Source organism: Sinorhizobium sp. NG07B (assembly GCF_002532005.1).
Lineage (GTDB): Bacteria > Pseudomonadota > Alphaproteobacteria > Rhizobiales > Rhizobiaceae > Sinorhizobium > Sinorhizobium fredii_C.
In genome coordinates, this window is record NZ_NWTD01000001.1 from 1469948 (window position 1) to 1527618 (window position 57671).

49 protein-coding genes and 1 riboswitch (2 of these 50 running past the window's edge) are annotated in these 57671 nt (G+C 62.8%); of the genes, 29 read left to right on the top strand and 20 right to left on the bottom strand.

What is annotated here, in order from left to right:
* Positions 1-554, bottom strand: the 5' end (the start) of a protein-coding gene (gene fumC / locus CO664_RS07095) for a class II fumarate hydratase (protein ID WP_234820114.1). It extends 838 nt beyond the left edge of the window; 554 of the gene's 1392 nt are visible here — the first part of the coding sequence; it begins with the start codon at positions 552-554; its stop codon lies off the left edge, out of view.
* A 508-nt stretch (positions 555-1062) separates the two neighbouring features.
* On the opposite strand from fumC, the gene CO664_RS07100 reads away from it, so the two are divergent.
* Positions 1063-2955, top strand: coding sequence for a murein L,D-transpeptidase (locus CO664_RS07100; protein WP_097538263.1), 1893 nt, complete (start codon positions 1063-1065; stop codon positions 2953-2955).
* A gap of 173 nt (positions 2956-3128) precedes the next feature.
* On the opposite strand, the gene CO664_RS07105 is transcribed toward CO664_RS07100, so the two are convergent.
* Positions 3129-3815, bottom strand: a complete 687-nt coding sequence (locus CO664_RS07105) for an HAD family hydrolase (RefSeq protein ID WP_037424267.1) — start codon at positions 3813-3815, stop codon at positions 3129-3131.
* Positions 3816-4031: 216 nt separating this feature from the next.
* Here CO664_RS07105 and rpiA point away from each other — a divergent pair, with 216 nt between their 5' ends.
* The 5 genes from rpiA (at position 4032) to CO664_RS07130 (ending at position 9085) form a co-directional block, all read left to right on the top strand.
* On the top strand, positions 4032-4727 hold the full coding sequence (gene rpiA, locus CO664_RS07110; RefSeq protein WP_037424270.1) for a ribose-5-phosphate isomerase RpiA: 696 nt from the start codon (positions 4032-4034) through the stop codon (positions 4725-4727).
* Between the two features lie 118 nt (positions 4728-4845).
* Entirely contained in the window at positions 4846-5391 is a 546-nt protein-coding gene (locus CO664_RS07115; protein WP_037424273.1) for a DUF2059 domain-containing protein, read from the top strand.
* A gap of 171 nt (positions 5392-5562) precedes the next feature.
* Complete coding sequence (gene gor, locus CO664_RS07120) at positions 5563-6954, top strand: glutathione-disulfide reductase (protein WP_037424276.1); 1392 nt, start codon at positions 5563-5565, stop codon at positions 6952-6954.
* 239 nt (positions 6955-7193) lie between these two features.
* The gene (locus tag CO664_RS07125) at positions 7194-8567 is read left to right on the top strand and encodes a 3-deoxy-7-phosphoheptulonate synthase class II (RefSeq protein WP_037424313.1); all 1374 of its coding nucleotides are present in this window, start codon (positions 7194-7196) and stop codon (positions 8565-8567) included.
* Between the two features lie 119 nt (positions 8568-8686).
* Positions 8687-9085: a GFA family protein gene (locus CO664_RS07130; protein WP_097524884.1), complete on the top strand. Its 399-nt coding sequence runs from the start codon at positions 8687-8689 to the stop codon at positions 9083-9085.
* Positions 9086-9096: 11 nt separating this feature from the next.
* On the opposite strand, the gene CO664_RS07135 is transcribed toward CO664_RS07130, so the two are convergent.
* Both CO664_RS07135 and CO664_RS07140 read right to left on the bottom strand, forming a co-directional pair.
* The gene (locus CO664_RS07135) at positions 9097-9996 is read right to left on the bottom strand and encodes a hypothetical protein (RefSeq protein ID WP_097538264.1); all 900 of its coding nucleotides are present in this window, start codon (positions 9994-9996) and stop codon (positions 9097-9099) included.
* 480 nt (positions 9997-10476) lie between these two features.
* Positions 10477-12396 (bottom strand): LTA synthase family protein, encoded by a 1920-nt coding sequence (locus tag CO664_RS07140; RefSeq protein WP_176536510.1) that lies wholly within the window; start codon positions 12394-12396, stop codon positions 10477-10479.
* A 264-nt stretch (positions 12397-12660) separates the two neighbouring features.
* On the opposite strand from CO664_RS07140, the gene CO664_RS07145 reads away from it, so the two are divergent.
* From CO664_RS07145 to bluB, 3 genes are all read left to right on the top strand, one after another.
* Positions 12661-14343, top strand: coding sequence for an NAD+ synthase (locus CO664_RS07145; RefSeq protein ID WP_097538266.1), 1683 nt, complete (start codon positions 12661-12663; stop codon positions 14341-14343).
* 3 nt (positions 14344-14346) lie between these two features.
* Positions 14347-15171 (top strand): TolB family protein, encoded by an 825-nt coding sequence (locus tag CO664_RS07150; protein ID WP_097524880.1) that lies wholly within the window; start codon positions 14347-14349, stop codon positions 15169-15171.
* A 42-nt stretch (positions 15172-15213) separates the two neighbouring features.
* A riboswitch (cobalamin riboswitch) is annotated at positions 15214-15426 on the top strand.
* Positions 15427-15469: 43 nt separating this feature from the next.
* Positions 15470-16231, top strand: coding sequence for a 5,6-dimethylbenzimidazole synthase (gene bluB, locus CO664_RS07155; RefSeq protein ID WP_037424288.1), 762 nt, complete (start codon positions 15470-15472; stop codon positions 16229-16231).
* Here bluB and CO664_RS07160 read toward each other — a convergent pair.
* From CO664_RS07160 to CO664_RS07175, 4 genes are all read right to left on the bottom strand, one after another.
* The gene (locus CO664_RS07160) at positions 16185-17285 is read right to left on the bottom strand and encodes a DUF2865 domain-containing protein (RefSeq protein ID WP_176536539.1); all 1101 of its coding nucleotides are present in this window, start codon (positions 17283-17285) and stop codon (positions 16185-16187) included. The two genes, bluB and CO664_RS07160, sit on opposite strands and share 47 nt — an antisense overlap.
* 190 nt (positions 17286-17475) lie before the next feature.
* Entirely contained in the window at positions 17476-18120 is a 645-nt protein-coding gene (locus CO664_RS07165) for an acyl-homoserine-lactone synthase (RefSeq protein WP_037424317.1), read from the bottom strand.
* Between the two features lie 154 nt (positions 18121-18274).
* Positions 18275-19009: a LuxR family transcriptional regulator gene (locus CO664_RS07170; protein ID WP_037424319.1), complete on the bottom strand. Its 735-nt coding sequence runs from the start codon at positions 19007-19009 to the stop codon at positions 18275-18277.
* Positions 19010-19182: 173 nt separating this feature from the next.
* On the bottom strand, positions 19183-21495 hold the full coding sequence (locus CO664_RS07175; RefSeq protein WP_097525056.1) for an NADP-dependent malic enzyme: 2313 nt from the start codon (positions 21493-21495) through the stop codon (positions 19183-19185).
* A 177-nt stretch (positions 21496-21672) separates the two neighbouring features.
* On the opposite strand from CO664_RS07175, the gene CO664_RS07180 reads away from it, so the two are divergent.
* Both CO664_RS07180 and CO664_RS07185 read left to right on the top strand, forming a co-directional pair.
* Complete coding sequence (locus CO664_RS07180; protein ID WP_097538268.1) at positions 21673-22509, top strand: UDP-2,3-diacylglucosamine diphosphatase; 837 nt, start codon at positions 21673-21675, stop codon at positions 22507-22509.
* 103 nt (positions 22510-22612) lie between these two features.
* Positions 22613-23833, top strand: a complete 1221-nt coding sequence (locus tag CO664_RS07185) for an MFS transporter (RefSeq protein WP_097538269.1) — start codon at positions 22613-22615, stop codon at positions 23831-23833.
* Here CO664_RS07185 and dgcA read toward each other — a convergent pair.
* Positions 23785-24768, bottom strand: a complete 984-nt coding sequence (gene dgcA, locus CO664_RS07190) for an N-acetyl-D-Glu racemase DgcA (protein WP_097538270.1) — start codon at positions 24766-24768, stop codon at positions 23785-23787. The genes CO664_RS07185 and dgcA overlap by 49 nt on opposite strands.
* 187 nt (positions 24769-24955) lie before the next feature.
* Between dgcA and CO664_RS07195 the strand changes: the two genes are divergently transcribed.
* The 4 genes from CO664_RS07195 to CO664_RS07210 all read left to right on the top strand — a co-directional run bounded on the left by CO664_RS07195 (position 24956) and on the right by CO664_RS07210 (position 29085).
* The gene (locus tag CO664_RS07195; RefSeq protein ID WP_097538271.1) at positions 24956-26110 is read left to right on the top strand and encodes an ABC transporter permease; all 1155 of its coding nucleotides are present in this window, start codon (positions 24956-24958) and stop codon (positions 26108-26110) included.
* 12 nt (positions 26111-26122) lie between these two features.
* Positions 26123-26932, top strand: coding sequence for an ABC transporter ATP-binding protein (locus CO664_RS07200; RefSeq protein WP_097524875.1), 810 nt, complete (start codon positions 26123-26125; stop codon positions 26930-26932).
* 84 nt (positions 26933-27016) lie between these two features.
* Positions 27017-28387, top strand: a complete 1371-nt coding sequence (locus CO664_RS07205) for an MlaD family protein (protein WP_097524874.1) — start codon at positions 27017-27019, stop codon at positions 28385-28387.
* Positions 28388-28467: 80 nt separating this feature from the next.
* Positions 28468-29085, top strand: a complete 618-nt coding sequence (locus CO664_RS07210; RefSeq protein WP_097524873.1) for an ABC-type transport auxiliary lipoprotein family protein — start codon at positions 28468-28470, stop codon at positions 29083-29085.
* A 74-nt stretch (positions 29086-29159) separates the two neighbouring features.
* Here the strand turns inward: CO664_RS07210 and CO664_RS07215 are convergent, their stop codons facing one another.
* Positions 29160-29438 (bottom strand): BON domain-containing protein, encoded by a 279-nt coding sequence (locus CO664_RS07215; protein ID WP_037424337.1) that lies wholly within the window; start codon positions 29436-29438, stop codon positions 29160-29162.
* Between the two features lie 69 nt (positions 29439-29507).
* The gene (hemF, locus tag CO664_RS07220) at positions 29508-30419 is read right to left on the bottom strand and encodes an oxygen-dependent coproporphyrinogen oxidase (RefSeq protein ID WP_097538272.1); all 912 of its coding nucleotides are present in this window, start codon (positions 30417-30419) and stop codon (positions 29508-29510) included.
* Positions 30420-30642: 223 nt separating this feature from the next.
* On the opposite strand from hemF, the gene CO664_RS07225 reads away from it, so the two are divergent.
* Both CO664_RS07225 and CO664_RS07230 read left to right on the top strand, forming a co-directional pair.
* Positions 30643-30903 carry a hypothetical protein gene (locus CO664_RS07225; protein WP_037424341.1) on the top strand — a complete coding sequence of 87 codons (261 nt, stop codon included), beginning with the start codon at positions 30643-30645 and terminating at the stop codon, positions 30901-30903.
* Positions 30904-31019: 116 nt separating this feature from the next.
* Positions 31020-32285 (top strand): MFS transporter, encoded by a 1266-nt coding sequence (locus tag CO664_RS07230; RefSeq protein WP_097538273.1) that lies wholly within the window; start codon positions 31020-31022, stop codon positions 32283-32285.
* Here the strand turns inward: CO664_RS07230 and soxR are convergent.
* Positions 32198-32692, bottom strand: a complete 495-nt coding sequence (soxR, locus tag CO664_RS07235; protein WP_083854258.1) for a redox-sensitive transcriptional activator SoxR — start codon at positions 32690-32692, stop codon at positions 32198-32200. The genes CO664_RS07230 and soxR overlap by 88 nt on opposite strands.
* Positions 32693-32770: 78 nt before the next feature.
* Between soxR and CO664_RS07240 the strand changes: the two genes are divergently transcribed.
* A complete protein-coding gene (locus CO664_RS07240; protein WP_097538274.1) occupies positions 32771-33343 on the top strand; it encodes an NADPH-dependent FMN reductase in 573 nt (190 codons plus the stop codon).
* A 53-nt stretch (positions 33344-33396) separates the two neighbouring features.
* Here CO664_RS07240 and CO664_RS07245 read toward each other — a convergent pair whose 3' ends face one another.
* Positions 33397-33858 (bottom strand): tRNA (cytidine(34)-2'-O)-methyltransferase, encoded by a 462-nt coding sequence (locus CO664_RS07245; protein WP_097524868.1) that lies wholly within the window; start codon positions 33856-33858, stop codon positions 33397-33399.
* A 474-nt stretch (positions 33859-34332) separates the two neighbouring features.
* Between CO664_RS07245 and CO664_RS07250 the strand changes: the two genes are divergently transcribed.
* From CO664_RS07250 to CO664_RS07270, 5 genes are all read left to right on the top strand, one after another.
* Positions 34333-36186 (top strand): ABC transporter ATP-binding protein, encoded by a 1854-nt coding sequence (locus tag CO664_RS07250; RefSeq protein WP_097538275.1) that lies wholly within the window; start codon positions 34333-34335, stop codon positions 36184-36186.
* Between the two features lie 108 nt (positions 36187-36294).
* Positions 36295-38160 carry an ABC transporter ATP-binding protein gene (locus CO664_RS07255; protein WP_097538276.1) on the top strand — a complete coding sequence of 622 codons (1866 nt, stop codon included), beginning with the start codon at positions 36295-36297 and terminating at the stop codon, positions 38158-38160.
* Positions 38161-38473: 313 nt separating this feature from the next.
* On the top strand, positions 38474-39052 hold the full coding sequence (gene petA / locus CO664_RS07260) for a ubiquinol-cytochrome c reductase iron-sulfur subunit (protein ID WP_037424367.1): 579 nt from the start codon (positions 38474-38476) through the stop codon (positions 39050-39052).
* Positions 39053-39066: 14 nt separating this feature from the next.
* A complete protein-coding gene (locus CO664_RS07265; RefSeq protein ID WP_037386053.1) occupies positions 39067-40347 on the top strand; it encodes a cytochrome b N-terminal domain-containing protein in 1281 nt (426 codons plus the stop codon).
* Between the two features lie 32 nt (positions 40348-40379).
* Positions 40380-41252 carry a cytochrome c1 gene (locus tag CO664_RS07270; protein WP_037424369.1) on the top strand — a complete coding sequence of 291 codons (873 nt, stop codon included), beginning with the start codon at positions 40380-40382 and terminating at the stop codon, positions 41250-41252.
* Between the two features lie 163 nt (positions 41253-41415).
* Here the strand turns inward: CO664_RS07270 and CO664_RS07275 are convergent, their stop codons facing one another.
* Both CO664_RS07275 and CO664_RS07280 read right to left on the bottom strand, forming a co-directional pair.
* Positions 41416-41838 carry a VOC family protein gene (locus CO664_RS07275; protein ID WP_097538277.1) on the bottom strand — a complete coding sequence of 141 codons (423 nt, stop codon included), beginning with the start codon at positions 41836-41838 and terminating at the stop codon, positions 41416-41418.
* Between the two features lie 236 nt (positions 41839-42074).
* Positions 42075-48512 (bottom strand): kinesin, encoded by a 6438-nt coding sequence (locus CO664_RS07280; protein WP_097538278.1) that lies wholly within the window; start codon positions 48510-48512, stop codon positions 42075-42077.
* Between the two features lie 524 nt (positions 48513-49036).
* On the opposite strand from CO664_RS07280, the gene CO664_RS07285 reads away from it, so the two are divergent.
* Entirely contained in the window at positions 49037-49405 is a 369-nt protein-coding gene (locus CO664_RS07285) for an Hpt domain-containing protein (RefSeq protein ID WP_097538279.1), read from the top strand.
* 195 nt (positions 49406-49600) lie between these two features.
* Positions 49601-49921 carry a 2Fe-2S iron-sulfur cluster-binding protein gene (locus CO664_RS07290; RefSeq protein ID WP_037424381.1) on the top strand — a complete coding sequence of 107 codons (321 nt, stop codon included), beginning with the start codon at positions 49601-49603 and terminating at the stop codon, positions 49919-49921.
* Positions 49922-50389: 468 nt separating this feature from the next.
* Here CO664_RS07290 and CO664_RS07295 read toward each other — a convergent pair whose 3' ends face one another.
* Positions 50390-51019 carry a DUF922 domain-containing Zn-dependent protease gene (locus CO664_RS07295; protein WP_097538280.1) on the bottom strand — a complete coding sequence of 210 codons (630 nt, stop codon included), beginning with the start codon at positions 51017-51019 and terminating at the stop codon, positions 50390-50392.
* A gap of 203 nt (positions 51020-51222) precedes the next feature.
* Between CO664_RS07295 and folP the strand changes: the two genes are divergently transcribed.
* From folP to folK, 3 genes are read left to right on the top strand one after another with little or no spacing between them, the layout of a single operon-like run.
* Positions 51223-52092 (top strand): dihydropteroate synthase, encoded by an 870-nt coding sequence (folP, locus tag CO664_RS07300; RefSeq protein WP_097538608.1) that lies wholly within the window; start codon positions 51223-51225, stop codon positions 52090-52092.
* The gene (gene folB / locus CO664_RS07305) at positions 52089-52460 is read left to right on the top strand and encodes a dihydroneopterin aldolase (RefSeq protein WP_037424388.1); all 372 of its coding nucleotides are present in this window, start codon (positions 52089-52091) and stop codon (positions 52458-52460) included. The genes folP and folB overlap by 4 nt, the downstream gene beginning before the upstream one ends.
* Entirely contained in the window at positions 52447-52971 is a 525-nt protein-coding gene (folK, locus tag CO664_RS07310; RefSeq protein WP_097538281.1) for a 2-amino-4-hydroxy-6-hydroxymethyldihydropteridine diphosphokinase, read from the top strand. Before folB ends, folK begins: the two co-directional genes overlap by 14 nt.
* A gap of 67 nt (positions 52972-53038) precedes the next feature.
* Here the strand turns inward: folK and CO664_RS07315 are convergent, their stop codons facing one another.
* The 4 genes from CO664_RS07315 to CO664_RS07330 all read right to left on the bottom strand — a co-directional run bounded on the left by CO664_RS07315 (position 53039) and on the right by CO664_RS07330 (position 56921).
* Positions 53039-53590, bottom strand: coding sequence for a hypothetical protein (locus tag CO664_RS07315; RefSeq protein ID WP_037424393.1), 552 nt, complete (start codon positions 53588-53590; stop codon positions 53039-53041).
* A gap of 95 nt (positions 53591-53685) precedes the next feature.
* Positions 53686-54765, bottom strand: coding sequence for a TIGR01620 family protein (locus tag CO664_RS07320; protein WP_037424396.1), 1080 nt, complete (start codon positions 54763-54765; stop codon positions 53686-53688).
* Entirely contained in the window at positions 54762-56249 is a 1488-nt protein-coding gene (locus CO664_RS07325) for a YcjX family protein (protein WP_097525055.1), read from the bottom strand. Before CO664_RS07325 ends, CO664_RS07320 begins: the two co-directional genes overlap by 4 nt.
* 138 nt (positions 56250-56387) lie before the next feature.
* Positions 56388-56921, bottom strand: coding sequence for a histidine phosphatase family protein (locus CO664_RS07330; RefSeq protein WP_097538609.1), 534 nt, complete (start codon positions 56919-56921; stop codon positions 56388-56390).
* Between the two features lie 414 nt (positions 56922-57335).
* On the opposite strand from CO664_RS07330, the gene dksA reads away from it, so the two are divergent.
* Positions 57336-57671 carry the 5' portion of an RNA polymerase-binding protein DksA gene (gene dksA, locus CO664_RS07335; RefSeq protein WP_012708186.1) on the top strand. It continues 84 nt past the right edge of the window, so only the first 336 of its 420 coding nucleotides appear in the window; it begins with the start codon at positions 57336-57338; its stop codon lies beyond the right edge, outside the window.

Consider the following 57671-nt stretch of genomic DNA (forward strand, 5'->3'; position numbering starts at 1 on the left):
CCGATCTTGATGATGTGGTCGAAAGCCTTGACCTTTTCTTCTAGCGCCTTGTGCAGGTGCTTGAGCGCGGGCAGCAGATCATGGATCACCCGCTCGGCGCAGGCGATGTGCATCGCCGTCGGGTAGGTGTCGTTCGACGACTGGCTCATATTGACGTGGTCGTTCGGGTGCACGGGCTTCTTCGATCCCATGATGCCGCCGAGCAGCTCGATCGCACGGTTGGAAATGACCTCGTTGGCATTCATGTTCGACTGCGTGCCGGAGCCGGTCTGCCAGACGACGAGCGGGAAATGATCGTTGAGCTTGCCGTCGATCACCTCCTGGGCGGCCTTTACGATGGCGTCGCCGATATTCGGATCGAGGCGGTCAAGCGCCATGTTGGCGCGTGCTGCTGCCTGCTTGACGATGCCGAGCGCCCGGACGATCGCCAGCGGCTGCTTTTCCCAGCCGATCTTGAAGTTGCCGAGCGAGCGTTGGGCCTGGGCACCCCAGTAGCGGTCGTTCGCCACTTCGATGGGGCCGAACGTATCTGTTTCCGTGCGCGTCGATGTCATCGTGATACCTGCCTTCGTGATGCGCTTCATCAAGCCGAGGCGAATATGCCGGTGTCGGCCGGTATCCTCCCCGGAGCCGGGCATCTCTCTGCCCCGGCGATGCCGGCTTGTAAAGGGCCGCAGGGACCGGCGGCGAGCTACAATCGGTTGAAAATTGTTGCAATGCGGTCGGTTTCTCAGGCGCGTGGGAGGCGTTGCACAATACGTGCGCGTCGCCTGCATTCCTTGTGGCCTTTCCGTCACAGAGGGGCGTCTTCATTTTCGACGCTGCCGGTGCCGCCGGGAACACCCAAGCGCAATCGCTTGGTGCAAAATAGATGCAAATCAGAGGCTTGCCGGCCTTCGCGCGCGAGACGGGGCCAACAGTTCAGGGCAGCTGATCGAAATCGAAGGCGGTCGTTTCCTTTTCATTCACCATCCTTTTCTATAAGTCTTCAGGCACGAGGGCGTGGCGAGAATCTGGCAGCGGCCGAATTCGGCGGCAACGCGATACGGGGACGTTTATTCAATGAAAATGATCAAGTCGGTAGCGATTGTGGCGCTTATGGGCGGCTGTGCGATTGCAACCATGGATGTGCGGCCAGCCTCAGCTCTCACGCTGATGGATTTTATCCGCGGCGGCAGGAAGCGCACGCCGGAGCAGGCCTACCCGGTTCAGCCCGGGTACGACATGATGGCGCCGCAGCGCCTTGAAGATAGAACCGCGGTAAAGCCGCCCCGTGTTTCCAGCCCGCGCTATTACACCTACAAGCCTGAGCAGATGCGCAGGATTGCGACTGATCGCCTGGTCGATCCGGTTGTGACCGGTTCGGTGCAGAGCTATGGCTTTCCGCCCATGCTGCGGATTCCGCTTGCCGATGCCCGCAAGTTTCTGCCGCAGGTCGAGGTGCGCGCCCCGGCCGAGGTGGCAAAGGCGGTCGAAGCCTTTTATGCGGGCCGTACCGATTTCGTCTGGATCGGAGGCGACGGCATCAACGGGCGGGCCCGTGCTGCCCTCGCTGTTCTTGGCGATGCCTCCAAGGTTGGACTCGACCCCAAGGACTACGCCGTCACGGTTCCGGCCGATGACTTCGATCGCGCCGATATGGTCGTGCGGGAAAAGGACCTGGTGCAATTCGAGATTGCCATGTCGGCGGCGGTGCTCACCTATGTCCAGGATACGGTTCGGGGCCGCATCGACCCGAACAAGATTTCCGGCTACCACGACTTCAAGCGCAAGAGCGTCGATCTCGTCGCCTTCCTCGACAAGGCCGCCACGAGCGCCGACGTTGCAGCCCTGATGGAAGAACGCAACCCGAAGAACCCGCAGTTCCTGGCGTTGAAACAGGAGCTCGAAAGGTTGCGAGCCGAAACGGATGCTGCTCCGCGCGTCGAGATCGCGCCGGGGACGCTGCTGAAGCCGGGCGACAACAATCCGGAGCTGGCCAATATCGTCGCCGGGATCAAGCTGAAAGCTTCCGAGGGGCTGAAGGCCGAGCATGCCGTCGTGCTCGCCCGCTATCAGGGTACGCCCGAATACACCCCCGAACTGGTTTCGCTGGTCCAAGCCTTTCAGAAGGAGCAGGGGCTGAAGGCGGACGGCGTTGTCGGCCAGGCCTCGATCCGGGTATTGACTGGTGGCGACACGACCGCCAGCAAGATCAACAAGCTCGAGATCGCGATGGAGCAGGCACGCTGGCTGCCGAACGATCTCGGTAATCGTTACGTCTTCATCAACCAGCCGGCTTTCATGGCTTACTATACCGACCACCGCGCGGAACAATTTTCGATGCGCGTCGTGGTCGGCTCGAAGGCGAACCAGACCTATTTCTTCCATGACGAGATCCAGACCGTCGAGGTCAATCCCTATTGGGGCGTGCCCCAGTCGATCATCGTCAACGAGATGCTGCCGAAGCTGCGCAGCGATCCGAGCTATCTCGACCGCATGGGCTATCAGGTCGAGGTCGGCGGCCGGGTCGTTCCGTCCTATGCGGTCGACTGGTACGGATCGACGAACTCGATTGCCGTGCGCCAACCGCCGAGCAGCGACAACGCGCTTGGCGAATTGAAGATCCTCTTCCCGAACTCCCATGCGATCTACATGCACGACACGCCGTCGAAGAGCTTCTTCAAGCGCGACCAGCGGGCGTTGAGCCACGGTTGCGTCCGCCTCGCCGAGCCGCGCCGCATGGCAGCGGCCGTCCTCGGAATCAGCATGGAAGACGTCGGCAAGGAAATCGCCGCGGGGCACAACCGGGCGCTGCCGGTGCCGCAGAAGGTGCCGGTCTATGTTTCCTACTTCACTGCCTGGCCGAACAGGGACGGCAAGGTGGAGTATTTCAACGACGTCTATGAGCGCGACATGTACATGAACCGTGCCTTCGACGCGACCCGGAAGGCGCGGCAGCAAGGCGAGGGCTGACTAAGCGGTCGAGAGGTAGTCTTATTGACATGGAAGGCCCCGCTACTGGCGGGGCTTTTGCGTTTTGCGCCGCACGGAGAGCACGGGCGGGCCGAGAACCTCCCCGGAGAGCCAGCCACTATGACGCCGTCCGCCTCAAAGCCGGTCGGCACCTCGAGCGCAGAGGTGGTGCTTTACTTCTTCTTTTCCCGCCTGAGAACCGTCCTGACGAGCTCCGGCGTCAGTTCGTCGAAATGCTCGATGATTCGGTCGGGCGCGAGGCTCGCGATCGGCACATCGGAGTAACCAAACGGTACGGCGATCGATGGAACGGAGGCATTGCGGGCGACGAGAATGTCGTTGAGGCTGTCGCCGACCATGACCGTGTGTTCCGCGGCAGAGCCGGCATGGGCGACCGTCGAGAGGAGGTGCTCGGCATGCGGCTTGCGGACGGAGAACGTGTCGCCGCCGGAAATGGCGGCAAAGCGGTCAAGGAGGCCGAGACCTTCGAGCAGGCGCCTCGCCAGCATTTCCGGCTTGTTGGTGCAGACGGCCAGTCGCAGGCCGGCGTCCTGCAGGCGATCGAGCGCCGAGACCAGCCCGGGATAGGGCAGCGATCCGCCCGGCATCGAGCCATGATAGAAGTCCACGAACTCCTTCATCTGCCAGGTCAGTTCCTCCTCGCTCAGCGCTTTGCCACGCAGCGCGAAGGTCCGCTCGATCATCGCACGGGCGCCGTGGCCGACAAGATGCGTTAGATCTGCGTAAGTAACCGGTTCGATACCTGCTTTGGTCACCGCGTGGTTGAGGCTGGCGACGAGGTCGGGGGCGGTGTCGACGAGAGTACCGTCGAGATCGAAGACAACAAGGGGCTGAGACAAGGGGAACCTCGCAAGGAAAACGTCCTGTTCGCCTAGGCGAAGTGCGCGCAGAATGCAACGGCAGCCGGGGCCGTGGGCGTTGCCGGAATCCGCCGCGTCGCTCGCATTTTGGCTTTTGTTTGCTGCGATCGCCGTGTAAGTGTCTCAGCGGAAATTGGGCGGGAGCCGGTGATTGGCCGCTCGCCGGCCGGATAGTGACAAGGGAGCGAGTGGCGCATGGACGCCCGCCAGATGAAGATCAAGGCCGCCCAGGCGGCGCTTGACTATGTCGAAAGTGGAATGCGGCTTGGCATCGGCACCGGGTCGACGGCCGAGGAATTCGTCCGGCTGCTGGCCGAGAAGGTGGCGTCCGGCTTTCAAATCCTAGGGGTGCCGACCTCCGAGCGGACGGCGCGGCTTTGCCTCGAACTCGGCGTTCCGCTGAAGTCGCTCGATGAGTTGCCTGAGCTTGACCTGACCATCGACGGTGCCGACGAGGTCGACGGGAACCTTCGGCTGATCAAAGGTGGAGGCGGAGCGCTGCTGCGTGAAAAGATCGTTGCGAGCGCCTCGGAACGGATGATCGTCATTGCCGACGAATCGAAAGTCGTCGAGGTTCTCGGTGCCTTCAAACTGCCGATCGAAGTGAACCCGTTCGGCCAGGTGACGACCCGGCTGGCGATCGACAAGGTTGCCGCACGGCTCGGTTTGACCGGCGAGATCGCCCGGCGGGCCTCCGGCGACGGACCCTTCATGACCGATGGCGGCCACCTCATACTGGATGCATCTTTTGGCCGTATTCCTGATGCAGAGGCGCTTGCGGCCGAATTGAACGCGATTCCGGGAGTCGTCGAACACGGGCTCTTTATCGGGATGGCGTCGCTGGCGATTATCGCCGGTCCGGAGGGGGCGCGCACGCTCACGGCAGGCTGAGGGCCCAGCCGGGTCCGATTTCGCGCCGCGGCCGTGGCGCAAACAGAATTCCGCACATGAATGCCTGGCGGCGGCAATTGGCCGGGCGATATGTGCCAACACAGGAGCATTGATAAAAATGAACAAAATCACGAGTTTCGCCCGGGCATTCGCAACCGCGGCCGTTCTCCTTTCGGTGTCGGTTCCCGCCGTCAAGGCGCAGGAAGTGACGGAGGACCAGATCAAGGCGGCCCGCGCGACCATCGCAGCGCTCGGCGTCACCAACAGCTTCGACAACATTCTGCCGAACCTTGCCGAACGGCTGAAGAACTCGCTGATCCAGGCGTCGCCGAACCATCAGGAACTGATTTCGGCAACCGTCGACGAGAAGGCGCTTGGTCTCGCCGCGCGCCGCTCGGACCTGGAACGCGAGGCGGCGACGATCTATGCCAAGACCTTCTCGGTCGAGGAACTCAATGCGATCACCGCCTTCTATAGCTCGGCGGCCGGCAAGAAGCTCCTGAACGACGGCCCGATCGCCTCCCGCGAACTCTTGAAGGCGGCCGATATCTGGGCAGCCGGCGTTTCGCGCGACCTCGCCCAGGACGCAACCAAGTCGCTCGATGAAAAGATCGGCAGCGCTCCGGCAGCGGATGCCGGCACGCAGGCACCGGCGCAGCAGTAATCCTATGGAGCCTTTGGGCTCATCTGCGGAGCCCGGAGCGATCCGGGCTTTTCTTTTTTTGGGTCGCAACTCTATATCAGACGCAAGCGATTAGGGTCCGTCGTTTAAACGCGGAGCTGAAGCTGCGACCGACCGCGTCAAATCCATCATGTTTCTTTTCAGGAGTTCTCCATGAGCGCTTTCGACTATGACCTTTTCGTGATCGGCGGCGGCTCGGGAGGCGTGAGAAGCGGAAGGCTGGCGGCGGCGCTCGGCAAGAAGGTGGCGATCGCCGAGGAGTTTCGCTACGGCGGCACCTGCGTGATCCGCGGCTGCGTGCCGAAGAAGCTTTATGTCTATGCCTCGCAATATTCGGAGCATTTCGAGGATGCAGCGGGCTTCGGCTGGAATGTCGGCGAAAGCCGCTTCGACTGGAAGAGGCTCGTGGCGGCCAAGGAACAGGAGATCACCCGGCTCGAGGGGCTTTATCAAAAGGGGCTCGCAAATGCCGGTGCGGAGATCTTGAACACGCGGGCCGAACTTGCCGGACCCAATGAGGTGCGGCTGCTCGCGAGCGGCAAGACGGTGACCGCGGAACGCATCCTGATCGCGGTCGGCGGCCATCCGAGCCCGCATGACGCGCTGCCGGGACATGAGCTCTGCATCACGTCAAACGAGGCCTTCGACCTTACTGAGCTTCCGAAATCGATCCTGATCGCCGGTGGCGGGTATATCGCCGTCGAGTTCGCCAATATCTTCCACGGCCTCGGCGTCGAAACGACGCTGATCTATCGCGGCAAGGAGATTCTCTCGCGCTTCGACCAGGACCTGAGGCGCGGCCTGCATGCGGCGATGGAGGAAAAAGGCATTCGTATCCTCTGCGAGGATATCATCCAGTCGGTCTCGGCCGGCGCCGATTGCCAGCGGGTCGCCAAGACCATGAAGCATGGCGAAATCGCCGTCGATCAGGTGATGCTCGCCCTCGGCCGCGTGCCGAACACCAAGGGGCTCGGCCTCGAGAATGCCGGCGTCAAGGTCAATGAGCGCGGCGCCATCATTGTCGACGCCTTCTCGCGCACGAGCGCGCCCGGGGTCTACGCCCTCGGCGACGTGACGGACCGCGTGCAGCTGACGCCGGTGGCGATCCACGAGGCGATGTGCTTCATCGAGACGGAGTACAAGAACAATCCCACCTCGCCGGATCACGACCTGATCGCGACGGCCGTCTTCTCGCAGCCGGAAATCGGCACGGTAGGCTTGAGCGAGGAGGAGGCGGCGCGGAAATATGACGAGCTCGAAATCTACCGTGCGGAATTCCGGCCGATGAAGGCGACGCTGTCGGGACGCAAGGACAAGATGATCATGAAGCTCATCGTCAATGCCGCGGATCGCAGGGTCCTGGGCGCCCATATCCTCGGGCACGACGCCGGTGAAATGGCGCAACTACTCGGTATTTCGCTGAAGGCTGGATGCACCAAGGACGATTTCGACCGTACCATGGCGGTGCACCCGACGGCGGCCGAGGAACTGGTGACGATGTATTCGCCAAGCTATCGGGTGTGGGAAGGCGAAAGGGTCGCTTGAGCCGCGGTTCCGCCGGGCGCGAAAGCCAAGCGCGGTAGCCGATGTTTTCTGGTAGAGTGGCTTTCCAAGCCTCCTGTTAACGTTTATAAGCCCGCATCCGCGGCGTGACCGGCCCGTGCGGATGTGGCGGCTCGGGCCGGCCAGCTTGCCGGTTCGAACGAACTCTCCGAATGCCGGGCGGCCTGGTGGCCGCAGGGGGCGCGACGCGGTCCGGCCGCGTCAGACAACAGGTGATGGAAATGGCACAGACTTGGACTCCGAACAGCTGGCGGCAGAAACCCATTCAGCAGGTGCCGGATTATCCGGACCTTGCAGCGCTTGACGCGGTCGAAGGGCGTCTCGCGAAGTTTCCGCCACTCGTCTTTGCCGGCGAGGCTCGGCGTCTGAAGAGTGCACTCGCAAACGTGGCCGAGGGCCGCGGCTTCCTGCTGCAGGGCGGCGACTGCGCCGAGAGCTTTGCCGAGCATGGCGCCGACACGATCCGCGACTTCTTCCGCGCTTTCCTGCAGATGGCGGTTGTGCTGACCTTCGGCGCCCAGCAGCCGGTCGTCAAGGTCGGCCGCATCGCCGGTCAGTTCGCCAAGCCGCGCTCCTCGGGCGTCGAAAAGCAGGGTGATGTCACGCTGCCGAGCTACCGCGGCGATATCATCAACGGCATCGAATTCACGGACCAGGCGCGCATCCCCAATCCGGAGCGGCAGATCATGGCCTATCGCCAGTCGGCCGCAACGCTCAACCTGTTGCGCGCCTTCGCCATGGGCGGCTACGCCAATCTCGAGAACGTGCATCAGTGGATGCTCGGCTTCGTCAAGGACAGCCCGCAGGCCGAGCGCTACCGCAAGCTCGCCGACCGGATTTCCGAGACCATGGATTTCATGAAGGCGATTGGCATCACCTCGGAAAACCATCCGAGCCTGCGCGAGACCGACTTCTTCACTAGCCACGAGGCGCTGCTGCTCGGCTACGAGCAGGCGCTGACGCGCGTCGATTCGACCTCCGGCGACTGGTACGCCACCTCCGGCCACATGATCTGGATCGGCGACCGCACCCGCCAGCCGGACCATGCGCATGTCGAATATTGCCGCGGCATCAAGAACCCGCTCGGCCTCAAATGCGGTCCGTCGCTGACCGCGGATGGTCTCCTGGAGCTGATCGACCTGTTGAACCCGGCCAACGAGGCCGGCCGCCTGACGCTGATCTGCCGCTTCGGCCATGACAAGGTCGCCGAGCACCTGCCGCGTCTGATCCGCGCCGTCGAGCGTGAAGGCAAGAAGGTCGTCTGGTCCTGCGATCCGATGCATGGGAACACGATCACGCTCAACAATTACAAGACCCGGCCCTTCGAGCGGATCCTCTCGGAAGTCGAGAGCTTCTTCCAGATCCACCGCGCCGAGGGCAGCCATCCGGGCGGCATCCACATCGAGATGACCGGGAACGACGTGACCGAATGCACCGGCGGCGCACGCGCCCTTTCCGGTGACGATCTCGCGGACCGCTACCATACCCATTGCGATCCGCGTCTCAACGCCGATCAGGCGCTGGAGCTTGCCTTCCTTCTTGCCGAACGCATGAAGGGCGGCCGTGACGAAAAGAAGATGGTGGTCAACGGCTGAGTGATCGCAGACGCGCCGAAGGTTCAATTCTACTGAACAATCGCCGCATCTTCTGAATTTGACAGCGCCGGGCCAGCTTGTGAAGCTGGCCCGGCTTTTTTGTTGCAGTGGAGAGGGGAATGACGGAAATCCATGAAGGCGGATGCCTCTGCGGCGCCGTGCGGTTCAAGACGAAGGGGAAACTGAGGGAGCTGATTTTCTGCCATTGTTCGCAATGCCGGAAGCAGACGGGGCTCTACTACGCCGCTACGAATGTCCTCGACAGCCACATGGAGGTCCAAGGCGCGGACCAGATCACCTGGTACCGCTCCAGCACGAGCGCGAAGCGCGGCTTTTGCCGTCACTGCGGCTCGGCGCTGTTCTGGAAGGCGGACGGGCTCGACTATACCTCTATCCTCGCAGGGACGTTCGACGGGCCGACCGGTCTCGAGCCCGGCTATCATATTTTTTGCGCCGACAAGGGTGATTTCTACGACATCCACGACGACCTGCCGCGCTTTGCGGAAGCGTCACAGTAACGCGCTCGCCCTCAGGGATATGCGACCACGGACTGATCGAAGGCATCCGCCAGCGCTTCGAACTTGACTGCTTCCCAGGAGGCGTATTCCTCGATGAGCCGGCTGCTCAACCAGAACCGGCCGCGTGCGCCATCGTCTCCCTTGCCGATGAAATCGGCCGCTTCTGCGCGCGCGAACAGCCGGCGAACATGGGTGTTCGAGATCAGATAACGTTCGGCAAGTCTCGCAAGGCTGACGTCTACCCAGACCTTGCCGTGGACGGCGAGAGTGGGCGGGCGCGCCATCAGGTCGTCGAGGATCACCCCGCCGGATTCCGACCATACAAAGATCGCCACACTTTCCGGGGGCTGCGTCCATCTCGGGTCCGAGAGCAGCCGCCTGGCGACACGGGGCTGCGCGCGCTCGAAGATGCCGGGATCCGTCTCGAGGCGTCTGACGCGCGATCCGCCGTCCAATAAATCGAGTGTGCTCATCTGCGTCTTGAACCAGAGCCGCATGGCGTTTTCGCTGATTTCCGTCGGCTCGAGGGGACGCGTTCTTTTCGTGCGACCGCCATTTGCCGGGCGGAGCAGTTTGTAGGCTACGAGTTCGGCGAGGAAGGCCGTCGCCGTGTTCCGGCTGGCAGCGCCCGTTTCGCGCATGACTTTCAGCAATCGCGCTGCGGTGATGCCGGAATCGGCGTCGTTCGGGTCGCGCTCCAGGTGTAAGGCATAGGCGGCTTGCGTCAGCATCCATCTCTGGTGGGCTGCCACGAGGCGCGCGATGCGCGGAAACAGGTCATTCATGGAAATCAGGGTACGCGCGCCCGCTTGCAAGACCTCAAGAAATTGAGGGTTTTGCACGAGAGCGTCCACCGTAAAGGTGGGCGGAGTCTTCCGTCCGGCTTCTTCCGTCCCAGCAAGCCGCTGCATCTGTTGCGTGTGCTCCAGATCTCTCCACGCACCGAATGCTCGCTTACCCCGTGCCCCGGCGCAATCAACATAAAATCTCACCTTGGCCTAAACGCGCAAGTACGCCGTTTGGGTTCACGTAAATTTTAGGGGAATTTGCGGCGCCGATGCCACCGGCGGGTGAAGAGCCGTGGCTGCTATAGTTTGGTATGACTAACGGCTTGGCCGGTAAGCTCAGGATTCGTGCGGACATAGCAGCGTCTCCGCAGAATTTTGAAGTTGATTTCTGGCATCCGTACAGCTGTACGACGCGCGAAAAGTTAAAGCATTGTATCTGTTGTCATTTTAGTGGAGTCTGCCTTGCGCAAAAGTTGATTCTGTCTTGTTTCGGATCGGCCTGCATCCAATCGGAACCCGGCGAGAATTGGGGCGCGGATAGTCAAATACGCAATTGGCCCGGCGGGGACACCGGGCCAATGAGTGCGTTCGCAGACGATCCGCTTATAAGCCGGCGCTGAAAAGTTCGGCGTGCGACTTGAAGAAGCGCTCGGTGCTATAGCGCTTGCCGAACATCATGTCGTGCTGGAGGAAGCGGTAGTCGCGCAGCGTCACCGGAATCTTCGGCTGGCGCAGCCAGTTCTCCAAGCCCTTGCCGTTTTTGCGGATCAGCAAATAGCGGTCGAGAACGCGGAAGTGGTCGTGAACCTTACCGAGGAAACCCGTGTAGTAGGGGTGCTCATAGCCCGCCTGCTTCAGGATCTGGTAAGAAAGAAAAGCCGGGCTGATGCTGCCGATATCCTTTTGCGCACCGGTCTTGTTCGACCAGACGACAAGCGGCGTTTCGTGCTGCGCCTTCATCTGGTCCTTCGAGCCCTTGCGTTCCGCCGTCACGTCCTTCATGTAGCCGGTGCTGGTGTAGACGGTGTTGAGCGGCGGCAGGTGGTCGCCGAAGAGAACGATGATCGTCTCGCGATCCCGCTGCTTCGCCCACTCCATGAGCATTTTCAGGCTGTCGTCGGCCTCCTTGATCCCTTGAGCGTAGGTGGCAAGCACCTGCCGGTCGCTTTCCGGGAGGTCGCCCTCGACCTTGATGGTATTCTTCGCGTAGCGGTTCGGCTCGTAGGGCCCATGGCCCTGCAGCGTCACGGCAAAGAAGAAGAAGGGATCGTCCATCGCGTCGGCCTGGCGGATGATCTCCTTTGTCAGCGATTCATCCGAAGCGAAAATTCCGCGCTTCTGCATCGCCGGCAGGTTCTCTTCGGAGCGGAAGGTATCGAAGCCGAAGGCCTTGTAGACGGCGGTGCGGTTCCAGAACCAGCCCTGGAACGGGTGGATGGCGCGCGACACATAGCCTTCGCCGCGGAAGAAGGTTGCGAGCGACGGGATCGGATTGCGGATATATTGCTGGTATGGAATGCTGCCATAGGGCAAGAAGGCATTCGAAAAGCCGGTCAGCGCTTCGAACTCGACATTGGCCGTCATGCCGCCGAATTCGGGCGAGAAGACGTTGCCGCCCTGGAGTTCGCGGATCGTCGGCATCGGATCGGGCGTCAGCTTGACCTTGGGCAGACGCGTCGGATCCCAGAAGGATTCGCTCATCAGCACGATGACGTCCGGCTTGCCGCGATGCGTCGTTCCGGCGGGCAGCGGCTTTACGGGAATTCGGCCGATCGCATCGGCCATGTAGCCGGGCGGAGCGCTCACATTGGCCATCGGCAGGTTGATCGCGAAGGCGAGCACGAAGCCGTTGTGGCGGTAGTTCTCGGTCTGGTCCCACATGATCGGAATGACGCGCAACCGGTCACGGACCCAGGAGAACTGGTTGTAGTCCATGATGTTCCAGAAGGCGACGAGCAGCGGCAGGGCGAAGACGACCCGTGCGAGACGCTCCCGGCTGGTCAGCTTCGGAAAGTTCCGCCAGGCGTAGCGCAGCAGCAGGGCGATGGCGATGACGGTTGCCAGAATTCCGAGAACGACGCCGACTGCGGTCCATGGCCGATCCTTCACCAGCACCGGCATCAGCTCCATGATCTGACGGCCGAACAGAAAATCGGTGGGATAGAGCGGGTCGGACAGGAAGACTTGCTTCTGCTGGCAGATAAATGCCGGGATGATGGCGAGCGGCGCCACCACGAGCGCGCCCTTGTGCTCACGGCCAAACAGCGCGTCGAGCGCCAGCATGACGAGGAAGAAGACTGCGACCGTCGTCCAGGCCGGCCGCATCGGATCGATGAAATAGGCGATCGTTTCGGAGCCTGACTGGCGCACGATGAACTCGACCGCAAAGACGATCGTCGCGGCAAGCGAAAGCGAAAACAGCGCGCTGCGGGTGCCCGCCAGGGTCTTTGCGTGTCTGACGGAAAAGCCCGGCCTTTCGACATAGACCTGAGGACCTCTCGCGGCGGAATCGATACTGGCCACAACTTCTCCAATTTCACAAAACTTTCGTTCAACTGTCATACGACCGTCATCTTGAACGGGGGATGAATGGCGAAACGGCTTTGATGATCCTCAGGTTCCCGCTGTGGCGACGGGTCCCTGTCGCGTCACTAACGGCCGGGAACAACAGGATTTTTCAGATTTTTTCTAAGCATTGCGATTGGGAGGGGGTTTTTTGCCCCCTGATGCGTTAAGTACAAGCCTTAAGCTGGATGCATTCGCCGAGGAAACACCGACAGGCCTGCCATGACCCCACAGAAAGCCGCACCTTCGACGCTACGGATCGCCGTAGCCCAGCTCAATCCGACCGTCGGCGATATCGCCGGCAACCTCGCCAAGGCGCGCGAAGCGCGGGCCGACGCCGCGCGCCAGGGCGCCGACCTGGTGCTGTTCACCGAGCTTTTCATTTCCGGCTATCCGCCTGAAGACCTGGTGCTGAAACCGGCCTTCCTGAAGGCGTGCCTGCGCGCCGTCGAGAACCTCGCCGCAGAGACGGCGGATGGAGGGCCGGGAGTGATCATCGGCTTCCCCCGTCAAGCCTCCGCGCAGCGGCACAATTCGGTGGCCGTCCTGGACGGGGGCAAGATCATCGCCGTCCGTGATAAGGTGGATCTGCCGAATTACGGCGAGTTCGACGAAAAGCGGGTGTTCGATCAAGGCGAGATGCCCGGTCCGGTGAATTTCCGCGGCATTCGCATCGGGGTTCCGATCTGCGAAGACATTTGGGGAGAGCTCGGCGTCTGCGAGACGCTCGAGGAAAGCGGCGCCGAAATCCTGCTTTCTCCGAACGGTTCGCCCTACTACCGCGGTAAAGTTGATGTCCGTCACCAGATCGTGCTGAAGCAGGTGATAGAGACCGGCTTGCCGATGATCTATGCCAATCAGCTCGGCGGGCAGGACGAACTGGTCTTCGACGGCGCGAGCTTCGGCTTCAATGCCGATCGCTCGCTCGCCTTCCAGATGAGCCAGTTCGAGGAGGCGCTCGCGATCTCCGAATGGACGAGGGGTGACGACGGCTGGGTCTCACACAACGGACTCCGGTCTCGCCTGCCGGAATGCGAGGAGGCGGACTATCGCGCCTGCATGTTGGGGCTGCGCGACTACGTCAACAAGAACGGCTTCAAGAACGTCGTCCTCGGCCTGTCGGGCGGCATCGACTCGGCGATCTGCGCGACGCTCGCCGTGGACGCGCTCGGCGAGGAGCGGGTTCGCACGATCATGCTGCCCTATCGCTATACGTCGCGGGAATCGCTGAAGGACGCCGAGGCCTGTGCCAAGGCGCTCGGCTGCCATTATGACGTCGTTGCGATCGAGGAGCCCGTCGAAGGCTTTCTCAATGCTCTCGCCGACACGTTCGAGGGGACCGAATCCGGGATCACCGAGGAGAACCTGCAGAGCCGCACGCGCGGCACGATCCTGATGGCGATCTCCAACAAGTTCGGCTCGATGGTGGTGACCACCGGCAACAAATCGGAAATGTCGGTCGGCTACGCGACGCTCTACGGCGACATGAACGGCGGCTTTAACCCGATCAAGGACCTTTACAAGATGCAGGTCTATGCACTGTCGCGCTGGCGCAATGGCGCTGTGCCGCCCGGAGCACTCGGCCCCTCCGGCGAGGTCATCCCGCTGAACATCATCGACAAGGCGCCATCGGCCGAACTGCGGCCCAACCAGACCGACCAGGACTCGCTGCCGCCCTATCCGGTCCTCGACGACATTCTCGAGTGCCTGGTGGAGAAGGAACTGAGTACCGAGGAAATCGTCGCCCGCGGGCATGACGAGGCCACGGTGCATCGGATCGAACACCTGCTCTACATCGCCGAATACAAGCGGCGGCAGTCGGCTCCCGGGGTCAAGATCACCAAGAAGAATTTCGGCCGGGACCGGCGCTATCCGATCACCAACCGTTTCCGCGACCGAGGGTAGATCATGCGCAGTTCGGTGGAGATTTTCGATATTGCCACCGGCGAGACGCAAGTCGTCTGGCAGACGGAGCGGCTGGTCGAGGCGCCGAACTGGTCGCCGGACGGCAAATCCCTGATCATCAACGGCGACGGCAGGCTCTATCGGCTTGCCTTTGACGGTTCCGAGCCCGTGGAAATCGACACGGGCTTTGCCGGGCAATGCAACAACGATCACGGCATTTCGCCGGACGGGAAAACGCTGGCGATCAGCGACAAGACCGAATTCGGCAAGTCGGCGATCTATCTGCTGCCGGCCGAGGGCGGCACGCCGCGACTGGTGACGCGCAACCTGCCGTCCTATTGGCACGGCTGGTCCCCGGATGGGAAAACCTTGACCTATTGCGGGATCCGCGACCAGATCTTCGACATCTACACGATTTCGGTCGATGGCGGAGAGGAGCGGCGCCTGACGCATGGCGAGGGCCGCAACGACGGCCCGGACTGGTCGCCGGACGGTGCGTGGATCTATTTCAATTCGAGCCGCACCGGCCGCATGCAGATCTGGCGGGTGAGGCCGGACGGCAGCGATGTCCAGCGCATCACCGACAGCCCTTATGGTGACTGGTTCCCGCACCCGTCGCCGGACGGCAGGCATCTGCTGGTGCTGTCCTATGACGGCGAGGTCTTCGACCATCCGCGTGATCTCGATGTGCGGCTTCGGCTGATGGATCCGGAAGGCAGCAATGCGCGTGTCCTCTTCGAACTCTTCGGCGGGCAGGGGACGATGAACGTTCCGAACTGGTCGCCCAACGGCGATGCCTTCGCCTTCGTGCGTTATCGGCCGGCTTGAGCAGGGCGCGGCGCCCCCGCCTTGCGTTTCGCCGGCGGCTGTGCCCATATGCGGCCGTCAGGTGCCCGCTTGCTGCGGGAGAATCGGGAAGCCGGTAGAATTCCGGCACGTGCCCAACGCTGTGACGGTGACGTCTGCGCCAAAAGAGTTCTGAGTATTTTCAGAGCTTTGCCACTGGTTCCTGATGCGATCTGGGAAGGTGGCGCAGCCGAGTGATCCGAAGTCAGAAGACCGGCCTGGCGAGATAGACCGGCCCCGCGCGGACGGCGGGAGGTTGCGCATTGTTGGGGATCGAACGATGCTGCCTGACCCGAACGGCTGCCTTGCGGCGGCCGGTGCCTTTTCGCCGGACGAGCGCGCCGCCGTCTATCGTGCCATCGAGACGCGCCGCGACGTGCGCGACGAGTTCCTGCCCGAACCGCTGCCCGAACCGCTTATCGCCCGCCTGCTCGAAGCGGCGCATCGTGCCCCGTCCGTCGGCTTCATGCAGCCGTGGAACTTCGTGCTCGTACGGCGAATCGAGACGCGGGAGAGGGTCTGGCAGGCTTTCCAGCGCGCCAATGAGGAGGCAGCCGGAATGTTTTCGGGCGAGGCGCAGGCGAAATACCGGTCACTCAAGCTCGAGGGCATACGCAAGGCGCCGCTCGGCATTTGCGTGACCTGCGACCGGACCCGCGGCGGCGCCGTCGTGCTCGGCCGCACGCACAATTCGCAAATGGACGTGTATTCGACGGTTTGCGCGGTGCAGAATCTTTGGCTCGCGGCGCGGTCCGAAGGCGTCGGCGTCGGTTGGGTCAGCATTTTCCACGAGAACGAGGTCAAAGATATCCTCGGAATTCCGGAGCACATCGAAATCGTCGCCTGGCTGTGCCTTGGCTATGTCGATCGCCTCTACCAGCAGCCGGAATTGGCGGTGAAGGGCTGGCGGCAACGCTTGCCGCTCGAGGACCTCGTTTTCGACGAAGGATGGGGCGTCCGCGACAGCCTCGTAACGACCGCCCAAAGGGAAGGTGTCACTCGTTCTGCAGCGGCTGGTAACGCGATCCCCGAGGGTTCTTGAGATCGATCGCGCTCTCTTCCTGTGGCAGGAAGGCAGGACCGACAACGCGGACCTTGCTGCTCTTCGGATCATAGGGGCGCTCTTCCACGGGCTTTGCCCCCGCTGGTCCGAAGGCTGGTGCAGACGGCCCCTCGATCGTCACGACGGAAGGGCTGACCACCGAAAGCTTGGTTCCCGAGGTGGTGCTTTTGTTCTGATCCGTCGTGATCTTCGGAATCTGGCAGCCGCAGATGCCGGGAGAACCGACGTCGCGCACACGATAGGCGAAGGCGTTGGGGAGTTCCCTGTACGGCCTTCCCGTGGACGCCGAAACCATCTGCTCGCTCTCCTCGGTGGCGAGGACGTGATAATAGAGTTCCGTATCGGCGCCGGGGCATCGTGCCCGGCAAAGCTCGGCGTCGCGTCCGAAGTCGGCCGGCGTGGCGTTCGACGAAATCGGGAAAAATGCTCCGTCGCAGGTCCGCACGCACATGGTCCTGAAGCCGCCTGCCGCGCCGTTCTCCATGAATGTGAAATCGTCGGTCGGACCATCGAACAGCAACGGATAGTCCTCGCCGTCCGGCGGGAAGCTTTCGAGGATGTTGCGATGAGCGCGCGCCTCTTCGGTGCCGAATTCATCCGGAACCGTCTCGTCCCAGTTCGGAGCGGCGTCCCCCGAGCAGTCGTTCAATTCCATGGCGGCGAGGATCCGCCGGCGCATGTCCTCATTGCCCTTCGAAATCAGGTGCCGGCGTTGGGCCTTGAGCGTGTGGAGATTGTCCTCCATGCGCGCAATCGCATCGTCAAGCTCGGCACAGGCAGCCGCATTTTCGCTTTCGATGTAGACGACGGACTCGTCGCTGCATTCCATGCGCCGCCTTTCGTTCCTGGCGCGGCGAAGTTCGATGTTCTGTCGCGAAACCGCGCCGGTGAAATCGCGCAGATTGGCGTTTGTCGTCAACGCCGCCGGCAGCTCTGCGAGGCGGGCGCTGAGGCGCGCGCAGACGTCGGTGGCCGATGCCTGCCCAGGCATAGCCAAGGCGAGGGGCAGCAGAGCGGCCGCAAGGCGCATCATCCTCAAGGACGCAGTGGATCGGGACACTGACACTCGTCTTTCCTGCATTTCGCTCCGCTGATCGCGGGACAGGGGCGCCTGTAGTCACATCATACGACGTTAGGGTGAGGGCGCAACGACAAGACGGCGTTTGCGTTAATACGTGTTCCGAGACAGGAAGGGCCGGGCCGCCTGAACGGCCCGGCCATGATTAGGCCGCCCTTGCAGTTTCGAGCGACATGGGCCGTTCGAGCACCGTCCCTTCGATGAGGGCAACGGCCTTCATCTGTCGAAGCAGGCTTCTCGACACTTCCCAGGCGACCGCGACCGCGTAGACATTGCCGATCCTGTGCGGCTCGGCAATCCGTTCTCCGGGGCACCCCATGCGGCGGAACATCCGCTCAAGGAAGACGTCTGTGACGGTGACGATGTGGCTGATGCCGGAGGCAAGGCCAAGTTCGCCGACGCCGCACATCAGTTCGGCGGCGGCGACCGTCACCTGGTTCGAAGACCGGTCCTGGGAAATATCCGGGTCGATGCAGAAGCGGCTCGATTCCCAGACCGAAGCGCTCCGGATTTCCGGGTTGCCGCCGAGCAGCACCGGGAATGTATCATCCAGCATGTTCGGCCCCAGCGTCGGCAGGAGCCTGAGCGAGCCACGCAGCTTCCCGGTTTCCGGCGAATAGGACATCACATAGAGCGGATTGGCCTTGTCGTAGTGGTCGATTTCCCAATCGCCCTCGGTCCTGACGTCCCATTTCAAGAAGTCGTGGAAGACGCGCTTGCGCAGCCGGAACATCTCGTCGATGGCCTGCGGATGTTTTCCGCGAGCGTTTCCGTTCACTATCCTGATCATCTTTCGCTCCATCGTGTTTGCGCGATGGAGCGATGCTGTCAGGCTCGGGCGACACATGTAACTGTCGGTAGTGACAGTTTAATCCAACGATTTTTCCCACAAAATTTGTGGGGCATCCGGCGCCGGGAGCGAGCTCCGATGGTAAATTCCCCCGTCAGATGGTGGGGATCAACGCATGGCGGACTGCCTGCGCAACCGCTTGCGTGTTCGACACGACATTGAGCTTGCGGCGTGCATTGCTCATGAAGAAGCGGACCGTGCGTTCGGAAATGCCGAGGATCGTCGCGATTTCCCAATAGCTCTTGCCGGCTGCCGACCAGGTCAGGACCTCGGTTTCGCGGCTGGTCAAGCGCGGATCGCGCTCGTCGATCGTATCTGCCATCGTCCGCTCGAGCATCGAGGCATGAAAGAGATTGGCTGCCAGCTGGAAGTCACGCAGATGGCAGCGGCGATATTCGGACCATTCCGTCGGCGACATGTTGGCGCTGATCGCCAGCAGCGCCATGCGGCCGGCCGGCGAAGGCAGCGGCAGGGCGACCCCTTCCGTGGACAGGCCGAGGTCCTCTGCAGCCTCGAAGAGCGGCTCGCACTCGGGAAAGCGGCGGCGTGCGGGTGCCCATTCCACAGGCCTTACGCCTCCGAGAGCAAGCCGAAGGATAGGGTCGATCCGGTGAAGACCGCGCGACAGATAGAGCTCCTCGGCATAGGCGCCGAAAGTGTGATGCAGGCGGCAGACCTTGAGACCCTCGGCCGTCGGTTCCGCTTCCAGATAGAGAAGATGCGCAATATCGAAGGTACGACGCATCAAGGCGAAGAATTGCTGCGGTTCCGCACACCCGCCATATTCCACGATATCCAGCAGATCGAGGACAGCCTGTTGATTAGTCATGCCGTAACACCGATTCATGCCCCTAGAATAAACATGGTTTAGCCTGCCGGTTTTTGTCTAGTGCTATATTTCGTAATCGGTGCAAGTCTTTTCACTAGATCAATGCATGGTTGTATTTCCGCGGCAAGCTGCCGCGGAATCGCCTAAAGCGCGATAGACCGGAGAGCCATTCCTCAGGCGGGATGGCTTGCCTCGACCACTGCAAGAGCCGCCATGTTGACGACGCCGCGGGAGGTGACGGAGGGGGAAAGGATGTGGGCCGGCAGCGCCGAGCCGAGGAGGATCGGCCCGACATGAAGGCTGTCCGTCATCGTCTTGACGACGCCGAGCGTGATGTTGGCGGCGTCAAGATTGGGGAAGACGAGCAGATTGGCTTCGCCCTTCAGCGTGCTGTTCGGCATCACCCGCTCGCGCAGCGTTTCGGAGATGGCTGCGTCCCCGTGCATCTCGCCGTCGACCTCGAGATCGGGCGCCAGCTCGCGGACGAGCTTGAGCGCGGCGCGCATCTTGGCGGCGCTCTCGGATTCGCGCGATCCGAAATTCGAATGGGAAACAAGGGCAGCGCGCGGCGTGATGCCAAAGCGGCGTATTTCGCCGGCGGCCATCACGGTCGTCTGGGCGATTTCCTCGGCGCTGGGGCTGAAGCTCACATAGGTGTCGGTGAAGAAGGTCGCACCGCGCTGGGAAATCAACAAGCTTAGCGCCGAGAAGTCGAGTACGCCCGGCTTCTTGCCGATGATCTGTGAAACGTCGCGCAGGTGTCGGCTGTAGCGCCCTTCGACCCCGCAGATCAATGCGTCCGCTTCACCGCGCTTGACCGCCAGCGCACCGATCACCGTCGTATTCGTGCGGACGATCGTGCGGGCGGCTTCCGGGATGACGCCGAGACGGCCGACAAGGGTGAAGTATTCTTCGACGTAGTCGCGATAGCGCGGATCTCCTTCCGGATTGACGACCTCGAAGTCGACATCGGGACGGATTCTGAGGCCATAGCGGCGGAGGCGGGTGTCGATGATCTGCGGACGGCCGATCAGGATCGGCTTGGCCGTGCCTTCTTCCAAGAGCACCTGGGCGGCGCGCAACACCCGTTCGTCCTCTCCTTCGGCGAAGATGACGCGGTTCTTGGGGGCGTTCTTGGCGGCTGCGAAGACCGGCTTCATGATGAAGCCGGAGCGGAAGACGAAGCGGTTGAGCTTGTCGAGATAGGCGTCGAAATCCTGGATCGGCCGGGTAGCGACGCCGCTCTCGGCTGCAGCCTTGGCCACCGCCGGAGCGATGCGCAGGATCAACCGCTGGTCGAAGGGCGAGGGGATGAGATAGTCGGGTCCGAAGACCGGCGTTTCCCCTGAATAGGCACGGGCCGCAACATCCGACGGCTCCTCGCGCGCCAGGCCGGCGATTGCCCGCACCGCCGCCATCTTCATCTCTTCATTGATGGTGCGCGCGCCGCAATCGAGCGCGCCGCGGAAGATATGCGGGAAGCAAAGGACGTTGTTGACCTGGTTCGGGAAGTCGGAGCGTCCGGTGCAGATCATCGCGTCCGGCCGCGCGGCGCGCGCCACTTCCGGCATGATTTCCGGTGTCGGGTTGGCGAGCGCCATGATCAGCGGCTTCTCGGCCATCTGGGCGAGCAGTTCGGGCTTGAGGACGCCTGCTGCAGAAAGTCCCAGGAAAACGTCGGCGCCGCCGATGCTGTCGGCAAGCACGCGATTGGCGCTGTCCTGCGCGTAGATGGCCTTCCATTCGTCCATCAGAACCTCGCGGCCCTTATAGACGAGACCCTCCAGGTCATGGACCCAGATGTTTTCGGGCTTGGCGCCAAGGGTGACGAGAAGGTTCAGGCAGGCAAGGGCGGCAGCGCCGGCGCCCGAGGCGACGATCTTCGCCTTGGCGATGTCCTTGCCGGCGAGTTCCAGGCCGTTCAGGACGGCGGCGGCGACAATGATCGCCGTTCCGTGCTGGTCATCATGGAAGACGGGAATGTCCATCTTCTCCCGCAAGCGGCGCTCGACCTCGAAACATTCCGGAGCCTTGATGTCTTCGAGATTGATGCCGCCGAAGGTCGGCTCGAGCGCGGAAACCACGTCGACCATGCGTTCGACGGTCGGCGCGTCGATCTCGATATCGAAGACATCGATGCCGGCGAATTTCTTGAAGAGGACGGCCTTGCCTTCCATCACTGGTTTTGAGGCCAGGGGACCGATATTGCCGAGGCCGAGCACGGCGGTGCCGTTGGAGACCACGGCGACGAGGTTAGAGCGGGCGGTGAAATCGGCGGCGCTCGCCGGGTCATCCCTGATGGCAAGGCAGGGGGCTGCGACGCCGGGCGAATAGGCGAGCGCCAGATCGCGCTGATTGCCGAGCGGTTTGGTGGGCTGGATCTCTAGCTTGCCCGGACGGGGGTAGCGGTGGAAGAAGAGTGCCTGCTGGTCGATGTCTCCGCTCGCCGGAGCCGATTGAGGTTTCGCTTTTTCGCCCGTGGTCATGCCGTCACATCCCCGTTTCTGGATCGGGGCCTTTTGGCACGAATTCCCGCCCGCGTACAGTTTCACGGCAGCGCTTTTCATCAGCCCGATCCGGTCCGCCGAATTCCGGTGTCATCTTCCTGAAACACGAGTCTGGTTTTGACGAGGCGAGACATAGCTCGAGAAGGCGAGGATCTCATGGTTGCGATATCGGGATCTCAACAGAATCCGGTGCGGAAATTGCGGACGCTGTTCATCTCCGACGTCCATCTGGGCTCGAAGGCGGCGAAGACGGACTACCTGATCGATTTCCTGCGCCACCATGAGGCCGAGACTATCATTCTCGTCGGCGACATCGTCGACGGCTGGCGGTTGAAGCGGAGCTGGTACTGGCCGCAGTCCTGCAACGACGTCGTTCAGAAGCTCCTGCGCAAGGCGCGCAAGGGTTCGCGCATTATTTACATTCCCGGCAACCACGATGAGTTCATGAGGGATTTTCCGGGCGTCCACTTCGGCGGTATCGAGGTCGCGGCGCGCCACATGCACCAGGGCGCGGACGGGCGCAACTACCTCGTGCTGCATGGCGACGAATTCGACGTCGTCGTGCGCAACGCGCGTGTGCTCGCCTATCTCGGCGACTGGGCCTACGACACGGCAATCGCTATTAATATCGGCCTTGCCGCCATTCGCCGCCGCCTCGGCATGCCGTATTGGTCGTTTTCGTCCTGGGCGAAGCTGCAGGTCAAGCACGCGGTGAATTTCATCGGCGAGTTTCAGAAGGTCGTTGCGGAGGAAGCCCGCCGGCATAACGCCCAGGGCGTGATCTGCGGGCATATCCATCACGCGGTGATCGAGGACATCGACGAGATCCGCTACATCAACACCGGTGACTGGGTCGAAAGCTGCACGGCGATCGCCGAGCATTTCGACGGCACGATGGAACTGCTCACCTGGCATAGCCTGCGCGGCGGAGTGGCGGTGGAAACCTCGGCCGATGGCTTGCCCGTGACTTTGGCCGCGCCGCGGGCAGCCTGAGGTCCTCGGTACCAGGCCTGAGCCCCACCTGTGGCTAAAACTAGCGGCTGGCGAGCTGGCGGATATTCGTGCTAGGGGTTGCGCACAGCCATCAGGTCCTCCCATGATTCCCGCATCCGCGCCCCCCGTCCTGGGGCCTCCGCCGCGTTATTTCGCGCTCCGCATCGCGTTGCTCTTCTGCGCGCCGCTGATCGTCAACGGCTTCGCCATGCCGTATTTCCCGGTCTGGCTCAACGGCTTGTCGATAAGCGATTTCGAGATCGGCGTGGTCCTCGCCGTGCCGATGTTCATCCGGGTCATCACGGCGCCATTGGCGGGTGTGCTGGCGGACAGGCTCGGTGAGCGCACGATCGTGCTGATCTGGTCGGCCTGCCTCTCGCTTGCACTCGCCTTCGTCCTCTTCTTCGCCAAGGACTTCTGGCCGGTGCTGGTGATCTATGCGCTGCAGTCGGCCGCCTATTCGCCTTACCTCCCGATCGTCGAGGCGATCGCGCTTTCGGGCGTGCGCCGCTGGGGTTTTGACTATGCGCAGATGCGCGTCTGGGGATCGATCGCCTTTATTGGTGCGACGATGCTCGGCGGCTGGATGACCGGCCTCATCGGCGGTGCAATGGTGCTGCCGGCGATGGCCGCCGGTTTCGGCCTGACCGTTGCGATGGCCTGCGCAGCTCCGCGCATCGGCCGCCCACGCAGGCCTTCGCCGATCACGGCAATCACCGAAGCGCCGCCGCAATCGCTGCGGCAGCCCGATTTGCAGCTGCTTTTGATCGGCGTCACGCTGGTCAACAGCAGCCATGCGATGCTGTTCGCGTTTTCTGCCATTTATTGGCAGCAGATCGGCTATAGCGGCACGCAGATCGGGGCGCTGTGGAGTGCCGGGGTGGCGGCGGAAGTGCTGATGTTCTTCTTTGCCAAGGCCATTACCAGGCGCTTCAGCGTCTGGACGATGATCTTCTCCGGCTGCCTGCTGGCGGTCGCGCGCTGGCTGATCTTTCCGATGGACCTCGGTTTTACCGGTTACTTCGTCCTCCAGTGCCTGCACGCCTTTACCTATGCGATCATGCACACCGGCATGCAGCACAAGCTGGTCGAGCGCGTCGCCGAGGAGCAGGAGGCCTCCGCCCAGGGCCTCTATTTTTTCTACACCGGCATCTTCACGGCGATCTTCACCTTCCTGTCGGGCTACTTTTACGCCTGGTTCGGTGTCGCCGGCTTCTATTCGATGTCGGTCGTGGCGCTATGCGGATGCTGCTTCGCCTATGCCGGCTGGTATCTTCAGCCCCACAGGCTCGGCTCGGGCGGGAAGACGAGCGAGGCCTCGTAGCGAAGCCCCGGGCTGCGGTCCTGTGCAAGCAGCAGCGGGCCGTCGAGGTCGACGAAGTCGGCTCCCTGCGCGACGAGGACGGCCGGAGCCATGGCGAGCGAACTGCCGACCATGCAGCCGACCATGACCTTCAGGCCGAGCGCCCGGGCCTCTTCGCGCATGCGCAGCGCCTCGGTAAGTCCACCGGTCTTGTCGAGCTTGATGTTCACCGCGTCGTAGCGTCCGACGAGCGCCTTCAGGTCTGCGGTCGCATGCACGCTTTCATCGGCACAGACGGGGACGGAGCGAGCCACGGAGCCCAGCGCCTCGTCACGTCCCGCCGGCAGGGGTTGCTCGATGAGCGCGATACCGGCCTCGGTGCAGGTGGCAAAATGCAAGGCGAGGTTTTCCGGCGTCCAGCCTTCGTTGGCATCGAGGATGATGCTGCTGGCCGGTGCCCCTTTCCGCACCGCGCGGATTCGCGAGGTGTCGTCAGCGGTTCCGACCTTGACCTTCAGAAGCTCCCGATGGGCATATCTTGCGGCCTGCGCCATCATCTCTTCGGGCTCGGCGAGCGAGATCGTATAGGCGGTCGTCAGCGCGACCGGATCGGCCAACCCGGCAAGCTTGGCGGCCGATCTGTTCGCCCGCTTCGCCTCGACATCCCAGAACGCGCAATCGACGGCGTTGCGGGCGGCACCGGGTTTCATCGATTGCTGCAGGTCGAGCCGCGTGATGCCCGATTCGATCGGCGCTCGAACGGCGTCGATTTGGCTCAGGACCGATTCGATCGATTCGCCATAGCGGCCGTAGGGGACGCATTCGCCCCGCCCGGTGACGGCGCCGTCGCTGAGCGTGCAGGTCACGACGCTCGCCGTCGTCTTCGAGCCTCGGGAGATGGTGAAGGTGCCGGCGATCGGAAAATGGTCGACGGTGGCTGAAAGCGAGATCGGCATCGTTATTCTCTCATGGGGTGGGGATTCGCCGTGGCCGCCATGTCCCGGGCGCTCTGTCGGGCCGGCGCGCTGTGTCTTTTCGGCCGCACAAGGCCTGCCGTACGGCTTTGAAACGATGGGTGATTTTGTCCTGGGATCGAATCTGGTTTAAGAGATTACTGAATAGCAAGTGAAAGACCAAGATCACGTGACGCGAAAGCCATCCCAGAAGGCTGCCGATGTCGTCCTCACTGAGGCCGACGGGGAGACGGGCCGACGCTATGTGTTCAGCGGCGACTGGCGGCATCAGACGGCGGAAGCCATGGCCGACAAGCTGAAGCGGCTCGGAAAGCCGGCCGGCGGCCGGAACGAGTTCGATTTTTCCGGGATCACCGGCATGGACACGGCCGGCGCCTGGATCATCCGGCGCTTCATGAACGGGCTCGGCAGCGAAGACGGGGGCGAGGTTCGCTTCGCCGGCGGCGGGGAGCGCTATGTCGAACTAGTGCGCGCTCTGCCCAAGGAATTGCGGCAGCCCGAGCGCTCGAAGAAAAAGGACCCGCTTTTCCAGCGGCTGTTTGCGCCGATCGGTGAAGTGACGGTGTCGATTTGGACCGACACGGTTGCCGCCATGTATATCCTGGGATCCGCGGTCCGCGGCGCGCAGATGAAGCTCGGGCGCCACGCCGGCGTATCGCCTGCCGCGATCGTCCACCAGATCGACCGTATGGGCGTGATGGCGACACCCATCATCACCCTGATGTCGTTCCTGATCGGCGCCATCATCGCCCAGCAGGGCGCCTTTCAGCTCCGATCTTTCGGGGCGGAAATCTTCGTCGTCGACCTCGTCGGCATTCTGCAGCTGCGCGAAATCGGCGTGCTGCTGACGGCGATCATGATCGCCGGCCGCTCGGGCAGCGCGATCACGGCCGAAATCGGCTCGATGAAAATGCGCGAGGAGGTCGACGCGCTGAAGGTCATGGGGTTGAGCCCGGTCGGCGTGCTCGTCTTTCCGCGCCTCGTGGCGCTGACGATCGTGCTGCCGCTCTTGACCATCATCGCGAATTTCGCCGCTCTGGCCGGGGCGGCGCTGGTTGCCTGGAGCTATTCGGGCATCACCATACCGACGTTCCTCGCGAGACTGCAGGAGGCCGTCGACTTCTCGTCGGTGGCGGCCGGCATGATCAAGGCGCCGTTCATGGCGCTGATCATCGGCGTCGTTGCCGCTGTCGAGGGGCTGAAGGTCGGCGGCAGCGCGGAATCGCTCGGGCGGCGTGTGACGTCGTCGGTCGTCAAGTCGATCTTCGTCGTCATTCTCATCGACGGCCTGTTCGCCATGTTCTACGCGGCGATCGATTTCTGAGGCGGGCGGAAAATGGTTCAGGCGGTCATGGAGAAGCAGTTGGAGCAGGCGGCGGAGCGCGAAAGCATCCTCTCCGTTCGCGACCTGACCGTGGGCTTCGGCGACAATATCGTCCTCGACAAGCTCAATCTCGACGTGCTGCGCGGGGAGATCCTCGGCTTCGTCGGAGCTTCCGGCACCGGCAAGTCGGTCCTGATGCGCACGGTCCTGAGGCTGCTGCCGAAGCGCTCAGGCATGATCAAGATCCTTGGCGCGGAATACGACAAGGTGAGTGAGGAGGAACGCATCGCGCTCGACATGCGGCTCGGCGTTCTCTTCCAGCATGGGGCGCTCTTTTCCGCACTCACCGTGCGGGAGAACATCCAGGTGCCGATGCGGGAATATCTCGATCTGCCGCAGGGGCTGATGGATGAACTGGCGCGCCTGAAGATCGAACTGGTCGGCCTGGCGCCGGAAGCGGCGGAAAAATATCCTTCGGAGCTTTCCGGCGGTATGATCAAGCGCGCCGCCCTCGCGCGGGCGCTGGCCCTCGATCCGGATCTCGTCTTTCTCGACGAGCCGACGTCGGGCCTCGATCCGATCGGCGCGGCGGAGTTCGACGAGTTGATCGCCAAGCTGCGGGACACGCTTGGATTGACCGTGTATATGGTGACTCACGATCTGGACAGCCTGTTCTCGGTTTGCGACCGGATCGCCGTCCTCGGCCAGAAACGCGTCCTGGTCGAGGGAACCATCGAGGACATGCTTGCCTGCGACGAGCCGTGGGTGAAATCCTATTTCCGCGGCAAGCGGGCGAGGGCGATCGTGCGCGAGCACGACTGAGCGGTAAAAGTGATAAAATAGGCGACGCGAGGTGTGTCGCAGCAGGGTGAAGTGGCGGCGGGGCCGCAGAGGTAGTCTGAGCCGATGGAAACTAAAGCGAATTATGCCATTGTCGGCTTTTTCACGGTGTTCGTGATCGCCGCTGCCTTCGGCTTCGTCTACTGGATGTCGCAATACGGCCGAAGCGGCGAAATGGTCGAACTCGTCGTCAACATTCCGGGTTCTGCCAACGGTCTCTCGGTCGGCTCGCCGGTGCGTTTCAACGGGATCAATGTCGGCAGCGTGCGCAGTCTTGCGATCGACGCCAATGATCCGCGCTACTCGATCGCCATCACGGAGGTTTCGGCCGATGCGCCGGTGCTGACCTCGACACGGGCGACGCTGGAAATCCAGGGCCTGACCGGGGCGGCCTATATCGAGCTCAGCGGCGGGCGAAAGGGCGACGAAAACATCCTGAAGACGGCACTCGAGAACGGGACGCAGGCGCGTATTCTTGCCGACCAGTCGAGCGTCACCAGCCTGCTCGCGACCGCCGACCAGATCCTCGATCGGGCGAACAGCGCCATCGGCGACATTCAGGGCTTCGTCACGGAAGTTCGTGGCCCGTTGACCTCGACAATCGGCAATGCGCAGCGGTTCTCCAAGGCGCTGGCGGACAATTCCGACGCGATCGATCAGTTCCTGAAGAGCGTGGAGGAGTTATCGGGGTCGGTCAGTGCGGCCTCGAAGAAGCTCGATACCACGCTTGCGAGCGCCGACAGGCTGATCAAGTCGGTCGATCCGAAGAAGATCGACACGATCGTCAGCAATGTCGAAGAGGTGAGCAACGACCTCAAGGCCGCTTCCGGCGGCGTTTCGGAGGCGATCGCCGGTTTCAAGCGGACCGTCGACACCTATGACCAGTTCGGCAAGAACGCGCAGCAGACCTTGAAGCGTGTCGACGCGTTGGTGGCTGCGGTCGACAGCCAGAAGGTGGGGCTCGTCGTCAACGACATCTCCGCGGCGAGCGCCGATGCCCGCAAGGTTGCCGCTCAGGTATCCGAGTTTGCCAACAAGATTTCCGCCCGTCAGGAAGACATCGACCAGACGATCACCGATTTTACGGAGATGTCGAACAAGCTGAATGCGGCATCAAACCGTGTCGACGGCATTCTCGCGAAGGTCGACGGCTTCCTGGGAGACGCGAATGCGCCGTCGCTTTCGGCTGAGGCGCGCGCGACGCTTGAATCGTTCCGCCGCATGGCCGACAACCTCAACGCCCAGATCGGTCCGATCACCGACAACCTGAAGCGCTTCTCGAATTCCGGCTTGCGGGACGTGGAGACGCTCGTCACGGAAACGCGGCGGACGGTGCAGAGCCTGCAGAGTACAATTTCCAATTTCGATCGAAATCCACAGCGCCTGCTATTCGGCGGCGAGACTGTTAAGCAATATGATGGCCGCACGCGGCGGTGATTCGCTGATCATCGGTCGCGGGCAGGTTGCGTGGGGGCGGGGAGCCGGACGGCGCCGCGTTGTTTGGGGATGATGTGCGTATGGGTTTTCCGGGTCTGGTAGCGTTGTGTGGTGCGGGAGCGGCCCGGTTTGCTGCGGTTCTTTCATTGGCGACGATCATGGCCGGCTGCGGTACGCGCCAGGCGGTCAACGATACGTTCAGCCTGGCATCGGTGCCTGTCGTCTCACGCCCGGCTGGAACGAACCGTCAGATCCTCGTGCCGGAACCGACGGCCCTGAAGACACTCGGCAGCGACCAGATCGTCGTCCGGCTGTCGAGATCGGAACTGCAATATCTCGCCGGGGCCCAATGGGGTGACAGCCTGCCGCGCCTGGTGCAGGATCGGCTTGTCCAGACTTTCGACGATACCGGCAGGGTTCGTGGCGTCGGCAAGCCGGGCCAGGGCCTTGCCATCGACTATCAGCTGGTCACCGAACTCCGCGCCTTCGAGATTTCCACCGACGGCCCGGATACGGCGGTCGTCGAGATCTTCGCCAAGATTTTGGACGATCGCACCGGCACCGTGCGCAGGCAGCAGGAATTCCGTGCCGTCGCGCCGGTGCAGGGTGCCGGCAATCCGGCCTTTGTCGCAGCCCTCGACGCGGCCTTCGCCAAGGTGGCAGCCGATATCGTCGGCTGGACGCTTCGGTCTATCTAAGCTCGGCGCTAAACCGGACGTTCGCCCCTCATCTGCCTGCCGGCAGATGAGGGGCATTGTCGCAAAGGCTGAGTTTACCCGCTGCTGCTTTTCGAGAGCGCTATACGGTTGAGCACTTCGCCGACCCCTGCGACCGACATTGCCGCTTCCTCTGCGCGGAGGATTTCGTCCTTTGTGGCAACGGTGCCGCCGAGCAGGACGGTGGTGCCACTGCAGGTCACCGTGACGTCGGCCGCGTCAAGGCCCGGCGCGACGGCAAGGCAATGGGCAACCCTTCGCTCCAGCTCCGCCGGGTGGTCGGGGGTTATTCTTTCGGGCTCCTGGCCGAAGAATGTGCGCTTCTTGAATATCATGCGGCGATCACTCCGTCGTTGCGGAGAAAACGCCGGAGGCTGTGATTTGTTCGCGTCTTCGTTGAGCAATCAGGGCCAGCGAACGACCGGGGGCAGGGACGAGAGGATCGACTCGACGTTCCCACCCGTCTTGAGGCCGAAGATGGTGCCGCGGTCGTAGAGCAGGTTGAACTCCACGTAGCGGCCTCGACGCACGAGCTGCTCGTCGCGATCGGCCTCCGTCCAAGGCGTGTTGAAATTCGCCCTGACGATCTTCGGAAAGACGATGGCGAAGGCCTTGCCGACATCGCGGGTGAAGGCGAAATCGGCCTGCCAGCCGCCAAGATCCTCGGGCGAGTGCAGCCAATCGTAGAAGATGCCTCCGGTGCCGCGCGGCTCGTTTCTGTGCTTGAGGAAGAAGTATTCGTCGCACCATTCTTTGAATTTCGCATGATCGGCGACCGGATGCCGGTTGCAGGTGATCTCCATCGCCCGGTGAAACACGACGGTGTCCGGATCGGTCATGAGGCGCCGGCGGTCGAGGACGGGGGTCAGGTCCGCGCCGCCGCCGAACCAGTTGCTGGTGGTCACGACCATGCGCGTATTCATGTGCACGGCGGGCACGTTCGGATTGACCGGATGGGCGATCAGCGAAATGCCGGAGGCCCAGAAACGTGGATCTTCGCTGGCGCCGGGGATCTGGCTGCGGAATTCGGGGGAAAATTCGCCGAAAACGGTCGATGTGTGGACGCCGACCTTCTCGAAGACGCGGCCCTCCATCATCGACATGCGCCCGCCGCCGCCGGCGCCTTCCTCGCGCAGCCAGTCCTTGCCGACGAAACGGCCGGGCGGACGATCCGACAAGGGTCCTGTCAGATCATCCTCGATCGCCTCGAATGCCGCGCAGATCGAGTCGCGCAGGCTTTCGAACCAGGCCTTCGCCTCGGCTTTCTTGTCTTCGATGTCTGCAGGCAGACCCTGCGGCAATTGCGGTCTTTCCATGGGAATTCCGGTTCCAATAGGCGGGCTTTCGCAGAGAGGGAGCCCCGATTCTGTCGCCGTTCAAAGTCCATATTTTGGGCCGGATGGCAACGGCGCCGCGACCCCGCGTGACAGTCTATCGCATCGACGCGCCTCCGGCGATTTTGCTCGGGGCGATGGGTCGGAGCCGATGGGCTGGCCAAGCGGCGGTGCCGTTCCTATCTTTATCGTCAGAGGTACAGCCATGGCGAAGATACCCCCAGGACCGCCGCTCGATGGCTTGCGGCGCCAGATCGCCCGGCATCGCCGGGAGCACCCCGCGCGAGCAGACAGGCTGTTCGTGCGCGAGACCTTCCGCCTCGAACGCAGTGCCGCCCGCGCCAAGGCGCGCGAATGGTTCGAGACCTGGCCGAAGGCCGCCTACTGGACGGAAGTCGAGAGCTGGCGCCAACTCGAGGGCGACGAGATCGAGTTCACGATGCGCCGGCTGCCGAGCGCCGATTGAACGACCGCATTTTCGAAGCGCGCACTCAATTCATCTCGCCAAGGCGGCGGGAGCGCGCTAAGCGTTGCTCCACTCTTCCCGACACCCTCCCGATTGCTCATACCGGCCATCACCCCATGCCCATCGTCCGCTCGGTAATCGTCCTGTCCGTCACGCAGATCGTCTCCTGGGGCGCGATGTTCATGTTCGTATCGGTCACGGCGGCGGGAATGGCCGGCGACCTCGGTCTCGAGCTGTCGATGATCTATCTCGGTCCCACCATGATGCTGGTGGCAATGGCCCTGTGCTCACCGCCGCTGGGCGCGCTTTATGAGCGCTTCGGAGCGCGGTCTGTGCTCGCGTCCGGTTCGGCGCTAGCTGCGCCCGGCTTGTGGGTGCTCGCGAGCGCGCATGGGCCGGTCACCTATTTGGCCGCTTGGGCTCTTCTCGGTATCGCCGGTGCCGCGACGCTGACGACGTCCGCCCATGTCTATCTGAGTGAAATTGCCGGCGAGGGCGCGCGCCGAGCGATCGGGGCGCAGATGCTCGCCACGGCTCTCGCCCCGAGTGTTTCCTGGCCTGTCACTGTGTTCGTCGAGGCAGCGCTCGGCTGGCGTGGTGCGCTCATCGTCTACGGCGCGGTGATGCTGTTCGTCTGCGCGCCGCTGCATTGCTTCGGTCTCCCGCAGACCAAAAGGGCAGGCCGGGCGTCCCGTGCCGCCTCAGATGGCAAGCGGGAGCAGCCCGACACGCGTCACTATTGGGCGCTTGTCGCCCTTATCGTTGCGGCAGTTGCGCTCAACGGCTTCGTTACCTGGGGTTTCCAGCTCGTTGTCATCGATATTCTCCGGAGCTACAGCGTGCCCGACTATCTGGCGGTGGGTTTCGGATCCGTGATCGGTTTCGTCCAGCTCTCGGCGCGGCTTTTCGATTTTCTCGGCGGCAACCGCTGGGACGGGCTGGCGACCGGCTTCGTCGCGGCGGCGATCATGCCGCTGGCATTGCTGACCTTGATTTTCGGCGCGGGGAGCGAGTGGTCGATCGTCCTTTTCCTCGTGCTCTACGGCCTTTCGAGCGGCGCCATGTCGGTCAGCCGGGCGACGATGCCGCTCGTGTTCTTCTCGCCGGCGCAATATGCGCTGGTCACGGCGCGCCTCGGATTGCCGCTCAACCTCGCCTTCGCCGCCGCCCCTCCGTTCTTCTCCTTCGTACTCGGAGCAGCCGGGAACGGCTGGGCGCTTTCGATTGCACTGCTCTGCTCGGTCGGCACTTTGACGAGCATGATCCTGCTCAACCGGATGCGGCCGGCTGCGGCTCACGCCCCGGCGGTTTCCGCGTCGCCCGAGCCGTCGGACGGATCCATCAGGCGCGGCCCAGCACCCTCGGAGCCAAGCACGTCATGAGGGTTGCGCAACGGGCAATCGCGCATCGACAGGCAGCCGCAGCCGATGCAACCGGTCAACTGGTCGCGCAGCGAAGTCAACTTGGCGATCCGATCGTCGAGTTGCTGCCGCCAGCTGTTCGATAGCCGGGCCCAATCTTCGACGGTCAGCGGCCGGTCGTCTGGAAGCACCGACAGGGCGGATTGAATCTCCGCAAGCGGAATCCCAGTGCGCTGGGCGACCTTGATGACGGCGACGCGTCGCAACACCGAGCGCGGATAGCGCCGCTGGTTGCCGCGGCTGCGGTTGCTGCGGATCAGCCCCTTCGTCTCATAGAAATGCAGCGTCGAGACGGCGATGCCGCTCCGTTCGGCGACCTCGCCGACGGTAAGCTCCCGCCTGAAATCGCTGCCCTCTTCTTTTTGCATCGGTGCTATTGACCTCAACTAAGCTTGAGGTTCTATAGCATGAGCTCCCTGTAAACGACAACTAGGAGCTGATTCCGCATGACAGAGAAAATGACCCTTGCGCTGATCTATGGCAGCGCACGGCAGGGCCGGTTCTGCGATACCGTCGCCAGCTGGCTTATCCGCGAGCTTTCGACGTCCGACGTCTTCAGCCTGACGATCATCGATCCATTGCGGTTGAAGAACTCTCGCAGCGAGAAATCGGCCGATCCGGCCGAGTGGATGGAACGAAAGGTTGCCGAGGCGGACGCCTTCATCGTCATCACGCCGGAATATAATCACGGCTATCCCGCGGCGCTGAAGGAAATGATCGACGCCGTTTATGAGCCCTGGCATGCCAAGCCGGTGGCCTTTGTCTCCTATGGCGGCGCCTCCGGCGGTATCCGCGCCGTCGAGCAATTGCGCCAGGTCTTCGGAGAACTGCATGCGGTGACGCTCCGCGACGGGGTGGCGCTTCCGAAGGCGTGGTCGAAATTCGATGCAGCCGGCAATCTCTACAAGCCGGAAGAGCTTCGGGCGCCACTGTTCCTGATGATAGACCGGCTCACGTGGTGGGCGCGCACATTGAAATATGCGCGCAAGGCCACGCCCTATAGCGAGATTGCCGCGTGAGGGGCGGGGCATCTCCCGACGAGATAGGACGCCTCAAGGCACTCATTGACGTCTCAGAACGCGCCGGTCTGCCGCATCGCCTCGCCGACTACCATCGCGGTGGCGATGGCGATGTTGAGCGAACGCTGGCCCGGCGCCATCGGAATGAGGATGCGGGCGTCGGCACGGTCATGCACATGATCGGGCACGCCGGCGCTTTCCCGGCCGAAGAGCAGAACGTCGTCGGGCTGGAAGTCGAAACGCGTATAGGGCTCGGCGGCCTTTGTGGAAGCGAGCACCAGCCGCCGGCCGCTTTCCGCCCGCCATGTTTCAAAGTGCTCCCAGTTGACATGGCGGGTGAGCGTGACCGCCGCGATATAGTCCATGCCGGCGCGCTTGAGATTGCGGTCGGAGAGATCGAAGCCCGCCGGCTCGATGATGTCGACGGCCAGTCCGAGGCAGGCAGCGAGACGCAGGATTGTGCCGGTGTTGCCCGGAATGTCCGGCTGATAGAGGGCGATGCGGAGTTCGTTCATGGGCTTTCGTCGACGGCGTATGATCAAAGGGGCAGGCGCGAGACGTCGTATGGCATCGATTTGGTCCTTGATCCACAGCCCGGTAGGCTGCGGTGGCGTACATTCGGCGCGGATGAATTTCACCTCTCTGATTTGTGCCAAAATGGCAACAGGCCGAGCGTCGACGGAGAGACAGGCAAGAAAGTGACTGCGACAATCTGGCGCGGCAGCGCGATTGAGGGTAAAGGTCAAGTCTCTTCAACGCGAACCCACGGAGGCATGCATGACGGTATTGATGTTGACACGCCTCCATCCTGTAGCCTGGCCTTCGCAGGCCTAGCCGGTTCCGCGCCTTTTCCTTCTATCGATCGAATGACGCGCTCCGGTCCCGGAGTGGAGCTCGGCTCGAGGCGTCATCTCTGGACCGTGATTTCTCAAAAATAAAGAATGCGGGGCGACCCGCCTTCCTTCAAACTATCTGAAGGAGCTTGGATAATGTTCGGCTGGTTTGAATCCCGCCTCAATCCTTACCCGACGGAAGAGCCCAGGCTTCCGCCGAAGGGTCTCTTTGCCTTCTGCTGGCACTACACCAAGCCGGCGGCGCCGTGGCTGCTGATCATGGCGGTCTGCACCATGCTGATCGCGATCGGCGAGGTGGCGCTGTTTCAATTCCTCGGCAATGTGGTGGATTGGCTGTCCAATGCCGAGCGCGAAACCTTTCTCGCCACCGAGGGAGGCAAGCTCGCCTGGATGGGAGCCCTGATCCTCATCGGCCTCCCGGGCCTTGTGGCGCTCGATTCATTCATCATGCACCAGGTGCTGCTCGGCAATTATCCGATGATCGCCCGCTGGCAGATGCACCGCTACCTGCTTCGGCAGAGCATGACCTTCTTCGCCAACGAGTTCGCCGGGCGCGTGGCAACGAAGGTGATGCAGACGTCGCTTGCGGTTCGCGAGACGGTGATGAAGATCCTCGACGTCTTCGTCTATGTCGTGAGCTACTTCACAACGATGCTGGTCGTCGTCGCCGCAGCCGACTTACGCCTCGTCGCGCCGCTCGCCATCTGGCTCGCCGTCTATGTCGTGATCGTCAGCACCTTCGTGCCGCGCCTGCAGAAGATTTCCAAGGAGCAGGCGGATGCCCGGTCCATGATGACGGGTCGGATCGTCGACAGCTACACGAATATCAGCACGGTAAAACTCTTCTCGCATGCGGGGCGGGAGGAGACCTATGCGCGCGCCGGCATGGAGGAGTTCCTCGACACCGTCTACCGCCAGATGCGCAAGGTGACGCTGTTCCACATCTGCGTCTACGCGAACAACTGCGTGGCGCTCTTCGCCGTCGGTGCGCTGGGCATCTATCTGTGGCTGACCAGCGCGATCTCGGTCGGCGCGATCGCCGTCGCGATTGGGCTCGCGATGCGCATCAACGGCATGTCGCAATGGATCATGTGGGAAGTCTCGGCATTGTTCGAGAATATCGGCACTGTCTATGACGGCATGGGCATGATGACCAAGGCACACGACATCGTCGATGAGCCGAATGCGGCGCCGTTGAAGGCTGAGAAGGGCGCGATCCGTTTCGAGGACGTGCGCTTCCACTACGGCAAGGCAAAGGGCGTCATCGATCGGCTGTCGCTCGAGATTCGCCCGGGCGAGAAGATCGGCCTCGTCGGCCGCTCGGGCGCCGGCAAGACGACGCTGATGAACCTGCTGCTGCGCTTCTACGACCTGGAGGACGGCGTGATCCGGATCGACGGCAAGAATATTTCCGCCGTCACCCAGGACAGCCTGCGTTCTCAGATCGGCGTCGTCACGCAGGATACGTCGCTGCTGCACCGCTCCATTCGCGACAACATCGCCTATGGACACCCGGAGGCGACGGATGCGCAGGTCATCGCCGCCGCCAAGAAGGCGAATGCCTGGGAGTTCATCCAGATGCTCGAGGACAACCTCGGCAGGCGAGGGCTGGACGCGCAGGTCGGCGAACGGGGAGTGAAGCTCTCGGGAGGCCAACGGCAGAGGATTGCCATTGCCCGGGTCTTCCTCAAGGATGCGCCGATCCTCATTCTCGATGAGGCGACATCGGCGCTCGATTCCGAGGTGGAGGCGGCGATCCAGGAGAACCTCTTCGCCCTGATGGCCGGCAAGACGGTGATCGCCATCGCCCACCGCCTGTCGACACTGACGGAAATGGACCGTCTGGTGGTTCTCGAAGCGGGACGGATCGTGGAGACCGGCTCGCATGCCGAGCTTGTCGCCAAAGGCGGCCTCTACGCCGACCTCTGGTCGCGTCAGTCCGGCGGCTTCATCGCCGACGACGCCGAAAAGGAGAAGGCGGCGGAGTAATCTGCCGCCACGTTGCGCTTTTCGCTCGGATCAAAGCTTACGCATTTGTAATCGATGGGCCGGCGGAAACCGATTGCCGTCCGTCCTCAGCCCCCTATTATCTGAACAATGCTGCGCGCCATCGTCACTATCTTCGAGAATTGGATCAAGCCCTTCGCGCCGCGCGACCGGCTGCAGCCGCCAAGGTCGCTCTGGGGCTTCGCATGGTTCTATGCAAGCCAGGCAAAGGGTCCGTTCCTTGCCATGGCAGCGCTCGGTGGGCTGGTTGCCATGCTCGAGGCGGGGCTCTTCTATTTCGTCGGCCGGCTTGTGGACGTGCTCGATACCATCCGGCCACAGGACGGATGGAGCGGACTGATCGCCTCCAACGGTCCGGAACTGCTCTTCATGCTGTTGACGGTGCTGGTGTTCCGCTTCCTGGCCGTAGCGCTCGCGGCTCTGGTCGAGGAGCAGGCGATCATCACCGGCTTCCTTAACCTTGTCCGCTGGCAGTCCTATGTCCACGTCGCCCGGCAATCGCTCACCTTCTTTCAGAACGATTTTTCCGGCCGCATCGTCACCAAGGTCTGGTCGGGCGCGCAGGCGACAAGCGACCTGATCGTCTCGCTGCTGCAGGTCATCTGGTTCATCGTCATCTACACGGCGTCGACCATGGCACTGATCGCCCAGCTCGATTGGCGGCTGGCGGCGATGGTGGCCTTCTGGATCGCCATCTTCCTTTCGCTCGCCCGCTATTTCGTTCCGCGCGTCCGCAAGCACGCCCGCGACACCGCGGAAATGGCGTCGATGCTCAACGGCCGCATGGTCGATGCCTATTCGAATATTCAGACGCTGAAGCTCTTCGGCAGCGACGAGGAGAATGACCGCTATATCCGCGCCGGCTTTGACCGCTTTCAGGGTGCGGTCATCCCCTTTACCCGCCTGCTGACGGGTGTGCGGGCCTCCCAGGCGCTGCTTTCCGGGCTGATGATCGCGGCGATCGCCGTCTACTCGGTTCATCTATGGCTTGCGGGAATGGTGAGTTCGGGGGCGGTTGCCTTCACGCTGGCGCTCGTGCTGCGCCTCAACATGCTGCTCGGGCGGATGATGTCGCAGTTTAACGCCATCATGCGCAATATCGGCACGATCCAGAATTCGGCCGAGCTCGTCTCGCAGCCGATCGGCCTCGTCGACAGGCCCGGGGCGCTCGATCTCGAAGTCAAACGGCCGGAGATCCGGTTCGAGCGGGTGTCGTTTCACTACGGCAAGGGCGGCGGGGTGATCGATGAGTTCTCCCTGTCCATCCGCCCCGGCGAGAAAGTCGGCATCGTCGGCCGCTCGGGCGCCGGCAAGTCGACCCTCGTCAACCTGCTGCTGCGCTTCTACGACCTCGAGGAAGGTCGGATCCTGATCGACGGGCAGGATATCGCCACGGTCCGCCAGGAATCGCTGCGCGCCCAGATCGGCATGGTCAGCCAGGACACCTCGCTTCTGCATCGGTCGATCCGCGACAATATTCTTTTCGGAAGGCCGGGCGCGACGGACGAGCAGCTGATCGAAGCGGCGCGCAAGGCGGAAGCCTATGACTTCATCGTCAATCTGCAGGACCAGCGCGGCCGCAAGGGATTCGATGCCCATGTCGGCGAGCGTGGCGTCAAGCTTTCCGGCGGCCAGCGGCAGCGGATTGCGATCGCCCGCGTGATGCTCAAGGACGCGCCGATCCTTGTTCTCGACGAAGCGACCTCGGCGCTCGATTCGGAAGTGGAGGCAGCCATCCAGTCCAATCTGGAGCGTCTGATGCAGGGCAAGACGGTGCTCGCCATCGCTCACAGATTGTCGACGATCGCAGCGCTTGACCGTCTGGTGGTGATGGACCGCGGACGTATCGTCGAGGACGGCAGCCACGCCGAGCTGATCGCCCGCGGCGGCCTCTATGCGGAACTTTGGGCGCGCCAATCCGGCGGCTTCATCGCCCAGGAGGAAGCGGCCGAATAGGGGGCTCCGACGTGCCCTTCGACCGTGCCAAGCCCTTGTGCTCATTGGCTGCCTCTTTCCCCCGCGACAATCTGCCCACCTCCTCCTGTGAAGGCTGGACATAATTCGCGATCGAGCATAGAACGCGCCGGATTGGTGGGGATTCTGCGTGCAGGATTCTCCGGATTCTGGCATCCGTACCGAGACTTGCCGTGGCAAGCCGTGCAGGGGGCCAGCAAGAGGATAGGGTGCGCTCCGAGACCTGGGAAAAGGGACCGAAACGCGCCGGGGGCGGAGGCGGTTTCCGCACATTGCGTGAGAGGATGGTTTAGCCGTGAGCGAACACGACACTTCAAGCGAGACCTTGGGCGAGCCCACTCGCCGCGATTTCCTGTATCTGGCAACGGGCATGGCCGGCGTTGTCGGCGCCGGCGCGGCGGCCTGGCCGTTCATCGATCAGATGCGCCCGGATGCATCGACGCTTGCGCTGGCTTCGATCGAGGTCGACGTTTCGAGCCTTCAGCCGGGGATGTCACTGACGGCGAAGTGGCGCGGCAAGCCGGTCTTCATCCGCAACCGCACCGACAAGGAAGTCGAGGATGCGAAGGCCGTGCCGCTCGAAGAGCTCAAGGACCCGGTCGCCCGCAACGCCAACCTCGCCACCGATGCGCAGGCGACCGATCTCGATCGCTCCGCCGGCGAGGGCAAGGAAAACTGGATCGTGATGATCGGCTCCTGCACCCATCTCGGCTGCGTGCCGCTCGGCCAGGCCGGTGATTTCGGCGGCTGGTTCTGTCCCTGCCACGGGTCGCACTACGATACGGCCGGCCGCATCCGCAAGGGCCCGGCACCGGAGAACCTCGCCGTGCCGACCTTCTCGTTCGTTTCCGACACAGTTATCAAGATCGGTTGAGGGGACTACTGATAATGAGTGCTGAACATTCAACCTACACGCCAACGACAGGCATAGAGAAGTGGGTTGATTCCCGTCTTCCGCTGCCGCGCCTCGTTCACGACTCGTTCGTCTCCTATCCGGTGCCGCGCAACCTGAACTACGCCTATACCTTCGGCGCGATGCTGTCGGTGATGCTGATCGTACAGATCCTGACGGGTATCGTGCTGGCGATGCACTATGCAGCCGAAACGAGCGTCGCGTTCAACTCGGTCGAAAAGATCATGCGCGACGTCAACCATGGCTGGCTGCTGCGCTATCTGCACGCCAACGGCGCATCCTTCTTCTTCATCGCGGTCTACCTGCACATCGCCCGTGGCCTTTATTACGGCTCTTACAAGGCGCCGCGCGAGATCCTTTGGATCCTCGGCGTCGTCATCTATCTCCTGATGATGGCGACCGGCTTCATGGGCTATGTTCTGCCCTGGGGTCAGATGTCCTTCTGGGGCGCAACGGTTATCACCGGCTTCTTCTCGGCCTTCCCGCTGGTGGGTGAGTGGATTCAGCAGTTCCTGCTTGGCGGCTTTGCCGTCGACCAGCCGACGCTGAACCGCTTCTTCTCGCTGCACTACCTGCTGCCCTTCATGATCGCCGGCGTCGTCGTCCTGCACATCTGGGCCCTGCACGTCACCGGCCAGACGAACCCGACCGGCGTCGAAGTGAAGTCGAAGACCGATACCGTGGCCTTCACGCCCTATGCGACGCTCAAGGATGCACTCGGCGTTTCGATCTTCCTCATCGTCTATGCCTGGTTCGTCTTCTACATGCCGAACTATCTCGGCCATCCGGACAACTACATCCCGGCCGACGCGCTGAAGACCCCGGCTCACATCGTTCCGGAATGGTACTACCTGCCGTTCTACGCGATGCTGCGCGCCATCACCTTCAATATCGGCCCGATCGACTCCAAGCTCGGCGGCGTTCTGGTGATGTTCGGTTCGATCATCGTTCTGTTCTTCCTGCCCTGGCTCGACACGTCCAAGGTCCGTTCCGCCGTCTACCGCCCCTGGTACAAGCTGTTCTTCTGGATCTTCGTCGCCAACGCCATCATGCTCGGCTGGCTCGGTTCCCGCCCGGCAGAAGGCCTCTACGTCGTCCTGTCGCAGCTCGGCACGCTGTACTACTTCGGTTTCTTCCTCGTCATCATGCCGCTCCTCGGCCTGATCGAAACGCCGAAGCGCATTCCGAACTCCATCACCGAGGCGGTGCTGGAGAAGCAGAATGCCAAGGCGCAGCCGAAAACCGCGCACGCCTGACCGGAACAGCGATTGATAAGGAACTCACAACAATGAAAAAGCTTGTTACAGGCATTCTGTCACTCGCTGTCGTCGCCGGTCTCGGTCTGGGTGCGGCTCTGGCCCAGGGCGAGGAAGCTGGCGGCGAGCATGCGGCAGGCGCGACGCCGCACTATCCGATCCACAAGCCGGTCCAGCAGGACTGGACCTTCGGCGGCCTCTTCGGCCATTACGACAAAGGGCAGCTGCAGCGCGGTCTCAAGGTCTATGCCGAAGTCTGTTCTGCCTGCCACTCGATGAGCCTCGTGCCCTTCCGCACCCTTGAAGACCTCGGCTATTCAGAAGCTCAGGTGAAGGCCTTCGCGGCGAACTACGAGGTGCAGGACGGCCCGAACGCCGACGGCGAGATGTTCACGCGCAAGGCCGTTCCCTCCGACTACTTCCCGTCGCCGTTCCCGAACAAGGAAGCCGCAGCGGCCGCCAATAACGGTGCCGCCCCGCCGGACTTCTCGCTGATCGCCAAGGCGCGCGGCGTCGAGCGCGGGTTCCCGCAATTCGTCTTCGACATCTTCTGGCCCTACCAGGAAGGCGGTCCGGACTATATCCACGCGCTGCTGACGGGTTACCAGGATCCGCCGGAAGGCGTCCAGGTGGCCGAAGGGACGCACTACAATCCGTACTTCGTGAGCGCCTCGGCGCTGGCGATGGCGAAGCCGCTTTCCGACGATCAGGTCACCTATGACGACGGTGCGCCGCAGACGGTGGACCAATATGCCAGGGACGTCTCGGCTTTCCTAATGTGGGCCGCGGAGCCGCATCTCGAAGACCGCAAGCGTACCGGCTTCATGGTCATGGTGTTCCTGCTGATCTTCACCGGCCTGATCTATCTGACGAAGAAGTCGGTCTACGCCAACAAGGAACATTGATCGGAGCTGGCATTGCCAGAGCGCGTCATTGAAAGGTCCCGGTGCAAACCGGGACCTTTTTGTATGGAGCCTTTCCCGCGGGGTGTCAGAGCCAGCAGCGCTGTCGGATTCGGCGGCTGCTCGTCGCCCTCATCCATGTGCTTACCATACTGATCGGGACGCTTCAGTCCTTGACCGTCCATTGCGGATTCCAGGCGATCTCCCAAAAATGTCCGTCCGGATCATGGAAATAACCCGAGTAGCCGCCCCAGAAACGATCGGACGCTGGATCGGTGATGATGGCGCCGGCCTCCGCAGCCTGCTTCATGATGCTGTCGACCTCTTTTTTGGAATTGACGAGATGGCCGATCGACACGGCGCCGAGACGCGCCTGCGTCACGCTGATCTTCGCATCCTTTGAAAGCGAAGACGCCGGATAGAGCGCCAGGATCAGGTCGTCACCCATATGGAAGAAGACGACAGCTCCGTCTTCGAACTCCTCACCGATGATCCCCTCGGTGGGCAGGCCCAGGCCGTCACGATAGAAGGCGAGGGACCGTTCGAGATCGTTCACGGCAAGTGTCAGGACTTTGATTCGCGGCTTCATATCCGCCTCCTGTCTGCAGGCGCCGGAATTCCAACTGTCTCTTTACACGCTACGAGCTGGCGCCAGGATGCGATGCTGACAGATTACAGAAAATGGCCGGACTGTTCACGCTCACTGTAGAGAGCATCAGACCGGTCTGCCATGCTGCTCAGCGACCGGTCTGTGGTTTTCGCAAGAAAAAGGCCCCGCCTTGCGGCGGGGCCGTGATGATCTTCGGCATTAATTTCAGTTGAGCTTCAGCTGAAGCGGCCGGCGGCATGGGCGAGCATCGTATAGACCTTGCCGGTATCGGACGTCAGGTAGGTCTGGGTGATGCGCTTGTCCGGATCGTTGCGCGCCACATCGGCAAGCAGCTTTTCGAAGTCGGCGATGTAGCGGTCCACGGCGGTGCGGAACTCCGGCTCGCGATCATACTTGCGCTTGATCTCGTCGAAGGTCTGCTGCCCCTTCAGCGTATAGAGCCTGCGGGTGAAGACATCCCGCTCGCCGCGCTGGTAGCGGCGCCACAGCTCGACCGAGGCGTCGTGGTCGATCGCCCGGGCAATATCGACCGAGAGCGAGTTCAGCGATTCCACCACGTGACGCGGATTGCGGCTGTCTCCGGTGCGGGCCACGGGCTGGCTTTCGGCCGGCCGAGGACGCGCGGGCTGCGGCTCTTCCTCGCGGGAGGCGGCGCGCAGCAGATCCCGCATCCAGCCGCCACCTTCCTCGACGCGCTCTTCGGCGGCCGACGGACGGGCGGGCTGCAAGGGACGCGTGGCCTGCTCGAGACCCAGGCTGCCACGCAGCGCAGGGCTCGGCGCGGCAGGTTGCTGGACCGCCGGCTGTTGCTGGATTGCCGGCTGTTGCTGCACCACGGGCTGCGGCGGTGCGACGGGCGCCTGAGCAACGGGGGCGGGCGCAGCCAGCGCCGGCTGCTGGCGCACCGGCTGGGCGACCTCGAGATGCGTCGAAGACTTGCCGATGATTTCGGAGAGCTCCTGCAGCGCCTTGATCTGCTCGGCGACGGCACGCCGCATCACCGCGGCATTCTCCTTGGCCTCTTCCGGCAGGTCGAAAGCGCCGCGCTTCAACTCCTCGCGGGTCATGTCGAGTTCCTTGCGGATCTCGCCGGCGGAGCGGCGGATGTCGTCGGTCGCGCCGCTGAAGCGGCTGATCGCTTCGTCGATCGCCTGGCGGACGGCCTCGCGCAACTGCGTGGCAACGCCATCCGACTTCTTGCCGCTTTCCGCCAGCATCCGCTCAACATCGGAGACCGAAGCCCCGATGCTGCCGCGCAGGCGGGCAGCCGCCTCCTTGGCGCGCTGCTCGGCGCTGGAAAAGGCACCTTCGAGCGCCTGGCTCGCTTCGTCGCCGGCCTTGGCGACGGCCTGGCGCAACGCCTCGGAGGCGCTGTGAGCACGGCCTTCGACCCCGGACAGCGCCTCGTTCGCGCCGGCGATTGAGGTTTCGACGCCGGTGCGCAGCGTCTGGGCGATCTGGCGCGACCGCTCTTCGGCGCGGGCGAACACGCCCTCCACGGAGGCGGCAGCCTCGCCGCCCGCCTCGGCGAGAGTGTTGCGCATGGCCTCGGCCGCTTCCGCGGCCCGTTGCTCGGTGCTCGACAGAAGCCGGCCGACATCGGCAAAGGACGACTGGACGCCGTTGCGAAGGTTGCCGGCGACCTGACCGGAGCGCTCCTCGGCGCGCTGGAAGGCACCGTCGACGAAGCCCTCGAGCGCGCGCATGGTGCGCTCGATCTCCTCCGAACGCTGGACAAGACCGACGGAGAGCGTGCGCAGGGCGTCCTGGCGCTCCTCGAGCGTGCTGACCAGGTTCGACTGGGCTGCGGCCAGCAGATTGGACGCCTGGCCGAGCACCTTGGAGTGATCCTCGAAGCGGCCGACGATGCCGCCGATCTGCGAGAGCGTCGATGAGGCGATATCCGAGAGCTTGTCGACGCGACCTTCGATTAGGCGGGTGGAACTGGACAACATGTCGGATGCATGCCGTGTGGATTCCGAAACCTTCGCTGCGGCTGCCTCCAGGCGCTGGTCCATGTCCCCGAGGCTGCCGTTAGCCTGCTCGATGACCGATGCGATGGCGGAATTGTTGGTCGCGAGCTGGTCGATCAGCCCCATGGCCGTCGATTGTAGGCGGTTCTCGACCATCTTCATCGCCTTGGCGGTTTCTTCCGCCCGCAGCGAGATCGCCTCGAGCGTTTCGCTTGTCCGCTCCGTAATGGCGTCGACGAGGGCGGCGTTCTCCGCTCGCAGCCGGTCGGCGCTCTCCTGGGTGAGGGCGGCGATGCGCGCGGCGGCTTCCTTGCCCGTTGCCGCGTATTGCTCGATGACCGGACGCGCTTGCTCGTCGAGGAGACGGGTGAGTTCGAGCGAGCGGCCGGCGAGCATGGAATTCAGTTCGCGGGTGCTGTCGTCGAGTGTGCTGCGGATCGACTGGCCGCGTGCATCAAGCGCCTTTTCCGCGTCCGTCAGGCTCTGCTGGATGCTCGCCGTATGGCTGGCGATCTGATCCCTGGTCGAGGCGAGCCGTGCCGAGGCGGATTCGGCGGCCTCCGTGACCGACCGGGCAAGTTCGGCATGGCGTGTCGCCGTCGCCGAGGCGGTCGTTTCGATCGAGTTGGCGAATTCGGCGTTGCGGGCAGCCAAGGCGCTGGCGAAATCAGCACCGGCCTTGGAGAGCAGCTCTGCCGAGCGTCCAGCTTCCGCGTCGATCTCCTGGGCGGCATCGCTGACGGCGCCACGCAGGCTCGTGACGAGCGCTGCCGCCTTGCCTTCGATCGTGCGGTTGACGTTTTCGAGACCTATGGTGAGGGCACGGTCCATCGTCCCGAGGCGCTCCTCGATGCGGCCCGCACCAGCCTCCATCGCGGAGGCGATCCGGCCGGTCCCATCGTCCATGGCGGAGGTGATCCGGGCTGCCGCGGTCTCGCTGATCCGGTCGATTTCGCCGGCGCGCTCCGCAAGGCTTTCCGTGATCCGCTGTCCGGCAGCGTCGACGATGGCGTTCACGCTGCCGACGCTGTCGCGGATGCGATTTTCGAGGGAACCAAGCGTCGTTTCGATGCGGCCGCCCGTATCGCCGACAATGCTGCTGACGGTGTCGACGCTGTCGCGAATGCGATTTTCGAGGGAGCCGAGCGTCGATTCAATGCGGCCGCCCGTGTCGTCGACGACGGCGCTGACGGTGCTGACGCTGTCGCGGACACGATCTTCGAGAGAGCCGAGCGTCATATCGATGCGGCCGCCGGTGTCGTCGACAATCGCGCTGACATTGCTGACGCCGCCGCGAATGCGGTCTTCGAGCGACGCGAAGCTCGATTCGATCCTTGTGCCGGTTTCGTCGAGACGGCTGTTGATGCCGTTGAGCGAAATGTCGACGCGGTTTGTCAGAGTGTCGGCCGCGAGGCTGATCTGGTCTGCCGTCTCGGCGAGGCGCTCGGCAATGTTGCCGGTCGTCGAGCGCATGCGCGCATCGAGCGCTTCGGTGCCGCGATCGATCGCGCCGGCGATCGAGTTCTGCCGCTCTTCCAGCGACATTTCGAGCATGCTGGCGCTCGTCGCCAGCGTCGTCGCGATGCCCATCGACTGGTCGGTCAGCAGCTCTTCCAACCGTTCGCGGCCCTGGCCGACGGCGAGGTTGATCCTGTCGACCTGCTCGTCGAGGGTGGAGCGCAGCTGTGCGGTCTTGCCGGAGAGCGCCTGGTCGATCTCGGCCGCCTTGCCGGCAAGCGACGCGGTCGCTTCCGACGTCCGGGCGGAGAGCGCTTCGGCGCCGCGCTCAAGCGCGGCGGCGATCGCGGCTTGCCGCTCCTCGAGCGACATTTCGAGCATGCTGGCGCTCGTCGCCAGCGTCGTCGCCATCGCCATTGACTGGTCGGACAGCAACTCTTCCAGCTGTTCGCGGCCCTGGCCGACGGCGAGGTCGATCGCCTTGATGCGATCGTCGAGCGTCGAGCGGATCTGCTCGTGCGTCGTCGTCAGCGTCTCGCGCAGATGGTCGGCCCTGCCGGAGAGCGTCTGCTCTATCTCCGCCGCCCTGCCGGCAAGCGAGGCCGTTGCTTCCGTGGTGCGGGCAGTAAGCGCCTCGGCGATCTCGGCGCTGGTTCCCGCCAGCGAGTCGGAAATCTTGCCGACGCGGCTGCTGAGATCCTCGGCGATCCGTGCACTCGTATCGGTGAGCGTATCGGCGATCTGGCTTACGCGGCCGCCAAGATTTTCCGCGACTTCGGAGACGCTCTGCGAAAGCTTGGTCTCGATCTCGCCGACCCGGTCGGTTATCGTTTCGGCGACAGCCATCGCGCGGAAGGTCAGGTTGTCGGCGACGTCTTCGGCATGGCGGCTGAGCGTGTCGGCCATCTCGGCCGCGCGTGTCGACATGGTCGTGTTGATTTGCGCGGCGCGCTCGGAGAGTACCCCGTCGAGGGCGGCCGTTTGGCTGGCGAGCGTGTCGGCGATCGCCTGGCTGCGCTCCGACAGCACCCCTTCCAGCGTTGTCGTCTGACTGGTGAGGGCTGCGGAGATCGTCTGGCCACGTTCAGAGAGAACGCGCTCCAGCCGGTCAGCGGTGCCGCCGACCGCGTCCTCGAGCGCGCTAGCGCCGGAGGTGAGCGCGGCTGAAAGCGCGGCAGTGCGCTCCGAAAGCGTGTTGTCCAGGCGATGCTGGCTCGCGGCAATCGCGCTGGTGATCTCGTCGGTGGAGCCCATGAGCGTCTGCTCGATGCGCGTATGGGCAGATTGCAGGCCGTCGATGAAGGCCGACGTCCGGGAATCAAGACCTTCCGTCAGGCGCTGCTCGCTTGTCGTCAGCGCGTTGGCGAGGGCATCGGCACGCTGGCCGAAGCCGCCTTCGATCCGCTCCTGTGCCTGCGTCAGAGCGCCCATCAGCGAACTGGTCTTATCGGAGAGCACGCCCTCGATGCGGCTGTGCGCATCGCCGATGAGGTTGCTGAGCTCCGATGTGCGGCTGCCGATCGTCTCTTCGATGAAGTCCTGCGTTGCGCCAAGTGCGGTGGCGAGCGTCAGCGACTGATCGGAAAGCGCCGAACTGATCTTCTCGACGCTGCTGTCCAGGGCAGTGCCGATCGCATCCGAGCCGCCGGACACGGTTTCGTTGATTCTGTGCAGGCTCTCCATCAACTTGCTATCGAGCAGGCCCGCCCGCTTGTCGAAGGCGCTGGCGAATTCGTGGAAGCGTTCGTCGAAGGCGGTGGCGAGGTGCCCGACGGTCGTCTGCAGCTTCTCTTCGAAGAAGCCGCCGCGGAGGTCCAGATCCATGATCGCGTCGTCGGCGCTCGTCTTGAGGCTCTGGCGGAAACTCGCGCCCTTCTCGTCGAGGGCCGCATTGAGCGACGAAAGCATGTCCTCTAGGCCGCCGGCAATCGCCTGCTGGCCGACATTCAAGCTTTCGTTGAGGTCGCGGGTCCGCGCGATCAGAGTCTCGTTGAGCTGGCGGGCGCGCTCGTTGAGGGCGTTGTTCAGCTTTTCGGTATTCGCATCCAGCGTCGACGCACGGGTTTCGAACTGGCTCAGCAATTGTTCGCCGCGCTTTGTCAGATTCTCGCTAAGCGCATCGAGGCGAACATCGAACTCCTTGCTGAGCGTCACTCCGGCATTCGTCAGGCCGGAAAGCAGCGCCTCCGTGCGGGTATCCAGCATGCTGCCCAGGCTTTGCAGTGCATGGTCAGATTTTTCGCTGAGGGCTGCGGCCCGCGTATCGATCAGCGATGCAAAGGCTTCGCCGGACAGGGCGATACGAGAGGCAATATCTTCGCTCGCGAGTTCCAGGTCGTCTTTCAGCTTGCCGTGCGCGCCGGCTATCGCGGAGCGTATCCGCTCGGAATGGCCGACAATGGCTTCGCGCTCCAGCCCCAGTTCCTGGACGAGGGTGCGAACGCGCAGTTCGTTTTCGCTGTAGCTGCGCTCGAGCGCGCTCACTTCCGAATGGACGAGCGCCTCCAGTTCGGTGGCCCGCGCAATGGTGCGCTCGATGCCCTCGTTCATCGCCGACACTTCGCGGCGGACCGCCTGGCCGACGGCCATGACGCGGTCGGCCGCCGCGGTTTCCGGTTCGGCCAGCCGCAGGGCGACCTCGGCCATCGAGCGGGCCGCATTGCGCAGCTCCTGAGCACGCGCAATCATGATCGCGAAGGAGAAGAAGAGCATGACCGGCAAGGCAATGCCGATCAGGATGCCGATCGCACCGGGCGTGGCTGCGAGATCGCCGAGAGAGCGTATCTGCCAGATCTGCGGCGCATAGAGGAGGTGGCCGATCGCTACCCCGGCAAGCGCCCACACCAGCGAGATCAGCGCCGCGACACGGATCGCCGCACGGCTGGATCGGACTTCGAGGGAGCGGAGCATTGCCGCGGGCGATCTGCGGGTATCGTCATTGGCCGGGGAAAGCGCCGGCTGTTTCGGAGCGGGCTCCGGCGCAAGATTGCGAGGCGCCTCGCTCGTCCGGGCCCTCTGTGCTTCCGGTTGGTCCTTCCCGGTGCGCTTATGTTCGGACGCGGCAGCCTTCCTGCTGGACTCGGACACCTTTTCCTCCGGATCATCCAAGGAATTCTTGTCGTTCAAGGCCGACTTCAGGTCGTCAAAATCGATCTTCAGGGCAGCTTCCAGAGCCTGGAAGGCCTTTTCGTCGATCGACTCGTTGCTCTTCTTCGTCGCCATAGGGATACGCCTCACTACTATTGCCCGTTCATGGCCGCCTTATTTGGTCCGATCGAACCAATAGACTCCCTCAACCAGGGCGGTGACCCGCAAACTATGCGCAAGACATCTGCGCCATACGCCCACTGGGTCACCATTGCATCGCCTCGATGGAATAACCGCAGCTCGCGTCTCAGGACACGGGGCGCGCAGCTTATCCACCAGAACAGTTGCCACTTTCGTATGCAGACCTGTTCCTAATCGTATCGTAGTGACACATTAGCCCGGTTCTTACAATTAAGCGCAATCCGCATTCGCTAGAATCCTAATGAATTGTTAATGGGCCGCCGGTGCCGCGGTGCGAAAAGTCAAGAGAATCAGCCCGTTTAGCAATCGTTAACCATGCCGACGGATTTCCGCGCCCAGCGCCATGACATTAAGCCGATGGCAGCGCAGCTGCCGGATGATCAATGTCTGAAAACGGTGCGGTCGCCCGATGCATGTCAAATAGGACGTGATGCATCGTCAATTAAGGAAATCGGCTCATGTCGGCGCTCAAGATCGCTTTCGAAACCCCCGACAATCCGGCAAACGCGTCACCTTGCGGAAAGCCGCCGATCGATTTTGTCCACCTGTCCGGCCAGACGATGGGGGACAAGAGCCTCGAAATCGAGGTGCTTCAGCTTTTTGCCCGCCAGGCCCGGCAGACGATGGCCGAGATCCACGACGCGGATGCCGATGCATGCGGCCAGTCGGCGCATCGACTGAAGGGGGCGGCACTCGCGGTCGGAGCAACGCGCGTGGCTCGTGCCGCCGCCGCCATAGAGCAGCGGCCCGCCGACTGGACCCTACGCGCCCCACTCGGGGCAGCCGTGCTCGAAGCCGAGCTTTTCATCCTCAAGCTGTGCCGCTGATCCGCGCCGGCCCGACAACCTTTTTCAAGGCGCGATCATTGCCGGATTTGCGGGGACGTCCGCGACCAGGCATCGGCTCATGTTGACTGGCCGGTCGATTTGTTGGAAGAAACTGCCCTGAATTCAGGCCGGCCGCGCCTGCCGCGGCGGCTGGCGCTCGCGGGCGGATCCCATCTATTCATTCCGGAAAGAGAAATGACAAAACTTACGATCGTAGCCTTTGACGGCACGCGCCACGACCTCGATGTCGAAAACGGCTCCACGGTCATGGAGAATGCGGTGCGCAATTCCGTGCCCGGCATCGAGGCCGAGTGCGGGGGCGCCTGTGCCTGCGCAACCTGTCATGTCTATGTTGACGACGCCTGGGCGGCGGCCGTCGGCGCTCCAGAAGCGATGGAAGAAGACATGCTGGATTTCGCCTATGACGTGAGGCCGACCTCTCGGCTCTCCTGTCAGATCAAGATGAGCGAGGCGCTTGACGGACTGGTCGTGCACGTGCCCGAGCGCCAGGCCTAATCCCTTCCTTCCTTCAAGAAGGCACTAAAAAAATGCCTCGCTGGTCATGGCGACGAGCGAGGCAAGGGGGGCGTATCGCATACAGATGAGGGAGGGAGCACCTGCTGCACCGAGACACGCCAGGAGAACCTGTTTTGCCTCATCGCGCAGGTCTGTCTCAGTCACCCGGCAGCAATGAAGCGAACCCTATTCAGCACTTAATCAACGATCCAAATGCGACTTTTTACTGTCGATTGGAAAATAACCCGCCATACCGACGAACGGTTGAACTTCAGTCCCGCCACTCGTTTCATGGAATTAATATAGCTGAGTCGGTTATCGTCGGCTATCGTTAGAATCCACCAATAAAATACTGTGGGTTTTCGCCCTCGCCTGCATGAGGGAGTGCGGGCAAAATCACCCTGTTTTTTGGGGTGACTTCGTCTGGTGAACGGCGCGAAGGTGGCGGTTTGACAGAGCCGAGATCGGCTAGCGCTCTGTCTTCTTCAGCGAATCCAGCCGGTATTGCAGCAATCGGATCATCCGGCGGTCGAAGTTCGCGGCTTCCGTGCGGTCAAAGCGCGCCTGGTCCTTATCGTGACTTGCGATTTCTTCGGCACTCACCTCGGCCACCCGAGCCTGCATACGATCGCAGTCTGCCTCCGGCTTCAGTCCGAGAAACGCCCGTTCCATGCGACGGGCATGATTGCGGGCGATCTCGGCATGGCGCTCTTCATGGCGCTTGATGTCGGCCGCGAGCGTATCCCAGACAAGGGCGAGATCGCGGCTCGCTTGGGGGCGGTACTTCCAGCGCGGCAAGATGATGCTCGTGTTGAGCGTCACGCGCGCCGTGCCGACTGCACAGCGCCCGCCGCGGCTGACATAGGTTATCGTGCCGCCGAATTTGATTCGCGTGGCGCCGGGGTGGCGCGTGCCGGTGTTCTTCATCAGCGGGCCGCTGGCGGCGAGGGCCTTGTCGAGTTCTGCCGCCGTACGCCCGCCGATCGAGAAATAGGTGACGGTTTTGCTGATCAAGGTCTCACCCGAGGCGTTGCCAATCGGAAAGCCGAGCAGGAATGCAATCAGGGCGGCTCTCAGCGGATTACGAACTCGGAACATAGGTCGGCACTCGTGGATTGAAGTTGGCGCAAGCTTGGGGCATAGCCGGGGCAAGCGCAACACAAAATCGGCGCATTCCGAAGTCGACAAATCGACAGCTGCGTGAAAGAATCGTGCTAACCCTTTGCTTTCAAAGGCGCGCGCTCTTCCGCATTGCCGACCCCGGGATGGCGCTCCTCAAAGCCGCGGACCGGGCAAAGATAATGACCTACGATCCATTCCAAAAATCTCGCTGGCCGTTGGCGCACGGGCGCAGCCTCGAACTGGGGCCGCGCGGTGTCCTGATGGCGATCATCAATGTGACGCCGGATTCCTTTTCCGATGGTGGCCGCTTTGCCGACGCCGCTGCGGCCGTCGATGCGGCGATGCGCGCCCTCGAGGACGGTGCGGCGATCCTGGACATTGGCGGCGAGTCGACCCGCCCCGATGCGGATCAGATCGATGCGGTTGAGGAGCGGTCTCGTATTCTGCCGGTCATCGAGGCACTGGCCAGCCGGACCGATGCGATCATCTCGGTCGACACCTATCGCGCCGAGACGGCGCGCCTGGCCATCGAAGCCGGCGCCCATATCGTCAACGACGTGCACGGTCTGCAGCGAGAACCCGCAATCGCGCAAGTTGCCGCGGAGACGGGCGCCGGGCTTTGCATCATGCATACCGGGCGCGATCGGCAGAAGCTCGGCGACGTCATCGAGGATCAATTCCAATTTCTGAACCGTTCGCTGGAGATAGCCTCCGAGGCAAGCGTCGCACGCGAACGAATCATCCTCGACCCCGGTTATGGCTTCGCGAAGGGAGCGGATGAAAATTTGGAGCTGATGGCGCGATTTGCGGAACTGCATCGCTTCGGCCTGCCATTCCTGGTCGGCACATCGCGCAAGCGCTTCATCGGCGCGGTTACCGGTCGCGATGCGAAAGACCGCGATGCCGGTACCGCGGCGACGACTGCGCTCCTCAGAATTGCCGGGGCTGCGATCTTTCGGGTGCATGATGTCGCAATCAACAGGGATGCACTGGCGATGGCGGATGCTATGCTCGACGCAAAGAACAGCCGACGGGACACGAAGCCATGACTGCGACCTACATCATTACCTTGAAGAATTGCGCCTTCTTTGCCCGCCATGGCGTGCTCGACGAGGAGGAATTCCTCGGCCAGCGTTTCTTTGTCGATGCCGAACTGGAGGTCGAGCAAGGCACGGCGCTCGCCGAAGACTGTATCGACGACACCGTGCATTACGGAATCGCCTTTGCCGAGATCGAGAGAATCGTGACTGGGCGCAGGCGCTACCTGATCGAGGCCCTTGCTTTGGAAGTCGCCAAGACGTTGTGTGCGCGGTTCCAACAGATACGCCGGGCCAAAGTATCCATCCGCAAGCCCAATGCGCCGGTCCCGGGCGTCCTGGACTACGTCGAGGTCACGGTCGAGCATGTCGCCGAATAGCAGGTGGCGGTACGCTACGCTGGGGCTGGGTGGCAATATCGGCGATCCGTGCCGCGCGATGGCCGATGCGTTGAGGGCGCTCGATGAGCGACCGGACTGCCGGGTCACGGCAGTGTCGCGGCTCTACCGGACCCCGCCCTGGGGCAAGACGGACCAGGACTGGTTCTTCAATGCTTGCGCGGCGGTCGAAACGACTCTCGATCCCGAGGCGCTGCTTGAAATTTGCCTCGAGATCGAGCGCGTGATGAAGCGGGTCCGTAAGAAGCGCTGGGGCCCGCGGACCATCGATATCGATCTCCTGACCTTCGAAGGAGCGAATTTGGCCGGTGACCGGCTGCAATTGCCGCATCCGCGCATGACGGAGCGTGGTTTCGTGTTGATGCCTCTCGCCGATTTCGCGGCCGATCTGAACGTCGCCGGCAGAACGGTCGGCGAGTGGCTGACGGACGCGGATGTGACTGGAATAGAGGTGGCCGACGAAGTGGCCGACTGGTGGCGGGTCCGCGATTGACGGCGAACCGATCCGCATCCGGGGGCGGGCACTCTCGGCCCGCCAGTGCTCGATCCGAACGATACAGCTATTTGATCGAGCCGACGGCGATATTGTCCATCTGCCTGTTGAGGCTGACGCCGATGACCGGCACCATCGTCTCCTCGACCTTGACGGAGATGGTGATGTTCATCGTTTCTGCGTCCTGCAGGCGGGCGATCATCGCACCATTCAATTTCTTGCGGTTGATTCCAACGACGACCTTGTCGCTGGCGACGTTGCCGGAAACGACGTCCAGACCCTTGCCGTCCGCGCCGTCGAGGAACTTTCCGGTGTAGCTGCCGCCCTTTTGGGTAATCATCGCCGACATTGGCTGCTTGAAAACGCCGACGCGGCAGAAGCCGTCGAGCTTGATGCCGGCCTCTCTGCCTGCGGTCGGCTCGCCTGTCAGATCGCAGGTGAACTTGGTGCCTTTGTATTTGCCGGCGACGATCTCGCCGGGGCCTTTCCATTGGCCGGCGACCTTTTCAAAGAAGGCCTTGTCCCGGGCGCCGGAAGACGCAGGCGTCGCAATGCCGGCAGTGGCTGCAAGCGCGATGGCGGCAACGCCGCGAACAATCAAAGAAGGGCGCGAGAACATGATCGATCCTTGATGGGTCAACGTCGAAATCTGGCAACCACATTTGCGCTAAAATGGTTAATGGAGGGTTTCTGCGCTGCCTCCGCAAGCATGCATCAGGCGCCGTTCGCGCCTTCGGACTTCGAAGCGCCGGGCGTCAAATCCGCCAGAAAATCGCCAATGCCGGGGCGTTTCAAAGCGCGGAACGGCATCGGCCGACACAGGTCCATGGCAGCAATGCCGATACGCGCCGTCATCAGGCCGTTGATCACGCCTTCGCCGAGCCGCGCGGAGAGTTTGGAGGCCAGACCGTGGCCCAGGATCTGCTGGATCAAACTGTCGCCGGCGGCGATGGAGCCGGTGACCGCCAGATGGGCGATCACGTCGCGCATCAGCCGGATGAGCCCGAGCGTGCCGGGCCTGCCGCCGTAGAGCTCGGCCATCGCCCGAATCATCCGCGCCGACTCGTAGAGGACGTAACCGAGATCGACGAGGGCGCGGGGGCTGACGGCGGTGACGATCGAGACGCGTTTCGAGGCGGCCAGAATGATTCGGCGGGCGTCGCGGTCGAGCGGGGCGAGGAGTTCGCGCTCGGTCAGTTCGACAAGCTGCGGCGCGTCGATGATCTCGTCCTCGGATTCCGCAAGCCGCGCTCGGCCCTTGGCGGTTCGGGGATTGGCGGCAAGCAGATGGACCAGTCGCCCGAGCGTGGCTCGTGCGGCCTTGCTGTTGCCGAGCGCCGTTGCTTCGGCGACCTCGGATTTGAGTTTCTGGATCGCCGTCAGTTGCATCAAGCCGCCAAGTTCGCGGCCGACCACGACGAGGAAGGCGAGGGTACCGACGGCCACGGCAGCGATCGCCGTATAGCCGAGCCAATCGGCGCGCGAGAACAGATCGCGCACCAGGTGGTCGATCCACAGTCCCGCGGCGAGCGACAGGACAAGGGCAAATGCCGAGGCGGCGACCTTGCCGAAGGAGAACCGATGCCGGCGCGGCCGCGCCTCGGGCGGATCGAGCGCCTCGACTGCAGCGGTCGTCGCAATGAACGGGTCCTCTGCGTCGGGCGTCAACATGACCTTGTCGCTGAAACTTGCGGGTGTGCGCGCTGGCGTCTGCGTGCGCTGCGCCGTAGGCGTTTCAGATTCGATCGGGAAAACCGCAGGTTTACGGGGGCGATGCTTGGATTCGTCGCTCATGCCAGTCGATCTCCAAGCAGGAACTGCATGGCCCGGTCGAGCCGGATATGCGGCACGGAGAGTTTCAAGCCGCCGCGCGTCTCTTCGAGGTGGGGGGGACGGAAACGCACGAAATTCAGCTCCGGCATCGCATGGTCGGATCGGGGAGAGACGGGACTGCCGCCAATTTCCTGAAAAAGAACTTCAGGATTTTCCGGTAAATCACCAGGAAATATGGCTGTTTTTCTCTCTCCATCAAAGACGTCTCCATTGATCCGCTCACCAGCAATCGGCGTGCCGACAATGACGGGCAGGGCGTGTCCGTCATGATTGACCGTCGCCTCGCGCGTCGCCCGGACGGAGGCGAGCGCCATGACCTCCAGGCCGGCGCCGCTCATGCCGATGCGGTCCGCGGCACGGCCGACGAGCCGCGCGGCGATTCGCTCGAGCCGATCATGGCTCTCATGGTGAAGGTGATCGGCCTTCGTCGCGGCGATCAGCACCCGATCTATCCGGCGCGTGAGGAAGGCGGAGAGCCAGGAATTGGTGCCCGGCCGGAAGCAGGCAAGCACGTCGGCGAGCGCCTGTTCCAAGTCCCTCAAAGCCTCCGGGCCGCGATTGATCGCCTGCAGCGCGTCGACGAGCACGATCTGGCGGTCGAGCCGGGCAAAATGCTCGCGGAAGAACGGGCTCACCACATGCGTCTTATAGGCCTCGTACCGCCGCTCCATCATCGCCCAGAGCGAACCCTTGGGCGCCCGGCCTTCAGGCAGGTTCGGGAGCGGAGAGAAGGTGAGCGCGGGAGACCCTTCGAGGTCGCCGGGCATCAGGAAACGGCCGGGCGGCAGGGTGGAGAGCGAGTGGTCGTCCTCCTTGCACGCCTTCAGATACGCAGTGAAGCTTTCGGCGAGGCGGCGGGCGCTGCCTTCGTCGGCCGCGGTTTCAGCGCCGCTCGCTGAGGCGAGTGCCAGCCATTCGCGAGACAGTGCGGCGCGCGCGCCGATTCGCGCCCGCTTGACGGTCGTCGCGCTGAACTGCCGGAAATCGAGCGCGAGCAGGGGCAGATCCAGGAGCCACTCGCCCGGATAGTCGACGATATCGATCGACAAGCGCCCGGCGGAAAACATCCGGTTCCAGCCGCTGGCGCTTTCGTAATCGAGGGTGATGCGCAATTGCGAGATGGCCCTCGTTGAGTCCGGCCAGACCCGGTCACGCACGAGAGCGGCGATATGGTCCTCGTACTGAAAGCGCGGCACCGCATCGTCCGGCTGCGGCTCGAGTCTTACCTTGGACACCCGCCCCGAACGGACCGGTTCGAATAGCGGCAGGCGCCCGCCGTTCAGCAGGTTATGCACCAGCGAGGAGATGAAGACGGTCTTGCCTGCCCGTGACAGACCGGTCACGCCGAGCCGGAGGGACGGGCTGACGAGCCCGGCCGCGCGATCGGCGAGGTTGTCCAAGGCGATCAGGGCGCCGTCTTTGAAGCTGGTCACTAAGGACGCCAAATGTTTCCGCCCCTTGGGTTCGATCTTTCCATTGCTGCTGCCGATATCCCATCGGGTTACGGGCATCCACGTGTTTGGCGATATAGGAAGTGTTTCGGTCGGCGCAATGACGAACAGCTGTTTGGAAAGCGGCGAGGTCTATCGCCTGACGACTTCCTCGGGCTTCGGAAGCAGCAATGTCGAAAGCGCCGCAGCCGAGATGCGCCCGGCACTTGAGCGTGCCGAGAAATCGATGACCGCCAGCCCTGCAGGCGGATAGCCGTTCTCCAAGGCGGTTGCGGATTGCTGCTCGCCAAGGTAGCTGCGAAAAACGTCCTCGATCATGGGATTGTGCCCGACCACCATGAGACACGTCCTGTCCGCGTGAATCTCGATAAGGTCGGTATAGACGGCTGCAGGTCCGGCATAGAGTTGGTCGACGTAGCGGATGTCAATGTCTTCGCCAAGCGCCCGGCGGAACGGTTCGGCGGTCTGGCGGCAGCGAACCGCGGTCGAGCACAGAACAAGATCCGGGCAAAGCCCATGATCGGCCGCACCTTGCGCAATCAACTCCGCCTCGGCATAGCCAGTCTCGTCCAGCGTGCGGTCGAAATCCCGTTGCCCGGGCAGCGCCCAGCCGGAGCGGGCGTGACGCAGGAGGATGAGGCGGAATGCCGGAGCACTGTCTTGCATATATCCATCCGAATCTGATGCCGCCGAAGTGCCGCGCATTGCATCTTTCGCGGATTATCGTCGCATCGGTAACTTGTCTCGCTGTCGGCGCAAAGATCAAGCCGTTCTCCACGGATTTCGCGCGGCAAGCACGGCAGCATTGACATGCCGCGCCCCGCACACCAGATGTCGCAATTGGCAACGTAGTTGAGGCGCGACGCAGACACCACTCTAGGTGACGGCGCAGGCTTGCTGCCGAGCGCCGGCGGGAATATTATGGAGAGTGTTTCATGTGTAATTTTGATGAAATATTCGCCAGTTAGCCTGGAATGCAAGCATTGTTAAAATAAGCGTAGGTGTCCTCCGCGAGGCTTGAATCAAGCCCTTCATAGGTCTATACACCGCCGCAATGAGATGTTCTTCAGGAGAATCGCGTTGAGTGAGAAGATCGATCTTAGTACCTATGTCCTCTCCGAGGACGAGGATTTCATGAATGCCAACCATCGGGCATATTTTCGTGCAAAGCTGAATGCCTGGAAAAACGATATCCTTCGAGAAGCTCGTGAGACTCTGGACCATCTGGCTGAGGAGAGCGCCAATCATCCGGATCTCGCAGATCGAGCCTCCTCAGAAACAGACCGTGCGATCGAATTGCGCGCCCGGGATCGTCAGAGGAAGCTCATCGCCAAGATCGACGCCGCCTTGCAGCGCCTCGATGAGGGCACCTACGGCTATTGCGAGGAAACGGGTGAGCCGATCGGCTTGAAGCGC

Coding starts and splice junctions, on each gene's coding strand:
- CO664_RS07255 (WP_097538276.1), top strand. CDS start 36,295: ATGCTGCGCGCCATCGTCACTATCTTCGAGAATTGGATCAAGCCCTTC.
- CO664_RS07320 (WP_037424396.1), bottom strand. CDS start 54,765: ATGAGCGACGAATCCAAGCATCGCCCCCGTAAACCTGCGGTTTTCCCG.
- soxR (WP_083854258.1), bottom strand. CDS start 32,692: ATGCAAAAAGAAGAGGGCAGCGATTTCAGGCGGGAGCTTACCGTCGGC.
- CO664_RS07100 (WP_097538263.1), top strand. CDS start 1,063: ATGAAAATGATCAAGTCGGTAGCGATTGTGGCGCTTATGGGCGGCTGT.
- rpiA (WP_037424270.1), top strand. CDS start 4,032: ATGGACGCCCGCCAGATGAAGATCAAGGCCGCCCAGGCGGCGCTTGAC.
- folK (WP_097538281.1), top strand. CDS start 52,447: ATGTCGCCGAATAGCAGGTGGCGGTACGCTACGCTGGGGCTGGGTGGC.
- hemF (WP_097538272.1), bottom strand. CDS start 30,419: ATGGAAAGACCGCAATTGCCGCAGGGTCTGCCTGCAGACATCGAAGAC.
- CO664_RS07285 (WP_097538279.1), top strand. CDS start 49,037: ATGTCGGCGCTCAAGATCGCTTTCGAAACCCCCGACAATCCGGCAAAC.
- CO664_RS07315 (WP_037424393.1), bottom strand. CDS start 53,590: ATGTTCTCGCGCCCTTCTTTGATTGTTCGCGGCGTTGCCGCCATCGCG.
- CO664_RS07265 (WP_037386053.1), top strand. CDS start 39,067: ATGAGTGCTGAACATTCAACCTACACGCCAACGACAGGCATAGAGAAG.
- CO664_RS07245 (WP_097524868.1), bottom strand. CDS start 33,858: ATGAACGAACTCCGCATCGCCCTCTATCAGCCGGACATTCCGGGCAAC.
- CO664_RS07130 (WP_097524884.1), top strand. CDS start 8,687: ATGACGGAAATCCATGAAGGCGGATGCCTCTGCGGCGCCGTGCGGTTC.
- CO664_RS07250 (WP_097538275.1), top strand. CDS start 34,333: ATGTTCGGCTGGTTTGAATCCCGCCTCAATCCTTACCCGACGGAAGAG.
- CO664_RS07135 (WP_097538264.1), bottom strand. CDS start 9,996: ATGCAGCGGCTTGCTGGGACGGAAGAAGCCGGACGGAAGACTCCGCCC.
- CO664_RS07150 (WP_097524880.1), top strand. CDS start 14,347: ATGCGCAGTTCGGTGGAGATTTTCGATATTGCCACCGGCGAGACGCAA.
- CO664_RS07165 (WP_037424317.1), bottom strand. CDS start 18,120: ATGATCAGGATAGTGAACGGAAACGCTCGCGGAAAACATCCGCAGGCC.
- CO664_RS07145 (WP_097538266.1), top strand. CDS start 12,661: ATGACCCCACAGAAAGCCGCACCTTCGACGCTACGGATCGCCGTAGCC.
- folP (WP_097538608.1), top strand. CDS start 51,223: ATGACCTACGATCCATTCCAAAAATCTCGCTGGCCGTTGGCGCACGGG.
- CO664_RS07225 (WP_037424341.1), top strand. CDS start 30,643: ATGGCGAAGATACCCCCAGGACCGCCGCTCGATGGCTTGCGGCGCCAG.
- CO664_RS07210 (WP_097524873.1), top strand. CDS start 28,468: ATGGGTTTTCCGGGTCTGGTAGCGTTGTGTGGTGCGGGAGCGGCCCGG.
- CO664_RS07330 (WP_097538609.1), bottom strand. CDS start 56,921: ATGCAAGACAGTGCTCCGGCATTCCGCCTCATCCTCCTGCGTCACGCC.
- CO664_RS07170 (WP_037424319.1), bottom strand. CDS start 19,009: ATGACTAATCAACAGGCTGTCCTCGATCTGCTGGATATCGTGGAATAT.
- CO664_RS07295 (WP_097538280.1), bottom strand. CDS start 51,019: ATGTTCCGAGTTCGTAATCCGCTGAGAGCCGCCCTGATTGCATTCCTG.
- CO664_RS07270 (WP_037424369.1), top strand. CDS start 40,380: ATGAAAAAGCTTGTTACAGGCATTCTGTCACTCGCTGTCGTCGCCGGT.
- CO664_RS07175 (WP_097525056.1), bottom strand. CDS start 21,495: ATGACCACGGGCGAAAAAGCGAAACCTCAATCGGCTCCGGCGAGCGGA.
- CO664_RS07205 (WP_097524874.1), top strand. CDS start 27,017: ATGGAAACTAAAGCGAATTATGCCATTGTCGGCTTTTTCACGGTGTTC.
- CO664_RS07240 (WP_097538274.1), top strand. CDS start 32,771: ATGACAGAGAAAATGACCCTTGCGCTGATCTATGGCAGCGCACGGCAG.
- folB (WP_037424388.1), top strand. CDS start 52,089: ATGACTGCGACCTACATCATTACCTTGAAGAATTGCGCCTTCTTTGCC.
- CO664_RS07115 (WP_037424273.1), top strand. CDS start 4,846: ATGAACAAAATCACGAGTTTCGCCCGGGCATTCGCAACCGCGGCCGTT.
- CO664_RS07160 (WP_176536539.1), bottom strand. CDS start 17,285: ATGATGCGCCTTGCGGCCGCTCTGCTGCCCCTCGCCTTGGCTATGCCT.
- CO664_RS07125 (WP_037424313.1), top strand. CDS start 7,194: ATGGCACAGACTTGGACTCCGAACAGCTGGCGGCAGAAACCCATTCAG.
- dgcA (WP_097538270.1), bottom strand. CDS start 24,768: ATGCCGATCTCGCTTTCAGCCACCGTCGACCATTTTCCGATCGCCGGC.
- CO664_RS07280 (WP_097538278.1), bottom strand. CDS start 48,512: ATGGCGACGAAGAAGAGCAACGAGTCGATCGACGAAAAGGCCTTCCAG.
- CO664_RS07180 (WP_097538268.1), top strand. CDS start 21,673: ATGGTTGCGATATCGGGATCTCAACAGAATCCGGTGCGGAAATTGCGG.
- gor (WP_037424276.1), top strand. CDS start 5,563: ATGAGCGCTTTCGACTATGACCTTTTCGTGATCGGCGGCGGCTCGGGA.
- CO664_RS07290 (WP_037424381.1), top strand. CDS start 49,601: ATGACAAAACTTACGATCGTAGCCTTTGACGGCACGCGCCACGACCTC.
- CO664_RS07185 (WP_097538269.1), top strand. CDS start 22,613: ATGATTCCCGCATCCGCGCCCCCCGTCCTGGGGCCTCCGCCGCGTTAT.
- CO664_RS07275 (WP_097538277.1), bottom strand. CDS start 41,838: ATGAAGCCGCGAATCAAAGTCCTGACACTTGCCGTGAACGATCTCGAA.
- CO664_RS07200 (WP_097524875.1), top strand. CDS start 26,123: ATGGTTCAGGCGGTCATGGAGAAGCAGTTGGAGCAGGCGGCGGAGCGC.
- CO664_RS07230 (WP_097538273.1), top strand. CDS start 31,020: ATGCCCATCGTCCGCTCGGTAATCGTCCTGTCCGTCACGCAGATCGTC.
- bluB (WP_037424288.1), top strand. CDS start 15,470: ATGCTGCCTGACCCGAACGGCTGCCTTGCGGCGGCCGGTGCCTTTTCG.
- CO664_RS07215 (WP_037424337.1), bottom strand. CDS start 29,438: ATGATATTCAAGAAGCGCACATTCTTCGGCCAGGAGCCCGAAAGAATA.